This window comes from Massilia polaris, from assembly GCF_012927275.1.
Taxonomy (GTDB): domain Bacteria; phylum Pseudomonadota; class Gammaproteobacteria; order Burkholderiales; family Burkholderiaceae_D; genus Telluria_A; species Telluria_A polaris.
In genome coordinates, this window is record NZ_JABBGG010000003.1 from 346,030 (window position 1) to 387,396 (window position 41,367).

The 41,367-nt window shown below is 59.0% G+C and carries 39 protein-coding genes, 1 tRNA gene and 4 pseudogenes (1 of these 44 only partly in view); 30 read left to right on the forward strand and 14 right to left on the reverse strand.

All coding sequences use genetic code 11. The features are described 5' to 3' along the window. Positions 1-146, forward strand: the final stretch of a protein-coding gene (locus HHL21_RS07790; protein ID WP_169464686.1) for a hypothetical protein. 1,078 nt of this gene lie to the left of the window's left edge; 146 of the gene's 1,224 nt are visible here — the last part of the coding sequence; its start codon lies beyond the left edge, outside the window; its stop codon occupies positions 144-146. A gap of 103 nt (positions 147-249) precedes the next feature. Here HHL21_RS07790 and HHL21_RS07795 read toward each other — a convergent pair whose 3' ends face one another. The 3 genes and pseudogenes from HHL21_RS07795 to HHL21_RS22115 all read right to left on the reverse strand — a co-directional run bounded on the left by HHL21_RS07795 (position 250) and on the right by HHL21_RS22115 (position 1,436). Beyond that, on the reverse strand, positions 250-570 hold the full coding sequence (locus HHL21_RS07795) for a hypothetical protein (RefSeq protein WP_169464687.1): 321 nt from the start codon (positions 568-570) through the stop codon (positions 250-252). 125 nt (positions 571-695) lie between these two features. Beyond that, a pseudogene (locus HHL21_RS07800) lies at positions 696-947 on the reverse strand (transposase); the annotation flags it as partial. A gap of 66 nt (positions 948-1,013) precedes the next feature. Beyond that, entirely contained in the window at positions 1,014-1,436 is a 423-nt protein-coding gene (locus tag HHL21_RS22115; protein WP_169464734.1) for a hypothetical protein, read from the reverse strand. A 295-nt stretch (positions 1,437-1,731) separates the two neighbouring features. Between HHL21_RS22115 and HHL21_RS22025 the strand changes: the two genes are divergently transcribed. The 14 genes and pseudogenes from HHL21_RS22025 to HHL21_RS07875 all read left to right on the forward strand — a co-directional run bounded on the left by HHL21_RS22025 (position 1,732) and on the right by HHL21_RS07875 (position 17,145). Beyond that, the gene (locus HHL21_RS22025; RefSeq protein WP_308640223.1) at positions 1,732-2,073 is read left to right on the forward strand and encodes an OsmC family protein; all 342 of its coding nucleotides are present in this window, start codon (positions 1,732-1,734) and stop codon (positions 2,071-2,073) included. Positions 2,074-2,185: 112 nt separating this feature from the next. Continuing rightward, positions 2,186-2,794 carry a response regulator transcription factor gene (locus tag HHL21_RS07815; protein ID WP_370659682.1) on the forward strand — a complete coding sequence of 203 codons (609 nt, stop codon included), beginning with the start codon at positions 2,186-2,188 and terminating at the stop codon, positions 2,792-2,794. Between the two features lie 163 nt (positions 2,795-2,957). Further along, entirely contained in the window at positions 2,958-3,353 is a 396-nt protein-coding gene (locus HHL21_RS07820) for a response regulator transcription factor (protein WP_206085657.1), read from the forward strand. Continuing rightward, positions 3,350-8,857 (forward strand): trifunctional serine/threonine-protein kinase/ATP-binding protein/sensor histidine kinase, encoded by a 5,508-nt coding sequence (locus tag HHL21_RS07825; RefSeq protein WP_169464689.1) that lies wholly within the window; start codon positions 3,350-3,352, stop codon positions 8,855-8,857. Before HHL21_RS07820 ends, HHL21_RS07825 begins: the two co-directional genes overlap by 4 nt. A 221-nt stretch (positions 8,858-9,078) precedes the next feature. Continuing rightward, the gene (locus HHL21_RS07830; protein ID WP_169464690.1) at positions 9,079-10,398 is read left to right on the forward strand and encodes an epoxide hydrolase family protein; all 1,320 of its coding nucleotides are present in this window, start codon (positions 9,079-9,081) and stop codon (positions 10,396-10,398) included. 153 nt (positions 10,399-10,551) lie between these two features. Then, positions 10,552-11,703, forward strand: a complete 1,152-nt coding sequence (locus tag HHL21_RS07835) for an epoxide hydrolase family protein (protein ID WP_169464691.1) — start codon at positions 10,552-10,554, stop codon at positions 11,701-11,703. Positions 11,704-11,709: 6 nt separating this feature from the next. Further along, positions 11,710-11,955: pseudogene (locus tag HHL21_RS07840) on the forward strand (4-hydroxy-2-oxovalerate aldolase family protein); the annotation flags it as partial. Positions 11,956-12,394: 439 nt separating this feature from the next. Next, positions 12,395-12,571: pseudogene (locus tag HHL21_RS07845) on the forward strand (thioredoxin); the annotation flags it as partial. A gap of 186 nt (positions 12,572-12,757) precedes the next feature. Then, a complete protein-coding gene (locus tag HHL21_RS07850) occupies positions 12,758-13,033 on the forward strand; it encodes a BufA1 family periplasmic bufferin-type metallophore (protein WP_169464692.1) in 276 nt (91 codons plus the stop codon). Positions 13,034-13,085: 52 nt separating this feature from the next. Further along, complete coding sequence (locus HHL21_RS07855; RefSeq protein ID WP_169464693.1) at positions 13,086-13,850, forward strand: alpha/beta fold hydrolase; 765 nt, start codon at positions 13,086-13,088, stop codon at positions 13,848-13,850. 242 nt (positions 13,851-14,092) lie between these two features. Next, positions 14,093-14,368 (forward strand): BufA2 family periplasmic bufferin-type metallophore, encoded by a 276-nt coding sequence (gene bufA2 / locus HHL21_RS07860; protein ID WP_169464694.1) that lies wholly within the window; start codon positions 14,093-14,095, stop codon positions 14,366-14,368. A gap of 62 nt (positions 14,369-14,430) precedes the next feature. Further along, entirely contained in the window at positions 14,431-15,288 is an 858-nt protein-coding gene (bufB, locus tag HHL21_RS07865) for an MNIO family bufferin maturase (RefSeq protein ID WP_169464695.1), read from the forward strand. Further along, a complete protein-coding gene (locus HHL21_RS07870; RefSeq protein ID WP_169464696.1) occupies positions 15,285-16,037 on the forward strand; it encodes an HvfC/BufC N-terminal domain-containing protein in 753 nt (250 codons plus the stop codon). The genes bufB and HHL21_RS07870 overlap by 4 nt, the downstream gene beginning before the upstream one ends. A 40-nt stretch (positions 16,038-16,077) precedes the next feature. After that, the gene (locus tag HHL21_RS07875) at positions 16,078-17,145 is read left to right on the forward strand and encodes an alpha/beta fold hydrolase (RefSeq protein ID WP_169464697.1); all 1,068 of its coding nucleotides are present in this window, start codon (positions 16,078-16,080) and stop codon (positions 17,143-17,145) included. Between the two features lie 26 nt (positions 17,146-17,171). On the opposite strand, the gene HHL21_RS07880 is transcribed toward HHL21_RS07875, so the two are convergent. Next, positions 17,172-17,630, reverse strand: coding sequence for a MarR family winged helix-turn-helix transcriptional regulator (locus HHL21_RS07880; RefSeq protein ID WP_169464736.1), 459 nt, complete (start codon positions 17,628-17,630; stop codon positions 17,172-17,174). A gap of 122 nt (positions 17,631-17,752) precedes the next feature. On the opposite strand from HHL21_RS07880, the gene HHL21_RS07885 reads away from it, so the two are divergent. From HHL21_RS07885 to HHL21_RS21630, 5 genes are read left to right on the forward strand one after another with little or no spacing between them, the layout of a single operon-like run. After that, on the forward strand, positions 17,753-18,238 hold the full coding sequence (locus HHL21_RS07885; RefSeq protein ID WP_169464698.1) for a DoxX family protein: 486 nt from the start codon (positions 17,753-17,755) through the stop codon (positions 18,236-18,238). Next, the gene (locus HHL21_RS21615; RefSeq protein ID WP_229496182.1) at positions 18,235-18,390 is read left to right on the forward strand and encodes a hypothetical protein; all 156 of its coding nucleotides are present in this window, start codon (positions 18,235-18,237) and stop codon (positions 18,388-18,390) included. The genes HHL21_RS07885 and HHL21_RS21615 overlap by 4 nt, the downstream gene beginning before the upstream one ends. After that, positions 18,387-18,743: a hypothetical protein gene (locus HHL21_RS21620; protein WP_229496184.1), complete on the forward strand. Its 357-nt coding sequence runs from the start codon at positions 18,387-18,389 to the stop codon at positions 18,741-18,743. The genes HHL21_RS21615 and HHL21_RS21620 overlap by 4 nt, the downstream gene beginning before the upstream one ends. Continuing rightward, positions 18,740-19,018, forward strand: a complete 279-nt coding sequence (locus HHL21_RS21625) for an acetamidase/formamidase family protein (RefSeq protein ID WP_229496186.1) — start codon at positions 18,740-18,742, stop codon at positions 19,016-19,018. Before HHL21_RS21620 ends, HHL21_RS21625 begins: the two co-directional genes overlap by 4 nt. After that, complete coding sequence (locus HHL21_RS21630) at positions 19,015-19,323, forward strand: hypothetical protein (protein ID WP_229496189.1); 309 nt, start codon at positions 19,015-19,017, stop codon at positions 19,321-19,323. Before HHL21_RS21625 ends, HHL21_RS21630 begins: the two co-directional genes overlap by 4 nt. 69 nt (positions 19,324-19,392) lie before the next feature. On the opposite strand, the gene HHL21_RS07895 is transcribed toward HHL21_RS21630, so the two are convergent. Beyond that, complete coding sequence (locus HHL21_RS07895) at positions 19,393-19,860, reverse strand: hypothetical protein (RefSeq protein WP_169464699.1); 468 nt, start codon at positions 19,858-19,860, stop codon at positions 19,393-19,395. 601 nt (positions 19,861-20,461) lie between these two features. Between HHL21_RS07895 and HHL21_RS07900 the strand changes: the two genes are divergently transcribed. Next, complete coding sequence (locus HHL21_RS07900; protein WP_169464700.1) at positions 20,462-23,839, forward strand: EAL domain-containing protein; 3,378 nt, start codon at positions 20,462-20,464, stop codon at positions 23,837-23,839. A 420-nt stretch (positions 23,840-24,259) separates the two neighbouring features. On the opposite strand, the gene HHL21_RS07905 is transcribed toward HHL21_RS07900, so the two are convergent. Next, complete coding sequence (locus HHL21_RS07905) at positions 24,260-24,718, reverse strand: MarR family winged helix-turn-helix transcriptional regulator (protein ID WP_169464701.1); 459 nt, start codon at positions 24,716-24,718, stop codon at positions 24,260-24,262. Between the two features lie 660 nt (positions 24,719-25,378). Here HHL21_RS07905 and HHL21_RS22120 point away from each other — a divergent pair. The 3 genes and pseudogenes from HHL21_RS22120 to HHL21_RS07920 form a co-directional block, all read left to right on the forward strand. Then, on the forward strand, positions 25,379-25,657 hold the full coding sequence (locus tag HHL21_RS22120) for an OsmC family protein (protein ID WP_370659683.1): 279 nt from the start codon (positions 25,379-25,381) through the stop codon (positions 25,655-25,657). A gap of 383 nt (positions 25,658-26,040) precedes the next feature. Further along, positions 26,041-28,005: a putative bifunctional diguanylate cyclase/phosphodiesterase gene (locus HHL21_RS07915; RefSeq protein WP_169464702.1), complete on the forward strand. Its 1,965-nt coding sequence runs from the start codon at positions 26,041-26,043 to the stop codon at positions 28,003-28,005. Positions 28,006-28,126: 121 nt separating this feature from the next. Beyond that, positions 28,127-28,712, forward strand: a pseudogene (locus HHL21_RS07920) (DODA-type extradiol aromatic ring-opening family dioxygenase); the annotation flags it as partial. On the opposite strand, the gene HHL21_RS07925 reads toward HHL21_RS07920, so the two are convergent. The 7 genes from HHL21_RS07925 to cysS form a co-directional block, all read right to left on the reverse strand. Then, the gene (locus HHL21_RS07925; RefSeq protein WP_169464703.1) at positions 28,667-29,680 is read right to left on the reverse strand and encodes a tyrosine-type recombinase/integrase; all 1,014 of its coding nucleotides are present in this window, start codon (positions 29,678-29,680) and stop codon (positions 28,667-28,669) included. The pseudogene HHL21_RS07920 and the gene HHL21_RS07925 sit on opposite strands and share 46 nt — an antisense overlap. 168 nt (positions 29,681-29,848) lie before the next feature. Beyond that, positions 29,849-29,941 (reverse strand) — tRNA-Ser (locus HHL21_RS07930). Positions 29,942-30,036: 95 nt separating this feature from the next. Continuing rightward, on the reverse strand, positions 30,037-31,284 hold the full coding sequence (locus tag HHL21_RS07935) for an aspartate kinase (RefSeq protein WP_169464704.1): 1,248 nt from the start codon (positions 31,282-31,284) through the stop codon (positions 30,037-30,039). A gap of 130 nt (positions 31,285-31,414) precedes the next feature. Continuing rightward, positions 31,415-32,833: a tRNA lysidine(34) synthetase TilS gene (gene tilS, locus HHL21_RS07940; RefSeq protein WP_370659684.1), complete on the reverse strand. Its 1,419-nt coding sequence runs from the start codon at positions 32,831-32,833 to the stop codon at positions 31,415-31,417. Further along, positions 32,830-33,807 (reverse strand): acetyl-CoA carboxylase carboxyltransferase subunit alpha, encoded by a 978-nt coding sequence (locus HHL21_RS07945; RefSeq protein ID WP_169464705.1) that lies wholly within the window; start codon positions 33,805-33,807, stop codon positions 32,830-32,832. The genes tilS and HHL21_RS07945 overlap by 4 nt, the downstream gene beginning before the upstream one ends. A gap of 58 nt (positions 33,808-33,865) precedes the next feature. Further along, on the reverse strand, positions 33,866-34,525 hold the full coding sequence (locus tag HHL21_RS07950) for a DNA-3-methyladenine glycosylase family protein (RefSeq protein ID WP_169464738.1): 660 nt from the start codon (positions 34,523-34,525) through the stop codon (positions 33,866-33,868). Further along, positions 34,525-35,922: a cysteine--tRNA ligase gene (gene cysS / locus HHL21_RS07955; RefSeq protein ID WP_169464706.1), complete on the reverse strand. Its 1,398-nt coding sequence runs from the start codon at positions 35,920-35,922 to the stop codon at positions 34,525-34,527. Before cysS ends, HHL21_RS07950 begins: the two co-directional genes overlap by 1 nt. Positions 35,923-36,206: 284 nt before the next feature. Between cysS and HHL21_RS07960 the strand changes: the two genes are divergently transcribed. The 6 genes from HHL21_RS07960 to HHL21_RS07985 all read left to right on the forward strand — a co-directional run bounded on the left by HHL21_RS07960 (position 36,207) and on the right by HHL21_RS07985 (position 40,512). Beyond that, positions 36,207-36,800, forward strand: coding sequence for a peptidylprolyl isomerase (locus HHL21_RS07960; protein WP_169464707.1), 594 nt, complete (start codon positions 36,207-36,209; stop codon positions 36,798-36,800). Between the two features lie 54 nt (positions 36,801-36,854). Continuing rightward, a complete protein-coding gene (locus HHL21_RS07965) occupies positions 36,855-37,343 on the forward strand; it encodes a peptidylprolyl isomerase (RefSeq protein ID WP_169464708.1) in 489 nt (162 codons plus the stop codon). Positions 37,344-37,378: 35 nt separating this feature from the next. After that, positions 37,379-38,137 carry a UDP-2,3-diacylglucosamine diphosphatase gene (locus HHL21_RS07970; protein WP_169464709.1) on the forward strand — a complete coding sequence of 253 codons (759 nt, stop codon included), beginning with the start codon at positions 37,379-37,381 and terminating at the stop codon, positions 38,135-38,137. A gap of 181 nt (positions 38,138-38,318) precedes the next feature. Then, positions 38,319-38,687, forward strand: a complete 369-nt coding sequence (locus tag HHL21_RS07975; protein ID WP_169464710.1) for a GntR family transcriptional regulator — start codon at positions 38,319-38,321, stop codon at positions 38,685-38,687. After that, positions 38,684-39,541: an ABC transporter ATP-binding protein gene (locus HHL21_RS07980; protein ID WP_169464711.1), complete on the forward strand. Its 858-nt coding sequence runs from the start codon at positions 38,684-38,686 to the stop codon at positions 39,539-39,541. The genes HHL21_RS07975 and HHL21_RS07980 overlap by 4 nt, the downstream gene beginning before the upstream one ends. Beyond that, on the forward strand, positions 39,538-40,512 hold the full coding sequence (locus tag HHL21_RS07985) for a hypothetical protein (protein ID WP_169464712.1): 975 nt from the start codon (positions 39,538-39,540) through the stop codon (positions 40,510-40,512). Before HHL21_RS07980 ends, HHL21_RS07985 begins: the two co-directional genes overlap by 4 nt. 64 nt (positions 40,513-40,576) lie before the next feature. Here the strand turns inward: HHL21_RS07985 and HHL21_RS07990 are convergent. Then, positions 40,577-41,367 (reverse strand): IS3 family transposase (locus HHL21_RS07990; RefSeq protein WP_169464713.1); only part of this gene is annotated, 791 nt, incomplete at its 5' end.

The following is a 41,367-nucleotide window of genomic DNA, read 5'->3' on the forward strand; positions in this document are numbered from 1 at the left end:
TGGATGCGTACGCGGCCGTGATAGCGGCGGCCGGCGCCGCGGGCGTGGATGTGGCGGTCGTTAAAGCGGATGTGCAGGCGCTGATTGCGGCCAGCCGCGGTGGTGAGTTTATTGGGCGAGTGTTGGGGCGGCAGTTGGAATACTGAAAAGGCGGACCTTCATAGTTGTAAAATTTCGGTCGTCGAACCTCTACAAACGGGAAGTCTATGTTTGGGTGGCGTTGCAACCGCCCAACCCGCCGGAAACAAATTAGGCAATTCGGGCATACGACTTCAGCCATCCCAGTCCCTCTTCGATCTTTAAGTAGAGGCTTGCGTACCCTTTGCGCAGCAAACTGTCCGGCAGCGCCCAGTCCCATTTTTCGCGCTGTAGGTTCTTTGCGTCTTCCAGCAAGACGTCAAGTTCCGGCAGTTCATCCAAAGCCGCATCGAGAATTGCTTCGGCAATCTCGTCAGTGGTCGCTCCCATCTTGATGACTTCGATGCCTGGACCGGCCGCATAGGCGGTAAACCCTCTATGGCGGAGGATGCAGGCAATGGCGTCGTTGGCGGCATCGCCCAGCCACGTCATCAAGAGAACTTCGTATCCATGGTCGACTACGAAATCCTGAGCGAGGCCGCGGCAGCATAGTAAGAACGCGCTTCAGCCAAAAAGCGATTTGCCGTCGCATCCAAGAATGCTGGCTCTTGGTCAGACTCAAGCAGCTGGAATTCCATCTGCGCGTCGCTCAGGTTGAACAACTGCTGAATCAGCAGCACGCGCACCATTAACTCGGTGGGAAACGGCGGGCGGCCGCCGCGTTCGCGGCCGGGTCGCGGTGCGGCGCGGTCGACTTCTGCCGCCAAGGCAGCAAAATCGACGTGCTCCGCCATTACCCGCAGCGCGTCGCCAAGCTTGTTCAGCTTCGCTTCACGTTCCTGGTCGGCAAACAGACTGGTCTTGATCATGAAAAATCTACGTCAGATTCGAGGCAGCGATATCATGCCAGATTGGCGAGGGTTTTTCGAGGTACCCTACGATAACACGTCAGCTTCTATCGGCGGGACCAGCGTCGCCAGCTCATCCTTGTAAGCTAGGATTGGGTTGTAGAGTTTATGAAATGCGCGACCAATAGCACCGTAGAAAAGCAACAATTTAGGAGGATTTTCGCCTCCCATCAATACGTGCCGAACGGCGATACCCGGATACGGGTCTACGTAGTAAATTCTTGAGATGCCAAGTTGATACGCCTTTTTCGAACAAAGTTCGCATGGACGGGCGGTCGTGAACAGCACACCCCCGAAAATTCCATGGCTTCCATATTTGGATAGCTGAAGAAAAGCATTCTCTTCCGCATGCAACGATCTCGTATGTACTTGATTCTTTTCCTCGGTAAGCGCGTTGTACTCGGATTTGAAGCAGTACGACAGATTCCTTCCCGTCTTCTTGATCGGGATATTAAAGGCGAAGCAAGCCTATCCTTTTGTCACCTGCACCAAGAGTGAACCATGAAAAAGATCGACAAGGTTCTGTTGACCGGCAAGACCCGCACGTCCTCGCCAGACGGCCGAGTCATCGCCGGCAATCACGAGGGCAATGTCGAGATCAATCTCTCCGCGCCAGCCAATGGAACTGGCGGAGGCTATGCGTTTGAAGCCGTTGCACCGCACGCGGTGGCCGAGCAGCTGTTCGCCGGCGCGTGGTCGGCCTGCTATATGGCCGCAGTGTCGGCGTCGTGGCGCAGGAAAAGGTATGACTTCCAGGCAATACGGCGCTGGAGATCGAGGTGGATCCTGGACTTGGCGGGGGGATTACCACCTCCAGAGCCGCATCAACCTGATCGTCCCGGGACTGGACAAAGCGTTGGCGCTGGAGATCGCCCATGCGGCAGACGCGATCTGCCCCTATTCCAAGGCAACACGCGGCAACATCGACGTGGACCCGAGCGTCACCACCTATCAGCGCGTCAAGTTGACGCCTGTAGCACGGCGGCTGGCGACGCGTGGGCCGAGTCATCGGACGCGTCCAGTTGCAAAGAAAGCGGAAGCCGCCAGGACACATCACCCCGGCTGGTTACCGGAAATGATTAGTTGACCGTCCACGTCCAAGGAAATACTATGTTATAACCCTCAACGTCATGGACCTAGTTCCAATGGAACCTCGATCGCAAACGAAATTGGATGCCATGTCCGATACTTGCGTTGTCGTGATCGACGATGACATGGCGTTTCGCGATTCGCTCGAAAGGCTCTTGCGCTCAGCCGGTCTGTATTCGCTCTCATTTGCTTCAGTCGCTGAATTTACCGAATCCGAATTGCCTGATGTTCCTACCTGTCTCATCCTGGATGTCAGGATGCCCGGGCGAAGCGGTCTGGAGTTTCAGCGCGATCTTGCTGCTGCCGGCACATCGCCCCCGATCGTGTTTATCACCGGATACGGTGATATCCCAATGACGGTGCAGGCAATGAAGGCTGGCGCCATTGAATTTCTCACCAAGCCGTTTCGGGATCAAGATCTCCTGGACGCGGTCAACGTGGGGATTGATCGCGACCGCGAGCGCAGGGTGCAGGGACATTGCCTCACTGCGCTTAGTGCACGATTCGTTGAATTGACTCCTCGAGAACGCGCGATCCTCATACAAGTCGTACAGGGCCGCCTGAACAAGCAGATAGCAGGAGCCCTTGGCATTACCGAAACCACTGTCAAAGTGCATCGAAGTAACATGATGCACAAGATCGGGGCACAATCGCTCCCAGAACTGTGCCAATTCGCGGACCAGCTCAAGCTCTTACAGAAAAAGCCCGAGCGCGCGTAGTTGCAGCAGCAGGCGTATTTCCTTCAACGCGTCGCCAGGCGGGCTGAACCTAAACCAAGGTTTAGGGGTCGCTTTTGGCGAGGGTAGTATCATTCACGATGCGGTAGTGCTCACCAATGCTACCGGGTGGACTGTAAAGGCCGCAAGTGACGTACCGGAGGATATGTTGCCTGAGCAATTCCATATCTATGTCGTCGATGACGACCCTTCCTTTGGCGACTCCATGCGACGGTTGCTGAAGTCGCACGGCTACTCGGTGTCGCTGTTCCGGTCCGCGGCCGAATTTCTTGGTGCGTCGCAATTGTCCGATAATGCCTGCCTGATTGCCGATATTCACATGCCGGGCATGACCGGTGTGGAGCTGTATGTAGCCGTGCGTAAGACGGGGCGTACCATACCGACGATTCTGATCACGGCGTATCCCGAAGAGACGGTCCGGCAACGCATGCTCGACCTAGGTGTCATTTCCTATCTAAACAAGCCGCTCAACGAAGCGGTCTTGATCGACTGCCTCCGCCACGCGCTTGCTTGCAACCTGGCGAAACGAGCCCCCCGATGAACGCGCCGGGATTTCGATTCGATGACGCTTGCCTCGAGGTATTGTGGGAAGGCGCCGACCGAAGATTTTGCAAACTGCGCCATGACGACGCCAAGGGCGATCAATACGCCTATATAGCCGGAAGCGCCGGCTCCGGCCATGAATCGCGGGCAGCCATCACCCGCCTGGCACACGAATACGAGCTCAAGAGCTCGCTCGATGAGGCGTGGGCGCTGCAACCGCTGGAGCTGTTGCATGAAGGCGGACGCACTATTCTGCTTGTTCAGTACAGCACTGGTGCGCCACTCGACCAATTCATGGATCATCGCATGGCGACCGGCCCGTTTCTGCGTCTTGCCATTGAGTTGGCAGGCGCTTTGGGCCTGCTTCACGGCAAGGGACTCATTCACAAGGACCTCAAGCCGGCCAACATCGTCGTCGACCCCGTTGCGGCGAAAATATGGCTGACGGGGTTCGGCATCGCCGCACATGTTCCGAACAGGCGTGCGCTAAAAGTGACTCCCGAGACGATCACCGGCACGCTGGCGTATATGGCGCCCGAGCAGACCGGACGGATGGATTGCGCTATCGATGCGCGCAGCGATCTATATGCACTGGGCGTGACTTTGTACCAAATGATCACGGGCGTACTGCCATTTGCCGCGGAAGATCCCATGGAACTGGTGCACAGCCATATCGCGCGACAGGCAGTGCCCCCCGCCGAACGGACTGAAGGCGTGCCCGCTGCGGTGTCAGCAATCATCATGAAATTACTCTCCAAGACGCCGGAGGATCGATATCAAACCGCTGCGGGCCTGCACGCGGACCTGCGGCACTGCCTAGCCCTGTACCAGCTGACGGCTGACTTTGGTCCATTTGTGTTGTCCTCGCACGACATCCCCGATCTCTTGCGGATTCCCGATACCTTGTACGGGCGCGAGGACAGTGTCCTGGCGCTGTTTGCTGCATTCGAACGCGTGGCCAGTGGAGGCAGCTCTGAACTGATGCTCGTCTCCGGATATTCAGGCATAGGCAAATCGTCTGTCGTCAACAAGCTGCAAAAGACGCTGCACACGTCGCAGGGAATTTTTGCTGCAGGAAAATGCGATCCATTCAAGCAAGATATCCCATATGCCGCACTGGCCCAGGCCTTGGGGGACCTGGTACACATGATCCTGCGCGCCAGTGAACCGGAATTGGCTCACTGGCGCGATGCCATTCAGGGCGCCCTGAATCCGAACGGACAGCTCATCACCAGTCTCATTCCCGAACTTGAACTCGTCATCGGCAAACAGTGTCCTGTTCCCGACTTGCCGCCGCAGGACTCTGGCAACCGTTTTCAAATGGTGTTCCGAAACTTCCTCCAGGTTTTCGCGCGGCCGGAACACCCGCTGATCCTTTTTCTCGATGACCTGCAAAGCATTGACGAAGCGACCCTTGCACTGGTCGAAGAGCTGATCGGTCAGCGTGAGATAGGCCACCTGTTGCTGATCGGTGCCTACCGTGACAACGAGGTCGGGTCTTCTCACCCATTGGTAGCGGCGTTCGACGCGATGCGCCGAACCGGCACACCGGTAAGGGAAATAAAGCTTGCAACGCTTGCTCCCGGCGATCTGGGTCGGCTGATCGCAGGCGCCCTGCATTGCGACGAGCAAAGCGCGTATCCGCTCATGTGCCTAATAAACGAAAAGACGGGCGGAAACCCGTATTTCACGATCGAATTCTTGTCCGAGCTGACGATCGAGTCGCTGCTGCACTTTGATGCTGGAACTGCGGCGTGGACGTGGGACGCCCCGCGCATCGCCGCCAAGGGATACGCCGATAACATCGTGCACTTGATGGTGGGAAAAGTTAAACGTTTGCCCGTGGCCGCACAGCAGAGTTTGAAACAGCTCGCCTGCCTCGGCAACATCGCACAGTTTGCGACGCTCGCCATTGTGCGCAAGTGCCCCGAGGAACAGATTCACACAGCCTTTGAGGACGCGGCAAAGGCCGGCCTTATCGTCCGGCTTGGTGCTGCCTACCAATTTTCGCATGACCGTGTACAGGAGGCCGCGTATGCGCTAATTCCGCCAGCGCTGCGCGCCGATGCCCACCTGCGAATCGGCCGCCATCTGCTTGCAGCGGGCGTAGCGGAGCCCACGGCCGAGTGGATCTTCGCCGTGGTGAACCAACTTAACTACGCCGTTGACCTGATCTCGGATGTGAACGAGAAAAACACACTGCGTGAACTGAATATATCCGCCGGGCTGCGGGCGAAGGCAGGGATCGCCTATGGCGCTGCGCGGGATTACCTCGCACAAGCTGCAGCGCTCACTGCCACAGACAGCTGGGCGCAGGCCAACGCAGCAACGCTCGAGCTTCACCTTCTCCTGGCCGAGAGTGAATATCTGGTCGGAAATTTTGCGGCGGCAGACCAGTTATTTAAGCTGATGCTCGATAATGCCTGCTCCGATCTCGACCGCGCCCGCATCTACAGCCTGCGGATGAAGGTGTACCAGGTTGGCAACAGCTACAACCAAAGCTTCGAGTTCGCGCTTGAGGCGTTACGGCTTTTCGGGGTCGGCTTCCCGGAGTCGGACGAGGCGATCCAGACAGCGGCGGACGCAGAATTTCGTGCCGTACGCGAGAACCTGCGTGGACGCCAGATTGGCGAACTGCTCGACGCCCCGACTGCCGATTCCCCGGAGGTACGGGCCATCATCGACCTGCTCGTCGATGCCGTTCCCAGTGCCTACAACGGCAGGCCGAAGCTGTTTCCGCTGGTGGTCATGCGGGCCGTGAACTATTCCTTGCAGTTCGGGCACACCGACCAGTCGAGCTACGCCTACGCAGTGCATGCCCTGATGCTGGTTGGAGTCTACGGTGAAATGGCGCAAGCATTCGAATTTTCCGAAATGGCACTGCGTCTTAACGAAAAGTTCAAAAATGTGCGCCTGCGCGGAACCCTGCTGCATTTGCATGGCGATCATGTCAATTTCTGGCGCCGTCCGTTTGCAACTGGCATTCCGATCCTGGAACAGGGATTTCGCGCCTGTCTCGAAGTCGGTGACCTGGTCTACGCAGGCCATCTTGCGTTTCTGTCCGTCTGGCAAGCGATTGAACGGGGCGATGAAATCGGCGCGGTCAGCATGCTTGCTGCCGACAATTCCAAGTTTGCCCGTCAAAGCCACAACGACGCAGTGCGGGAAACCATCGAACTCGAGCTGCAATTTTTAGCATGCCTGCAGGGACGAACCAGCGCTCCGCTCATGTTCGACGCTGCCGGCTTTGACGAGTGCTGCTCGCTTGCCATACTTGAGAGAGCTGCGTTTGGCTGCGGGCTGGCGTTCCATCCGATCATGAAACAAATGCTGGCCGTCGTGTTTGGCAGGCACAGCGAAGCGTTGATTTTCGCACGCCAAGCCGAGCCAATGCTCGCAGCAGCGATGGCGACCCCGATTGAGGCTTCCCACCATTTCTACTATGCCTTGACCGTCACGGCGCTTTATCCGGAGGCGCCGCTGCAAGAGCGGCAGCAGTTCACCAGTATCGTTAAAGACAAGCTCAAGAGGTTGAAACACTGGGCCGAGAACTGCCCCGAAAATTTTCAGGACCGGTACGCGCTGGTCCGGGCCGAAGTGGCCCGGATTGAAAACAGGCCGGACGAGGCCACTGAATGGTACGAGAAGGCGATCCGCTCCGCCCGCGACAATGGCTTCGTTCACATCGAAGCATTGGCGTCGGAACTGGCGGCCCAGTTCTACGCCGCACGTGGTTTCGAGACCATCGCACACGCCTACCTGCGGGAGGCGAGGTATTGCTATCATCGTTGGGGCGCCCAGGGCAAGGTCGAGCAACTCGATCAATATTATCCGCACATCCGGTCAGACCATCGCCGAGCGGAACCGGCTACGACGGTGCAGGTGCAGATCGAGCACCTCGATCTGGCAACCGTGATCAAAGTTTCCGAAGCTGTGTCGGGTGAGATTGTCCTGGAGAAGCTGATCGATACCTTGATGCGCATCGCCATCGAGCACGCCGGCGCGCAGCGCGGCCTGCTGATCGTACCGCGAGGCGATGAGTACCGGATCGAAGCGGAGGTCACGATCCGCGCCGACGCGGTGGACGTGGATCTGCGGCAAACGAGCGTGACTGCCGCCGATCTTCCCGAGTCGGTTTTCCACTATGTTGTACGCACCAGGGAAAATCTGGTGCTGGGAGATGCATCGGGTCTAAGCCCGTACGCGGCTGACGACTACATTTTCGCTCGTCGTTCGCGCTCGGTGCTCTGTATGCCTATACTCAAGCAGGGCACCATGCTGGGCCTGCTGTACCTTGAAAACAGCCTGATGCCTCACGCCTTCACGCCGGCGCGCATGGCGGTCCTCAAGCTGCTCGCATCCGCGGCGGCAAGCTCGATGGAAAACGCGCGGCTGTACCGCGACCTCGCCGTGCGCGAAGCAAGAATAAGGCGGCTGGTCGATGCCAACATCATCGGGATCGTGATAAGCGACACCGCAGGACGGATTCTCGAGGCGAACGATGCATTTTTGCGTATCGTCGGCTACGACCGTGAGGATTTGGTCTCGCAACGCGTCCGCTGGACCGATATGACGCCGCCGGAGTGGCGCGAACGCGACAAACAGTACCTGGTGCCGCAGCTGAAAATGGCCGGCAGCCTGCAGCCGTTCGAGAAGGAATTCTTCAGGAAGGACGGCAGCCGCGTGCCTGTTCTGATTGGCGTGGCAAGCTTCGAAACCGGCGGCGACCAAGGCGTCGCTTTCGTGCTCGATCTTACCGAGCGTAAGCAGGCCGTGGAGGCGCTGCGCGCTTTGCAGATGGACCTGGCTCACGCAAACCGCCTGGCAACGATGGGGCAGCTTGCCGCCTCGATCGCCCATGAAGTCAATCAGGCAATTGGTGCGTCGCGCAACAACTCGCACGCTGCACTGCGATTCCTGTCCTCCGATCCACCGGATATCGGCGACGCCATCGAAGCGCTCGAGTGCGTGGTAGGCGATACCTACAGGGCTGGCGAAATTATCGGACGGATCCGCGACCAGGTCCGAAAAGTGCCGGCCCATATGGAGCAGGTCGCCCTCAATGACGCCATCAAGGAAGTGATCTCCCTTGTCAGGGGCGAGATGTCGAAACATCAGGTGACGGTGCGAATGCAGCTCGCCGAGGCAGTGCAGTCGGTTCGAGGCGATCGCGTTCAGCTTCAACAGGTCATGCTCAATCTCATCGTCAATGCGATCGAGGCAATGGCCAGTGCCAATGCCGCATTGCGCACCTTGACGATCGTCACTGAGGCGGTGTCATCGCACGACTTGCTCGTGACCGTCAGCGACACCGGGCCCGGCATTGCAACGGAGAACCGCGAGCGCGCTTTTGAATCGCTCTACACCACCAAGGCGGGCGGACTGGGCATTGGTCTATCTATCTGCCGGTCCATTATCGATGCCCACGGCGGCAAATTATGGATGGATCCTGCACTGCCACATGGCGCCGCCTTCAGGTTCACCCTCCCTCCCCTCCAATGAACCAAGGTTTAGTCCGATGCGCCGACCGTATAGGCGCACTGTCTGCTGATTGACGACGGCATGCGCCGCCCGCACTTTGCCTGGGCGTGTCAATACCACAGGGCCGAACCGTTCGACCAAGGCGCAATACAAGACAACCGTAACGTCCGGCATCCTTGTCCTGGGTTGTGAACGTTTGCAGTCACACCCTAACGCAACCAGTCGTTGCCAAGGAGTTTGCCATGCAAGAGACGCCAGATGTCCTGCGCCGTCGCTTCTGCAGCGCTGCAGCGGTGACCGCTGCCAGTGCCGCAGGTCTTCTTAACCTGCCCGAAACAGCATACGCCATGAGTCAACCCCGCGAGCGGGCGGGAACCGATGGCGTCTTAATTCGTCCATTCCACGTCAAATTCCCGGAATCGGACCTGGCCGATATGCGCCGTCGCATCAAAGCGACCCGGTGGCCGGAAAAGGAAACGGTGTCGGACGCTTCGCAAGGGGTTCAGCTCGCGACCACGCAGGCGCTTGCGAAATATTGGGCCAATGAATACGACTGGCGTAAAGTCGAGGCGCGCCTGAACGCCCTACCCAATTTCATCACCAATATCGATGGGCTCGACATCCACTTCGTTCACGTGCGTTCGAAACACGCAAACGCGTTGCCTCTCATCGTCACCCACGGATGGCCCGGTTCAATCATTGAACAGATGAAAATTATCGGTCCGTTGACCAATCCCACTGCGCACGGGGCAAGCGCATCGGACGCATTCGATCTGATCATCCCTTCGATGCCGGGCTACGGGTTTTCTGGCAAGCCGAAAACGACGGGATGGGAACCCACCCGCATGGCGCGCGCGTGGGCCGTGCTGATGACACGCCTTGGCTACAAGAAATACGTGGCCCAGGGCGGCGATTGGGGTGCGCTCGTCACCGAGATGATGGGCGCGCAGGCGCCTCCAGGTCTGCTGGGAATTCACACCAATTTCCCTGGCGCCGTTCCCGCTGATATCGACATTGCTGCCGCGTCGGGCGCGCCGGCGCCGGCCGGCCTGGCAGGCGACGAACTGGCGGCATACGAACGGATCAAGGTGGTATATGCCAAGGGTATCGGCTATGCCTATCAGCTCGGTTTGCGCCCGCAAACGATGTACGGGCTTTCCGACTCCCCCGTCGGCCTCGCCGGATATCTGCTCGACCATGATGCGCTCAGCTACGGCCACATCGCAGAGCTGTTCGCCGGAAAATCTTACGGCGACCTGACCCGGGACGATATTCTGGACAATATTACGCTTACATGGTTGACCAACACCGGGATTTCTTCAGGGCGCCTGTACTGGGAGAACAAACTGACCTTTTGGAGGCCGAAGAATGTCGTCGTCCCGGTCGCCGTCAGCGCGTTTCCTGAAGAACTATTCCAATGCCCCCGCAGCTGGGCGGTGAAGGCGTATCCCAAACTGATTCATTTCAACAAAATGGACCGGGGCGGCCACTTTGCCGCCTGGGAACAACCGACCCTTTTCTCGGCCGAGCTGCGTGCCGGGTTCAAGTCGCTGCGCGGCTGACGGGTTGCTTGAGGCTGCGCGGACCGACTGTCGTTCGCGCAGATTACGGCCTTGTTTGGCAGATATGCACTGCCTTTACACGGTCCAAATCAAGTCGGATCGCTTGCTCGGACCCGGTGTACAGTTTCCCAGCGATCCCGGGAGAAATGCAATATGGAACCTTTCCACCTCCACGTTTCAAATGAAGTACTCAACGACCTGCAGACGCGGCTCAAGCTCACGCGCTGGGTCGACGACTTCGCCAACGAAAGCTGGCAGTACGGCACCAACACGGCCTACCTGCGGGAACTGGTTGCGTATTGGACCGACGGCTACGACTGGCGCAAACATGAGCGTGCGATCAATACGTATCCACAGTTCCGCACTGAAATCGACGACATCCCAATCCACTTCATACATGTGCGCGGCAAGGGGCCCAATCCTAAACCGCTGATTCTGACGCACGGCTGGCCCTGGACGTTCTGGGAGTACCGTAAGGTCATCGCGCCCCTGAGCGATCCCGGCGCGTACGGCGGCGATGCTGCCGATGCATTCGACGTGGTGGTGCCATCCCTGCCTGGTTACGGATTTTCGACGCCGCTGCACAAATCAGGGATCAATTTCTGGCGTACCTCAGAGCTGTGGGTCAAGCTGATGGAGCGGCTGGGTTACCCGCGCTTTGCGGCGCACGGCGCCGACTGGGGCGCACTGATCGCAGCTGATCTGGGACACCGCTTTCCCGAGCGTATGATCGGTGTGCACTTCCCGATGACGCTGCCGCTGGACCTGTTCAGCGGAGGCCTGCCCGCGCCCGAGGACTACGATCCGGACGAAGCGGCGATGGCCGCACGCCTGCAGGCCTTCTTCAATGGTGAAGCGGCCTATTCCTCCCTTCAAAGCACCAAACCACAGACGATTGCCGTAGGGCTCAACGATTCGCCGGCAGGGTTAGCATCGTGGATCATCGAAAAACAGCGCAGCTGGAGCGACTGCGGCGGCAACGTCGAGACCCGTTTCTCCAAGGACGATCTGTTGACCACAATCATGATCTACTGGGTCACCCAGAGCTACGGAACATCGGCGCGGTACTATTACGAGGCCGCGCACCATCCTTGGACGCCAGTGCACAACCGCTCGCCCGTCGTCGAGGCGCCGGTCGGGGTTTCAGTCTTGCCAGAGGAGGTTTGCAGCGCGCCGCGACGCTGGGCCCAGCGCTACTACAACCTCCAGCAGTTGCGGCACCATCCTAGCGGCGGACACTTCGGGGCCTGGGAAGAACCGCAGGCGATGATCACCGATATCCGGGATTTTTTCCGATTGCGCTAAGTCGGCACGTCGCTGGATGCCGCGGATGACATTGTCCGTCCGCTGCAGGACCGGCTGGTGCGGGTTGACATCGAAACATTGGCACTCGGCTATGCCGGCGTCTATTCCGGTTTCTTGCGCCGTGCGGAAGCTGCCTCTTCGAAATACGGCATCAAGACCGTGGACATCCTGGTGGAACTCGGCCGCCGCCGCTTGGTGGGCGGAAAGGAAGACCTGATCGTCGACGTGGCGCTGGATTTGGGCCGCCAGTAAGCCGGCCCTGAACGACGGGCAGCACCACCACCAGGTCGGTCTCGCCGACCTGGATGTCCTGCTGGGCAAGCAATGTGGTCGCCTGACCTCGTTGCAGGGGCTGGTCGTTAAAGAAGTGCAAAGCCAGGCCGCCTGAATGCCAGCTGCCCGGCCAACCGAAGTCAGGATTCGCGATTGCATTTGCATAGCTTGACAAACTGTATTTCACTGCGTATTCTACATCACATCCGATTCAATCGTGTTCGAGGCAATCTGATTAACTCGCCAAGAAAACGAACATGAACTCCAAATACGCCGCAGTAGCGGCAACCCTCGCCCTGTCCCTGTCCGCCCTCGTGACCGGCGCCCAGGCAGCTATCGGCCGCCATACCATAACCTGCAGTACCTGTTTGAAGAATTACCTATGAACCTCATCTCAACAACCCGCGATGGCCTGGCTGGGATTAATTACCCAGTTGCGCAGGACAACCGCTACGACACCTGGGGCGCCTTCCACAATATGTACTGGCCTGCTGTGTACCTGATCGACAAGAAGGGCCGCATCGTCTACACCCACTTCGGCGAAGGCAAATATGCCGAGACCAAAGCGCAGATCCAGCGCCTGCTGGCCCAATAAACGGCACCGGATTGTATGCGCATGTATCTGTCGCCGGTGCCGATACACAGCGCTACAAAACGGGCGCAAAAATCGCATGCGATTGCATCGGAACAGCTTGACAAACCGTATTTCACTGCGTATTATTAATCATATCCGATTCAATCGGATCCGACATAATCTGCATTACTCTTCAAGGAAACGAACATGAGCTCCAAATACGCCGCAGTAGCCGCAACCCTCGCCCTGTCCCTGTCCGTCCTCGTGACCGGCGCCCAGGCAGCCGACGCCCCGAAGCAGACCGAAAAATGCTACGGCGTGTCGAAGGCTGGCGCCAACGACTGCGCCGCCGGCGCGGGCACCTCGTGCGCCGGCAGCGCGACGGTCGACTACCAAGGCAACGCCTGGACCCTGGTCGACAAGGGCACCTGCGAAAAAATCAAGACGCCTAAGGGCTTCGGTTCGCTGAAAGAAAAAGCGTAATCGCTGCGCATCCGCTCCTTTCCGTCCAGCCCATTACTCAAGCGAATACAACATGAAAATGATCAAAATTGCAGCCCTCGCCGCCGCCATCGCCGCCCCGGCCATCGCGTCGGCGATTCCCTACGCTGTTACCGTCGGCGCCAAGAACGTGCTGCTGGTTGGCGGCTCCTATGTCGACGCCTCGTCGACCTGGCGCAATGTGCATGACCGCCTGTGGATCGACGGCTACAAAGTCACCATCGTCCAGCAGTCGCATGACTCGCTCGACGAGAACGTGGCGGCCACCCGCGCCGCCATCGAAGCGCAAGACGGTCCCGTGGTCCTGGTTGGCCACGACATCGGCGGCGCCGTGATCTCGATCGCCGGCACCAGCGACAAAGTGAAGGCGCTGGTGTACGTGGCGGCCATCCAGCCAGCCGTTGGCGAAAGCGTGGCGCAGCTGATGGCCTCCAAGCCAGCACTGCACAATGAACTGGAAATCGGCCGCGATGGCCGCCAGTCGATCAAGCCGCTCAAGTTCCAGGAAGTGTACGCCGCCGACATTCCGCCGAACCGCACCAACTTCCTGTCGGTGTCGCAGCCGCGCGTGTCGCCAGCGTCGCTGGCCACGCCAAGCTGGGAAGCCGCATGGCGCACCAAGCCGACCTACGCGATCGTCGCCACCGAAGACCGCATCATCAACCCCGAACTGCAGCGCTGGATGTACAAGCGCGCCGGTTCCAAGGTGACCGAGATCAAGGCCAGCCATGCACTGAACCTGGCCAAGCCGGAAGAAGTGGAAGACGTCATCAAGAAGGCCGCGCAAGCAGTCAAGTAAGCACCGCGCAAGCGTCGCGGCCCGGCAAACCGGCTTGTTTGTATCCGAGTTTGTCTGTCCCGGCAGTACATGTGGCGATACAAAACCCGCCCATGGCAGATATAAGCAAGACACAGTGCGCTCGTAAGCTGTAACACATGCGGCCGGTTCGCATCCGCCGCAGGCAGGGAGCGTTATTTTTTCGGCATGGGGCCGCTATCGGCCGCCATGCCATAACCCGCAGTACCTTTTTGGAGTAACCTATGAACCTCATCTCGAAAACCCGCGTTGGCCTGGCTGGCGCAGCGGCACTGATCGCCCTGGCATCCATGGGCGCATCGACCACGGCCTTCGCCGCCGACGCGCCTGAAAAGCCAACCCGCTGCTACGGCGCCAACAGCTGCAAAGGAAAAGGCCTCTGCGCTACCGCGAAGCACGACTGCAAGGGCCTGAACGAATGCAAGGGCCAGGGCGTCCTCGCCAAGACCCCGACCGAATGCAAGGCAATGGGCGGCTCGCTCACCGAGCTGGCTTCCTAGTCCTCTGGCCCCCCGTGCAAGCGGGGGGCTACGCCCGCGCATTTTTCCTAAAAAGGTGCATCATGTCTGCGAAGTCACTACCACCCTCTTTCCACGGCTATGGCCTCGGCCTGCGCCGCGAGCATTACGCCAATTTCCTCGAGACCAACGTGCCGGTCGATTTTGTCGAGGTCATTTCCGAAAATTTCATGGTCGCCGGCGGCCAGCCGCGGCATATTCTGCGCCAGGTGCGCGAACGCCATCCGGTGGCCCTGCACGGGGTGTCGATGTCGATCGGCTCGGCCGACGGCCTCAATCCCGATTACCTGAAACGCCTGAAGGCGCTGGTCGACGAGATCGACCCGCTGTTTGTCTCCGACCACCTGAGCTGGTCGCGCATCGACAACTTTAATTCGCACGACCTGCTGCCAGTCCCCTATACCATCGAAGCGCTCGATATCGTGTGCGCCCATATTTCGATGGCCCAGGACACGCTGGGCCGCGCCATGCTGTTCGAGAACCCGTCCAGTTATCTCGCCTTTGACGGCGCCGTGATGACCGAATGGGAGTTTTTGGCCGAGATGTCGCGCCGCACCGGCTGCGGCCTGCTGCTGGACGTGAACAACGTCTTCGTCAGCGCAACCAACCATGGCTTCGACCCCTACGCCTTCCTGGCCGGGATTCCGGCTTCAAAAGTACGCCAGATCCACCTGGCCGGCCATACCAGGGGCGCCGAGCTGTTGATCGACACCCACGACAGCCCCGTCTGCGCGGACGTCTGGTCGCTGTACGCGCACGCCGTTTCCCTGCTGGGCCCGGTCGCAACGATGATCGAGCGCGACGCCGACATTCCGCCGCTCGAAGACCTGATGGCCGAACTGGACACCGCGCGCGCCATCGGCGCCGCCGGCCTGGCCGCACGCAGCAAGGAGGCGGCATGAGGCTCGCCGACATGCAGCGCGATTTCCGCGCCTTCCTGAGCACCGCCTCGGTCGATGCGGCCAGCCGCCTGGCTGTCGACGGCGCCCCCGGCCTGGCAGTCTACCAGAACAATTACCGCGCCCAGCTGGTCGGCGTGCTGGAAGAAGCCTATCCGCACCTGCGCCGCTGGATCGGCGGCGACGCCTTCCACAACCTGGCCATCACCCATATCGACAGCTATCCGCCGCAGGCGTGGACGCTGGACCTCTACCCCGGGCAGTTCGAGCGCACGCTGGTCGCGCAATATCCGAAGAACCCGGACCTGCACGAACTGGCCTGGATCGAATACACGCTGTCGGACGTCTTTGTCGCGCAGGACGCCGCGCCGCTGGCGCCGGCCAAGCTGGCCGACATCGACTGGGAAAGCGCGCGCCTGCTCGTGGCCCCGTCGCTGCGCACGCGCGCCGCCACCACCAACGCCGAACAGATCTGGTCGGCGCTGTGGAACGACAGCGTCTCTCCCGAAGGCGAGATGCTGGCGCAGCCGGGCGGGTACATCATATGGAGACGGGGCTTTACCTCCTCGCTCAACCAGGTCGATGCGCTGGAACTCGAAGCGCTGCTGCACCTGCGGCACAACGGCAGCTTTGCCACGCTGTGCGACCTGCTGGTCGAGCGCCTCGGCGACGAGGCGGGCGTAGCCCGGGCCGGCGAGCTGCTCGCCAACTGGCTTAGTAACGAAATGATCACCGGGGTCGACGCAGCCTGACCGCCGCGTCACCCCTACTTAACCCGAGGAGAAGAACACCATGAACGAAACCCTGCCCACCCGCCGCCGCTTCCTGTTTTCCGCCGCCGGCGTTGCCGGCCTGGCGCTGGGCGCCGCGCCGCTCGCCGGCGCCGCGCCAGCCAAGAGCGGCAAGTACCTGAAGCCGCCGGTGCGCGTGCTGAGCAACCCGCAGCCGCTGGGCCCGATCAAGCAGGTGGAAACCGACCTGCTCGACATCGGCTACTACGAAGCCGGCCGCCCCGAGGAAGGCCGTCCGGTCATCCTGCTGCACGGCTTCCCTTACGATATCCACAGCTTCGCCGATGTGGCGCCCATTCTGGCGGCTCAGGGCTACTGGGTGATCATTCCGCACCTGCGCGGCCACGGCAGCACCCGCTTCCTGGACGCCGCCACCCCGCGCTCGGGCCAGCAGGCCGCCATTGGTCAGGACGTGATCGACCTGATGGATGCGCTGCACATTCCCGAAGCGGTGCTGGGTGGCTACGACTGGGGCGGACGCGCCGCCTGCGTGGCGGCCTTGATCAAGCCCTCGCGCGTGGTCGGCCTGGTGTCGGTCAACAGCTACCTGGTGCAGGACATCGCCAAGGCCGCCTTGCCGCTGGCGCCGCCGGTCGAACGGGGCTTCTGGTACCAGTTTTACTTCACGACCGAGCGCGGCCGCGCCGGCCTGACCAAGAACCGCGACGATATCGCGCGCCTGATGTGGGAAGGCAACTCGCCATCATGGCGTTTCGACGGCCCGATGTTCGCCCGCTCGGCCAAGTCGTTTGACAATCCGGATTACGTGGAAGTGGTGATCCACTCCTATCGCCACCGCCTGGGCCTGGCGCCCGGCTACCCGGCCTATGAAGCGCTCGAAAAGAAGCTGGCCGCGGTACCGCCGATCAGCGTGCCGACCATTACCCTCGATGGCGAGGAGGACGGCGTGGTGGCCGCCACCGACGGCACGGCCTCGGCCGCCAAGTTCAGCGGCAAGCGCATCCACCGCAAGGTGGCCGGCGCTGGCCACAACTTGCCGCAGGAAGCGCCTAAAGCCTTTGCCGACGCGATCATCGAGCTGGTGCGCGCCGGGGCATGGCGCACCTGATGATGGCCCCGCTCGGCCAGCAGCGGCTACTTGTCCTGCGTGTGCCGGACGAGGCTGTCGCGCAGGGTGACGACGGCTGTCTGAATTTTGGGGATGTCCTCGGCAGTGAGTCCGGAAGCCTTGATGAGGTTCACATCGAGCCCCTTCTCGCGCAGCGCCCGGCCGGCGTCCGTCAGGCTGACCAGCACCTGGCGCTCGTCCGTGGTACTGCGCTTCCGGTTCAGGTAGCCGAGCGACTCCAGTTTCTTGAGGATCGGCGTCAGGGTGTTGGACTCGAGGAACAGTTTCTCGCCCAGGCTGCTGACCGTCTGCATGTCTTCCTCCCACAAAGCGATGATCGCGATGTACTGGGTGTAGGTCAGGCCCAATTCCTCAAGGATGGGACGGTAGGCCCGGCCGAAGGCCAGGTTGGCGGAATAGATCGCAAAGCACAGGAAATCGGCGAGCTTCGGGCTCTTTGGATCTACGGGGTCGGTCGGGTTCATCATCGTCCAGTTGATCAGAGGGCAATGCCTCACATACTCAAATTATATATCGAATGCGATGTAATCGGTTCGCATTGACGCCCCACATTTAACACTCTTTCTACTTTGATTGGCACATTTTTATGAAAACCACTAATTCGCCTTTGGCCTCTCTTGCTTTTCCGCCTAATAGCAAGGCGATTCCGACCGCGACGTTTTCACGTGTTTTGCCCGATGCGCTGCTGCTGCTGGTGGCCCGTTTTGGCATTGCCACCATTTTCTGGATGGCCGGCCGCACCAAGGTGCAGGGCTTCACCATACGGCCGCTAACGTATGAACTGTTCCGCTCCGAATACGCGCTGCCAGTGATTTCGCCCGAGCTGGCGGCCCAGCTGGCCACCGGCGCCGAGCACCTGCTGCCGCTGCTGCTGGTGCTCGGCCTGTTCACCCGCCCTGCCGCCCTGGCGCTGCTGGGCATGACGGCCGTGATCCAGCTGCTGGTGTACCCGTCGGCATGGCCGGCGCACCTGTCCTGGGCCGGCCTGCTGCTGCCGCTGATCGCCAAGGGCGGCGGCGCCTGGTCGCTCGACAGCCTGATCGCCCGCCTGCGTTCGGGAGCATCCAAATGAGCAAGGCCGTCGCAGCGCGCGCCAGCGTGGGCCTGCTGCGGGTCGACAGCTACACCAACGGCCTGATCGGCCCCAGCCAGCCGATGCTCGGACCGCTGGCCGACGGCGCCAGGCTCATTACCGGCACGCCCTGGGCTGCTGGGGACCGATGATCACGTCCGCCTTCCAGGCTGCGATCCGCTGCAACAACTGCGGAGCCGAAGTGAGCGCCTTCCGCTTCGCCCACGGCTACGTGATCGTGCTCGATGCGGAGAACCAGGTCAGCCTGACCGTCAACCAGCAAGTGGCCGACCGGCTGGCGGGCAAGGCCTCGGCCATGTCGGCGCTGCCCGAATTCGCGGCCCAGCACTGGATCCTGTCGCTGGCGCGCGCCGACATGCCGGGCGTGGCCGCGCACATGCGTCCCTTCCTCGGCAACATCCCCCCTCGCGCGACCTGCCCGATTCGCACAACTGCGCCGATTTCGGCCAGTACCCGGTCGGCGCGTCGCACCGCTACGGCATGACGCACGACGAACTGCACGCCGCCAAGACCGACGGCCACATGGACACCTACTCGGTGCGTGACGGCTGCATCCTGATCTGCCCGGTCAAAGTGCCGGGCGCCGGCGTCTACATGGGCGACATGCACGCGCAGCAGGGCAATGGCGAGATCGCCGGGCACGCCACCGACGTCTCAGGCGAGACCGAGCTGACAGTGGAAGTCATCAAGTGGCTCACTCAGGACGGCCCGGTGCTGCTGCAGAACTGGACGACCTGCCGCCAATGGCGCGACCGATGAATGCCGGACAGCGGCGCCGCATGGAAGAACTGGGCGCGTGCTGGGGCCAGAAGGAAATCGAGGCGAGTGGACCGCTGACCTTCATTGGCAGCGGCGCCAAACTGAACGCGGCCACCGAGAATGGCTTGCAGCGCGCAGCCAAGGCCACCGGCCTGGCGTATGACGAGGTGCTGAACCGGGCTACGATCACCGGCTCGATCGAGATCAGCAGGCTGCCGGGGACGGTCAGGGTCACGCTCCTGTGCCCGTTCACGCTGGACCGGATGGGGATCGGGCACTTGGTGCGGGCGAAGTACGAGCTGTAACAACCGAGCATGGCGGAAAAACGTGCGGCGAGCGTTTCCGCCATGCGGCCCGGGGTAGGCGATGCGTGATCAGGGCGCCGATCCGAACTCCACGGCCAGTTGCCTCATCTGCGTGCGGACGCTCACCAGCTCCTCGAGCATGCTGTCGAGCTCGGCATTTGATGCGCCCTGGAGGTCCCGGCTCGCGCGTTCGAGCTTTTGCATCCCTGCGAGCAGGCCCTTGAAGCGCGCATCCTGTCCAGCGGACACCCTCTTTTCGGCAATAAATTGCTCGGTCATGCTTGCGGCCCACGCAACTTCCTCATCGCGCTTGGCGCCTTTCGGTGCGTCCACGCCAGTCAGCCCGCTCACCAGCAGGGTCAGGTCGGTACCCAGCCGGCCGTAACCGTAAATGACTTTCCCCAACCTTTCGTCATCCACATCGACCTCGAGCGGGCCCGCCACGATGGATCCTGGGACGCCGGTGGCAGGCACTGTTGCCGTTTGCGCAAAGCAATAGCTTGAGAGCGACAGCAAACCGAGTAGTAGCACTTTCATCTTAGCCGGGTCCATCCATCTGGATTAATCAGCCATTATCCGTGACGGTGCAACGTTGGATCGCTTACGCCATGGCGCTTACAAACTTGTGCTCGATGGGGATAGCTATCGTGCCCTGTCACCTGCGTCAGAAGCGTCCAAACCGCCAACCGAAAAGGGGCGCAAGGCGGCGCCGCTATGATTGTTGACTAACGATATAAATCGTTTATATCGTTAATAAATATGAGGGGAGAGATTCGTTCCGGACCAAGCCGGCGTGAGTTACCCCTCTTTACCTTAGTCGGCTTCCGGGTTGGCTCCCAAAGCCCGACTTCAGACAATCTGGGGCGCTTCCGACAACTCTTGGAACGACCGCTGTCCCCTTACCTGCCTCCCATCACTTTAAAATTGGCTGGCCGCTTCTTTTTACACTGCAGACGTTGCTTTTTATGCCATTTTTAATCAAAACCCTTACTCAGGCAAGATTATCTGCTAGTCTCATTGCTGCGAGCACTTCGAAAAAATATCGTCTCGATTGGCTATTTCATTGCCTTGCGATCTGACGATTGATAGTCCAATTGCCAGTTAGGTGACATCTCACTGACTATGTAACTGGTGAAAAATGAACTCAGCTCCATTCCCGCATAACGAGAAAGAACGTCTTGCAGCACTGCAAGCGCTCGACATTCTTGACACGTCCCCCGAAGCCGAATTTGATGTATTGGTACGCATCGCATCGATGACCTGCGGAGTTCCAATCTCATTGATCAGTTTGGTCGATACCGAACGACAATGGTTTAAAGCCAACATAGGTTTACCCGGCGTGTCCGAAACACCACGCGATGTCGCATTCTGCGCGCACGCCATTCTGGGCAATGACCTGTTTGAAGTACCAGACGCGACGCAAGATAGTCGTTTCGCCGACAATCCCCTCGTCGCCGGCAACCCAGATATTCGTTTTTATGCCGGCGCACCGATTGTCTTGAGCGATGGCAATCGTGTCGGCACGCTATGCGTCATTGACCGGCAACCCCGGCAACTGGATGACAAGCAACGCGAGATTTTGCGCTGCTTGGCGCTTGCTGCAGCCGCATCGCTGGAAGGTCGACGTGCTGTGCGTCTGCTTCAACAAGCCACGCAAAATTTACAAGTCAGCGAAGATCACTTGCGCCAATTGTATGAAGCCACACCTGCCATGTTGCACTCGATCGATGCGCAAGGGAGAATGAAGGCTGTCAGCAATACATGGCTGTCTAGACTCGGGTATACCCGCGACGAAGTTCTGGGCCATTTTTCTTCAGAATACTTGACAAAAGAATCGCGTGAGTATGCGAAAAATGTGGTGTTACCCACATTTTTCAAAACAGGCCGCTGCGAAAAAATTGAGTATCAAATGGTCGCCAAAGATGGCGCAATAGTTGACGTGCTTTTGTCCGGCATTCTCGAATACGATGCAGAAGGTAAGCCCTATCATAGCCTCGCGATCATTGAAGATGTCACGCAACGCCGTATCATCGAGCGAAAGTTGGAACAGAAGCATCAACGCTTGGCGCAAATTGTTGACAGCACCAACTCGGGTACGTGGGAATGGAATGTCCAGACAGGGCAAGTTGTTTTCAACGAGCGCTGGGCTGAGATCATTGGGGAATCCTTAGCCAATCTTGCTCCTTTATCGATTCAAACATGGATTGATAACACGCACCCTGAAGACTTGAAGCGTTCTGGCGCGTTGCTTGATTTACATTTTGCAGATCAAAACGTGCGTTATGAATGCCAAGTGCGCATGCGTCACCGTGATGGGCATTGGGTCTGGGTACGTAGTCGCGGTCGCGTCATGTCCTGGGATGCCGACGGCAAACCGGAATGGATGTTTGGTACCCATGAAGATATAACGGAACGTATTACTGAGCAGCAGGCATTGCAAAAAGCAAGGGAGCGCGTGTCTCTGGCGACAGACTCTGGACATATCGGTATTTGGGATTGGGATATCGCCGCCAACACTTTAGTTTGGGATCCATGGATGTATCACTTGTACGGTGTTACTCCACGCGACGAGGTCGCGCCGTACGACCTATGGTCGCAACACGTTCATCCAGAAGACCTCAAACAGGCTGAACAGGCATTGCAGGATGGTATATCCGGCGTGAAGCCGTTCGACACAGAATTTCGTATCGTTTTGGACGACGGCAGCATTCACCACCTACACGGCACAGGACGCGTCACCCGAGATGATGCAGGACGCCCTCTGCGCATGGTTGGTGCCAATTGGGATGTCACCGAGGCGCGACGCTTGACTTCAGAATTGGCTGAGCAACACGAGCTGCTTCAAGTCACCTTGCGCTCCATTGGGGATGCCGTCATCACTACCGATGCCGAAGGTAATGTAACCTGGCTCAACCCAGTGGCAGAACGCATGACGGGATGGCTTGCCTTGGAAGGACTGGGTAGGCCGTTAAGCCAAGTTTTTCGTATCGTCAATGAAGAAACACGCAAACCGACCGAGAACCCGGTTTTAGCCTGCCTGGAGCAGGACAAGATTGTTGGTTTGGCCAACCACACCATACTGATTTCACGCAATGGTGATGAATTCGGCATCGAATATTCCGCCGCACCAATTCGCAATGCAAAAGGCGTGTTACTAGGTGAAGTGCTGGTGTTCCATGATGTCACCGAACAGCGTCGCCTTTCAAATGAAATGAGTTATCGTGCTACCCATGATGCACTCACGGGACTGACCAATCGTGCAGAGTTTGAAACGCGGCTAAGCAGAACTTTACAAAAAGCGCATGAAGACCGCAGCGAACATTTTTTGCTCTACATCGATCTCGACCAGTTCAAACTGGTGAATGATTCTTGCGGGCATGTGATCGGGGATCAGCTTTTGCAACAAGTGTCCAAGTTGCTGTCATATTCTGTGCGTGATCGCGATACCTTGGCGCGGTTAGGCGGCGATGAGTTCGCCATCATTCTGGAACATTGCACTGCCGCACCAGCACAACGGGTGGCGCAACAGATTTGCGAACGGATGTTTGATTTCCGCTTCATGCATGATGGCAAGCGGTTCCGGATCGGTACGAGTATTGGTTTGGTGCCAGTAGACAGCCGGTGGGCAACGACGGAATCCATCATGCAAGCTGCCGATACATCCTGTTATGCGGCAAAAGAAGCGGGACGTAATCGCGTGCATGCATGGTTTGACTCAGATTTGGCGATGCGGACACGGCACGGTGAAATGCAATGGACTAACCGTATCGGCAAAGCATTGGATGAAGACTTGTTCGTGCTGTTTGCCCAACGGATTACACCACTAAACGATGCACCACAAGGCGTGCATGCCGAAGTGCTGCTGCGTATGATTGATAGTGACGGCACTCTGATTCCTCCTGGTGCATTCTTGCCTGCTGCGGAACGATTTCATCTGGCGTCACGCATTGACCGGTGGGTATTCAAACGTGCCGTCGATTGGATGAAAGCGCTGCCATCTTTGGATGCGATTGAAAACATCAGCATCAATTTGTCCGGTCAATCCGTTGGTGACCGCGCATTTCATCGATGGGCAATTGAACTATTGAATGAGGCTGGTTCCAAGCTTTGTCAGAAGCTGTGCATCGAAATAACAGAAACGGCAGCCGTGACTAACCTTGCTGATGCAGCATTGTTTATCGAACAGGTACATGCAGTAGGTATCAAAGTAGCGCTTGATGACTTTGGCGCGGGCGCATCTTCTTTCGGATACTTGAAATCCTTGCCAGTCGATTTCTTGAAAATAGACGGGCAATTCATCCGCGATTTGGTAAGCGATCCGCTGGACGAGGCGTCCGTTCGTTGCTTCACGGACGTCGCCAAGGTTGTAGGCGTTAAGACTGTTGCTGAATTTGTCGAAAATCAGGAAGTCCTTGAGCGATTACGCGTGATTGGCGTTGATTATGCACAAGGATTTTTATTGCATCGACCTGCGCCGATTGACGAAATTTTGACAGCAACAATAGAGGTTAGTTAATCGTTGTTGCAAACTTCATTGGCTAAGGAATAATCTTGCAATTTCAATTGCAGACTTAATGTTACTATATCGCGATTTGTCCGCTATGGTTTGATAGCCGGACATATTAAGCGTTATATTTTTATTGTTTTTATGACTGCGAATGGGCCGACTGTTGTCGATTGTACTCGACTGCGGGCCATCCACTAAAAGTGGCTTCCTTGCCGTTCGCAGCATCCCGGCGCCGCTTCGGCTCGAGACCAAACGTCGGTCCCCCTGGGTAGCAATTTCACCGAAAAACGGCATTCGTGTCGAAAACGAAGTTGCAAAAACCGTCGAAATCGATCATTCTTGCAACCCAAGTTTGAGCTCCTGAAATCATTGGCCAACGTGGCGCCATTACGCCGAAAATGAGTGGAGCCTTAATGCCGGAAATTGACACTAGCCCTGCTGGGTCGACCTGACCAGGCTGTCACGCAGCGCCACCACCGATTGCTGCAGCTTCGGAATCTCATCCGCCGCCAGGCCGCAGACAGCGAACAGGTTCACGCCCAGCCCCTTTTCGCGCAGCAGCCGCCCGGCGTCGGTCAGGCTGACCAGCACTTGGCGCTCGTCGGCTTCCGCGCGGCGCCGCTCCAGGTAGCCCATCCCTTCCAGCTTTTTCAGGATCGGCGTCAGCGTGTTTGACTCGAGAAACAGTTTTTCGCCCAGGCTGCCGACGGTCTGGCTGTCATCTTCCCACAAAGCAATAAGCGCGATGTATTGGGTATAGGTCAGGCCCAGCGATTCGAGGATCGGGCGGTAGGCCTTGCCGAAGGCCAGGTTGGCCGAATAGACGGCGAAGCACAGGAAATTCGACAGTTTCGGCGTGTCGGGGTCGTGCGGGTCGGGACGTTTCATGGTGAGGCCTCTTTATGACAAGACTGGCTTGCAAGGCCTCCATTATACATCGAACGCGATTTAATCGCGACTGCTTTACATTGACGCATATCTCAATAGGTCCACTGCGGGGCGCGTAGACTGCGCTTGACAGCGGATAAGACCGGCACTGGAGTGCCGATAACAGGAGGTGTTGGATGCGAAAGATGGTCATCATGGCGCCGGCTGGATTTGTGTAGCGTAAGATCCAGTCCCGTATGGCGCGGCGCGCCACGACCAGCAAGAAAATGCGCGGTTTCTAGGCCGCAACAAAGCTCCCACAGGGTATCCGGTGGGAGCTTTTTTCATGTCCGTTGGCCTCTCCCACCCACGCACTCCCCCGCCGCAGTTTTCCGAAAATCCCGAAAAAAAGCGCTTGACACCACCTCTCGGATGCCTCAAGACTAAATCAGTCGCACACGATCAAATCGCAAGCTAAATAAAAACCCACCCATTTTTATAGGAATACATCATGAGCAAAATCGACAAAGTCCTGGTCACCGGCAAAACCCACAGCACTGCGAACGACGCAGGCGGCCTTTCCCGCAGCCCGGAAGGCAAGCTGAACATCAACCTGAGCGGCACCGGAGGCGCACGCGAGCACGTGTTTGCCGACATCCCCCCCACCCGACCGCCGAACAATTGTTCGCCGGCGCCTGGTCCGCCTGCTACAGCGCCGCAGTCGGCCTGGTGGCAAAGGAAAAGAATGTGGTTCTGCCTGCGAATACGGCTATCGATATCGAAGTCGACCTGGGCGTGACGGGTAATGCCTACTTCCTGCAAGCGCGAATCAATCTCGTGGCACCCGGGCTTGACCAGGAAGTGGCTTACGCAATCGCGCACGAAGCTGACCAGATTTGCCCGTACTCGAAAGCAGTTCGCGGCAACATTGGCGTGGTGCTGAAGGCAATCACCGCCTAGCTCCTAGCGTTAAGAACGGCATGGCAAGCGGCTTCGAAACCTGCTTGCCATCTTCGTACGACTGGCCATCATTGAAGCATTTCTGTAACCGATAGATCAGAGATCCGGTCCAAGCCCTTGACCTGCTTTACGATCGTGGGCATTACCTCATCATTGTGTCCGATAAGACGTGCCCGCCCTCTTCAAAGCCGATGCCCCTGACTCCTGCAATTCCCTCCTCAGTGCGCGCGAGCGTAAGTACCGTACCGATCGTCATGGCCACTGAGCAGGCCCGTGCAGCGCACGTCAGCCGACGGAATACTGCGGTCTGGACGTCGGCCACCCGAACCTGTGCGTTCGTCCCGCATTTGCTATACTCAAATGACGGTTTCAGGAGCGCGCCGATGTTTAACCATGCAATAGGAAATGGAAATGCTGCTCCGACTGTAGCAAACGGTTCGATATCGAATGCACTGGAGCGGAGCACTCGCGCTTTCAGAACGTTGAGCGCCGGCACCCGCACCTTGCTACGGGCGACCAATGAAGCGCAACTGTTGCAGGATATGTGCACTGTGATTGTCGAAACCGGCGGGTACCGGCGTGCCGGCGTGGCGTACGCCAGTGAGGACGAACAAAAATCCATGCGCTGGGTAGTCCAGGTCGGGATGAACAACGGCAAGGCGCAGCCGGTCGACGTGTCCTGGCTTAACGCCTTCGGTTTCACCTACGCCGATATTCCTGCCGGCAGGACGGCGGTGGGGACGGCCATCCGGACGCGTGCGCCCTGTGTCGGCCGCGACATCCTGAACAGCCCGCTGTATGCCGAGCCGCAGCTTGCCATCTTCCGCCAGCAGGCCCTCGACGAAGGATATGCTTCGGTTACCGCCTTTCCACTGGTCGCCGATGGCCACGTGCTTGGGGCACTGTTCATGGCGGCCGCCGAGCCGGACGCTTTCCATGAGGAAGAGGTGCGCCTGCTCGCCGACATGGCCGACGATCTAGCCTTCGGCATTACTAGCCTGCGGATCCGGGAGCTGCATCGTGCGGCGCAGGCAACGATCGAGAAGCTCGCGTTCTTCGATACAGAATCCGGACTGCCGAATCGGACCCTACAGCTGCAGGCCATAACGGCTTTCCTCAAACAAGCGCGCGCCGAAAACGTCCCGTTGTCCTTGGTTCACCTGAAAATCAGCCGGTTCGAGGAAATCAGCCATGTGCTCGGCTACCAGGCAGCAGATCAATTGATGAAGGAGATTGCTCGCCGGCTGAGCGGCTGGGCCAGCCCCGAGCGTCCGCTAGCCCGCATCGGTGAAGCGTGCTTTAGCATGATCCTGCATGGCGCCAGCATGGAAGATGCCACGGCCTTCGCGCATACGGTATTGCAGGCGCTGGATGACCCGATCGAAGTGTGCGGTGTGGCCCTCGATGCGCCGGTACATGCCAGCGTCGCCTGCGACGTGGCCGCCGCGATGGCGCCGGAAACCTTGTTCCGGCATGCCAATGCCGCCCTCTACCACGGGACACCAGTGACCGACCGTGTCAAAGTCTTTGCCAACGCGCGCGCTGCCGACTATGCCGGACGCCTCTCGCTGCTAGGTGACTTGCGGCGGGCCGTTGAGCGCAACGAGTTGCGACTGTATTGCCAGCCGAAGGTCGACATGCGTTCCGGTAAAGTTACTGGCGCGGAAGCGCTCGTACGCTGGGCACATCCCAGGCTTGGCATGGTTCTCCCCTCGCACTTCATCCAACTTGCAGAGCAAAGCGGCATGATCACGCACGTCACCAACTGGGTGCTGAACGCAGCCTTCAGTCAGCTGCGTGCCTGGCCGGTGGACGACACGCCCCAGACCTTGGCCATTAACATTTCCGCCTACGATTTCCGCAATCCAACGATCGTGCGGCAGATCGACAACCTGCTGTCCGCATGGCGCATCGATCCGGCACGGGTCCAGTTCGAACTGACGGAAAGTGCCCTGATCGACGATCCGGGAGCGACCTTGGTGGCTCTTTCGGGCCTGAAGGCACTCGGCGTCGAGTTGCTCATCGACGACTTTGGCACCGGCTATTCCAGTTTGAGCTACCTGCAGAAGTTCCCAGTCGATGGCATCAAGATCGACCAGTCCTTCGTCATGCCCATGCTTGACAGTCCGGACTCCGCAGCTATCGTGCGCTCCACCATCGAACTAGGCCATACCCTCAGCCGGCATATTGTTGCGGAAGGGGTGGAGAGCGAGGCGCTATGGGAGCGGCTTGCTGACGAAGGCTGCGATGTGGCGCAGGGGTATTTCATCGGCGAACCAATGCCTATCGAGGACTTTCCGCAGTGGCGTGCCGGCTGGGAGGCGCGGCATGTCCCGAAGATACACTGAGGCAGCCTTGCCCGGCACATCCCTGGGACCGCAATCCAGTCACGCGCCGTGGGCAAAATTATGCTAGCCAACAAGGCATTGATCGGTCGACCGCCTTCATGGATATACAACAGGAGGTGCCATGAAAACAGGAAAGATACTGGCTGGGTATCTCGCCCCGCACCCGCCCCATTTGGTTTATGCAGAGAATCCCCCGCAGAACAAGCCGCGGTCGCAGGGCGGCTGGGAGCCGCTACGGCGGGCATACGAGCGTGCCCGGGCGACCCTCGACGCGCTGAAGCCGGACGTCCTGTTAGTGCATTCGCCGCACTGGGTGACCCAGGTTGGACATCACTTTTTAGGCATCCCGACTCTTTCCGGGAAGTCGGTGGACCCCATCTTTCCCAATATTTTTCGCTATGACTATAAGTTCGATGTTGATGTAGAGCTCGCGCAAGCGTGTTGTGCCGAAGCGCGTGCGGCAGGCTTGGTCTCGAAGATGATGACCAACCCGGAGTTTCGGGTTGATTACGGCACGATTACGACGCTTCATATGATGCGACCACAATGGGACATCCCGGTTGTAGGTATTTCCGCCAATAATTCGCCCTACTACCTGGATAACGAGCAAGATCTGGACGAAATACGCAGACATTCTGGGCAAGGCCACATTACGTGCCATTCAAAAAACAGGGCGTAGGGCAGTTCTGCTTGCCTCGAATTCGCTTTGCCAAGACGTAATGGACATATCCGACAACATCTTGCCCTGCCGGCCGGGAAAGACAAACTCCGCATTGGCATCCAATGACCGGAGTAATGTGATGCAAGCAGGCGCAAGCGGCACACGATGCTCCCGCCGGCTTTTCATGCGCTCGGCTGGCACCGTCCATATGGCCGCGTCCCAGTCGATCTCAGCCCACCGGGCGCCGCGCACCTCACCCGATCGCGCCGCGGTGTAGATGGCAAATTCCAGAGCACGCGCAGCGAAGCCGTCACGTTCCCGTAATTCCTTTATGAAGATTGGTGCTTCCGCCCATGCAAGGGCGGGATGATTCACCACCGGAGCGACCTTCGAGGGATTCGCCAGAAGGTAGTCAAGGTGACCGCGCCAGCGCGCCGGATTTTCGCCACTTCGAAATTTGCTGACAGTGGCCCAGTCCATGATCGATTCGATCCGCCCGCGCAGGCGCACCGCGGTCTCGGTCTTGTCTGCCCAGATTGGCTCAAGTACTTTGACCACCATCGCTGTATCCACATCGGCCACGGACAAGGAACCGAACACTGGCGAAGCATAGGTCTCCAGTGTGGACTCCCATTGCTTGGCATGTTTGGGATTGCGCCAGGATGCGCGGTGCGCCTTGATGAAGGCCTTTGCACAGTCATCGAACGTCATCTGCCGCGCCTTGTCGGCACGGCGCACCGCGTCCAGGTGGCGTCGATCGGCGAGGGGATTATGGCCGTCCCGCAGCCTGCGGCCGAGATCCTGTGCAAGAACACGCGCCTGCGCCAGCGGCAGGTCGCGAAGTGCGCCGAGGCCCATGTGATGCCGGGTGCCGGCAAAATTAAAGCGGAGGACCCAACTTTTAGAGCCTGAAGCACTCACCTGCAGCCACAAGCCGTTGCCGTCACTGTACCAACCGCGTTTGTTGACGTTCGTTACCTTCAGTGCCGACAATTTGTTGGCGAGCCTGACCATGCGTTGCCTTGCGGCCTCGCTATCTACCTTTTGACCTATCTACCTTCCTATCTACCTTTTAACCGTGGATAGTACTGGAAGTCACAGGACGCGCTCGGACAAAAATCAAGCGAGCTGTCTATGGAGAGCAAAAAAAAAGCTCCCGTGAGGGAGCTTTTTTAACAATACTGGCGGAGACGGTGAGATTCGAACTCACGATACAGGTATAAGCCGTATGCATCCTTAGCAGGGATGTGCCTTCGGCCACTCGGCCACGTCTCCTTTCCTAATCCAGTATGCCAGATCAGGAGACCGGAATGTTACAGTTCACCAGCCGGTTTGGTCAAGTGAACCAGCAAAGTTTTTTTAAAAAAAACTTATTCGTTTTCCAATTCGAAGGCCTTGTGCAGCGCGCGCACGGCCAATTCCATGTATTTCTCGTCGATCAGCACCGAAATCTTGATTTCAGACGTAGAAATCATCAGGATGTTGATGCCCTCTTCCGACAGCGTGCGGAACATCTGCGAGGCCACGCCAACATGGCTGCGCATGCCCACGCCGACTACCGATACCTTCGACACCTTGGCGTCGCCGGCAACGCTGGCCGCACCGATTTCGGTCTTCACGCCTTCCAGCACGCCCATCGCCTTCTGGTACTCGCCGCGCGAGACGGTGAAGGTGAAGTCGGTCTTTCCTTCCACCGACTGGTTCTGGATGATCATGTCGACTTCGATGTTCGCATCAGCCACCGGTCCGAGGATGTGATACGCCACCCCTGGCTTGTCCGGCACGCCGAGGATGGTGATCTTGGCTTCGTCGCGGTTGAATGCGATGCCCGAAATGACTGCTTGTTCCATTTTTGTATCTTCCTCAAACGAGATCAGGGTGCCCGAGCGGGCTTCTTCTTCAAGCGGCATCAGGGGATCGGTCAGCGACGACAGCACGCGCGTCGGTACGCGGTAGTTGCCTGCGAATTCGACGGAGCGGCTTTGCAGGACCTTCGAGCCCAGCGACGCCAGTTCCAGCATTTCTTCGAACGTGATCGTCTTCAGGCGGCGCGCTTCTTCCACGACGCGCGGATCGGTCGTGTACACGCCGTCAACGTCGGTGTAAATCAGGCATTCGTCGGCCTTCATTGCAGCGGCGATCGCCACAGCCGAGGTGTCCGAGCCGCCGCGGCCGAGGGTCGCGATGTTGTCTTCGTCATCCACGCCCTGGAACCCGGTGATGATGACGATCTTGCCTGCATCAAGGTCGGCGCGCACTTTGGCGTCGTCGATCGACTGGATGCGCGCCTTGGTGAACGATGAATCGGTTTTGATGGCAACCTGCCAGCCAGCATAGGAAACAGCCTGTTTGCCGATGGCCAGCAGCGCCATCGCCAGCAGGCCGACGGAGACCTGCTCACCAGTCGAGGCAATCATGTCCAGTTCGCGCGGATCGGGCTGGTCCATGATCTGCTTGGCGAGGCCGATCAGGCGGTTGGTTTCGCCTGACATTGCTGATGGTACAACGACGATTTGGTAGCCAGCGTCATGCCATTTGGCGACGCGGGCTGCAACGTTCTTGATGCGATCCGTCGAGCCCATCGACGTACCGCCGTATTTGTGGACGATTAATGCCATAAGTGTGAAGAAATCCGCGCAAAAAGTGTAGAAATGAAGTTCTTTACTCTACATGTTGCGCTGCAAAATCTCAAGCCATAAGGCGCATATTCCTATAACAAACTGGAATATACATATTTCAAAACCGCACTTATTCGAACGACTGCCAGCGCAGTTTGATCCGGCCCGGACCTTGCTGGAGGTGATGGCAATCCATGCCGATGCCTGCTGCGAACAGCAGTTCGCGGCCAACCGAGACGATCGGCAGGCGTCCGCGCTCCCACGCAGGCACGTTGCATGCCTGGTAGTGGTACTTGAGTCCGCGCGTTGGCCGGTTGTGGGCTGGCTTGAGGCGTTCGCCACCCTTACGGAAATCGATCATCAATTGCTGCTCGCGTAGCCATGCCGGGTCAATGCCGTCCTCCGCCTCGTCGAAATGCAGCGATCCGCCGTAGTCGGGGAACTCAATGTGCGCTTCGCCGCTCCAACGGAACAGCTGCCCATCCTTGTAGAAGATGCCCTCGTCGTCAGGGTCGCGCATGCCTGCCAGGTCCGGCAGTTTCGGCGTTATATGCAGGCGGTCGCGGTGGCGGCGGACATGGCAGTCGGGGTGCGTTACCAGCAGTTGCGCGTCGTGGCGGGCCTCGACCAGTTGCGTGACCATTTCGGACAGCCATGCCGTCGAAGGCATGCGGAGCGCGCGCGTGTGGAACCAGTGGCGCAGCATGTTGTACGCGCGGTCCTGGCTCATCGTGCGCAGCTTTGCCACGTCGACCGAGTCGCCGTCGAGGCACTGCGCCAGGTCTTGCACGGCCAGTTCGTTCAGCAGGCGCTGGGCGGACTGCGCGTGGGCGGCGCTGCGCGCAAAGCGTTCCTGGAAGCCCGGGAAGGCCTGCGCAAGCGCCGGCATGACCTGGTGCCGCAAGGCGTTACGTGCGTAGCGTGGATGGGTGTTTGATTCGTCTTCGACGTAGCCGATGGCGTGCCCGGCGACATAGGCTTCGAGCTCGGTGCGCGAGACAGGCAGCAAGGGTCGCGCCATCACCAGGTCGGGGTTGCCGAGCAGTTCGGGCGCTGCATTGGCCGTGTCCATGCCTGACAGCCCTGCGGTCCCGGAGCCGCGCAGCAGTTGCAACAGCACGGTCTCGGCCTGGTCGTCGAGGTGGTGGGCGGTCAGCATCAGGCGTACGCCGTGTTCGCGCGCCATTTCGCCAAGTGCGGCATAGCGCAGCTTGCGCGCCGCAGCCTCAACGCCGGATTTGGTCTTTGCGAGCATGACACGGCGGGCGGTGAACTTTACGCCCAGCGTTGCGCAGGTCTGTTGGCAATGCGCCAGCCACGCATCGGCGTTCTCGCTGATGCCGTGGTGGACGTGGAATGCATGCAGGGCGATGCCGTGGTCGCGCGCGTACGCATGCGCCAGATGCAGCAGCGCCGACGAATCGAGGCCGCCGCTGTAGGCGATTGCGATGGAGGCGGGCACCACATCCGCGCGCAGCGCATCGAGCGCCCGCGCGAACGTTGCCGGGAGAGCCCGGGTCGCGATCGATCCGGTTTGTTGCCGGCTCACTCTTCTGCCGGCGTCGTTTCTTTGAATTTGCCGTAGCTCATCAGCTTCTGATGGCGGGCTTCGATCAGGTCCTTGGTTTTCATGCCATGGAACTGGCGCAGCGAATCGGCCAGCGCGCGCTTGAGCAGCACGCCCATCTGTTTCGGATCGCGGTGCGCGCCACCCAGCGGCTCGCTGACGATCTTGTCGATCAGGCCCATGGCCTTCAGGCGATGGGCGGTCAGGCCCAGCGCGTCGGCTGCGTCGGATGCGCGTTCCGAAGTTTTCCATAGGATCGAAGCGCAGCCTTCCGGCGAGATCACCGAGTAGGTCGCGTATTGCAGCATCAGTACCTGATCGCCAACGGCAATCGCCAGCGCGCCGCCGGAGCCGCCTTCGCCGATGATGGTCGCGATCAGCGGCACTTTCAGCTCAGCCATGACGTACAGGTTGTGGCCGATCGCTTCCGACTGCCCGCGCTCTTCCGCGTCGATGCCTGGGAACGCGCCCGGAGTGTCGACGAAGGTGAAGATCGGCAAGCCGAACTTCTCGGCGACCTTCATCAGGCGCATCGCCTTGCGGTAGCCTTCAGGCTTCGGCATGCCGAAGTTGCGCAGCGCGCGTTCTTTGGTGTCGCGGCCCTTCTGGTGGCCGATGACCATGCAGGCCTGGCCGTTGAAGCGCGCCAGGCCGCCGACGATCGACAGGTCGTCCGCATAGGAGCGGTCGCCGTGCAGTTCGTGGAAGTCGGTGAAGATCTCGTTCACATAGTCCATCGTGTACGGACGTTGCGGGTGACGGGCGATCTGCGAGACTTGCCACGGCGTGAGCTTGGCGTAGATGTCTTTGGTCAGTTGCTGGCTCTTCTTGGCGAGGCGGTCGATTTCTTCAGAGATGTCGACGGCCGAGTCGTCCTGGACGAAGCGCAGCTCTTCAATCTTGGAATCCAGCTCTGCGATTGGCTGTTCAAAATTGAGGAAAGTTGTTTTAGTCATTATTACTCCGAGTTATTTCAAGGCCGACGCCGTACAGCTCGGGCGGCCGATTATTTCGCTATTCTACCGGAACCGGGTCCAGACTACGCCATAAATACCACGTAGCAACTGTCCGCCATGGTTCCCAATTGGCCGAAACCTCACGCGCGTCGCTACGCGAAACCGGTTCACCCGAGAAATAGTTCTGGCTGATGCCCTGGATCAGGCCCGGGTCATCGAGCGGCATGACGTTCGGCCGCAGCAGATTAAATATCAGGAACATCTCCGCGGTCCAGCGCCCGATGCCGCGGATCTGGACCAGTTCGGCGATGACAGCCTCGTCTTCCATCTGGTCCCACTGGTTGGCATGGACGCGCTTGGCCTTGAAATGGTCGGCCAGGTCGAGGATGTATTCGGTCTTACGCTTGGACAAGCCACAGGCCGACAGCTGCTCGGCGCCGGCCTTGATGACTTGCGCGGGGGTAATCTTCGGGCAGACGATCATCAGCTTGTTCCATGCAGTATCGGCGGCACGGGCTGTCACCTGCTGGCCGACAACAGATCGGGCCAGCGTGGTGAACGGATCGCCATGGCCGACCAGGTGCAGGTCGCCGAACTGGGGAATCAGCTTCTTCATGATGCGGTCGCGCTTCATGAGTTCGGCTTTCGCTTCCTCCCAGTACGGCGGCACCTCGAGAATCAGCGAGGTCGAGCCCGCCGTGTCCTTGTATAGCGCCATCATGCGCGGCGCCAGTTGGTCGTACCGTCCGGTTTGTCTTCCAGGACGATGCCGGCCGCCAGCAGCTCAGTGCGGATCTTGTCGGATTCGGCGAAGTTGCGGGTTTTCTTGGCGGCGGCGCGCTGCTCGATCAATCCGGCAATCGCGGTTTCGCCCAGGCCATCCTCTTCCGCAACGCAAGCCTGCAGGAACTGCTGCGCGGTACGGCCAAGCAGGCCGATGACGCCGGCAAGCGCCTTGAACTGGCGTGCGTGCGCCAGCGATTTGGTCTTGTTAACTTCCGACGCCAGGTCGAACAACGCCGCCACCGCGAGCGGCGTATTGAAGTCATCGTCCATCGCTTCGCGGAAGCGGACGGCATGCGCCTCGTCCCAGTCGACGCTGCATTCGCCCGAACCGATATCGACATCGGACAGCGCGGTGTACAGGCGCGTCAGCGCCATGCGCGCGTCGTCCAGGTGGGCGTCGGAATAGTTAAGCGGGCTGCGGTAATGCGCGCGCAGGATAAAGAAACGCACCACTTCGGCATCGTACTTTTTCAGCACATCGCGGATCGTGAAGAAGTTACCAAGCGACTTGGACATCTTCTCGTTATCGACGCGGACAAAGCCGTTATGGATCCAGTAATTGGTCATCGGCTGGCCGAACGCGCCTTCCGACTGGGCGATCTCGTTTTCGTGGTGCGGGAATTGCAGGTCCGCGCCGCCGCCATGGATGTCGAAATGCTGGCCGAGCGTCGCGCACGACATCGCCGAGCATTCGATATGCCAGCCGGGACGGCCGCTCCCCCATTTGGATGGCCACTTGACTTCGTCCGGTTCGGATTCCTTCGACGACTTCCACAAGACGAAATCGAGCGGATCGCGCTTGCCGGTGTTGACGTCGACGCGTTCGCCGGCGCGCAGGTCGTCGAGCGATTTACCGGACAGCTTGCCGTAGCCAGGGAAATTACGGACGGCGTAATTCACGTCGCCGTCTTCGCCCTGGTAAGCCAGGCCTTTTTGTTCGAGCAGTTCGATAATGCCCAGCATCTGCGGGACATATTCGGTGGCGTGCGGGACCACGTCCGGCGGCAGGATGCCCAGCGCGGCCGTGTCTTCGTCCATGAATTTTTCAAAGCGCGAGGTCAGCTGCGAAATCGTTTCGCCGTTTTCCACCGCGCGCTTGATGATCTTGTCGTCGATGTCCGTGATGTTACGGACGTACTTGACCGCGTACCCGGACGCCTTGAGCCAGCGATAAATCACGTCGAACGCCATCATCATCCGCGCATGGCCGACGTGGCAGTAGTCATAGACCGTCATGCCGCATACGTACATGTTGGCCTTGCCGGCCTCGATCGGGATGAAAACCTGCTTGTCACGCGCCAGCGTGTTATAGATCTTTAATTGGCTCATCGGACTTTGCTTTTATCGTGCTGTTTGGCGAGAGTTTTCGACCTTCGGGCAATAACGAAACCGGGCGCAGACACCGCTTGGGCGTGCGCCGGTAAAAACGTGGCTTGCATCGAGATCGTCAGTACCCTCTGTATTGTTCTTCTTGATAGAATGGGACGTTCTGCGCAAAGTATAGCATTGATAAAATACCGACTGGCCGCAACCGGGGCAGGTTTATTTTCCGTGAAAGCCTTGACAGCCGACACCCGCCACTGCAACCACAACCTCCACTGAAGGAAAATATCATGAAAAAATATCAGGTGTCCCTCTCTGCAGTGCTTGCAAAATTCGTGACTTTTTTCGCCGGCATGGCCCTGAGCGGCGCAGTCCTGGCGAGCGCGGCGCCACAGGTCTCGCTGAAGACCAGCATGGGCGAAATCGTGCTTGAGCTGGATCAGGAAAAAGCGCCCAAGACAGTTGCCAATTTCCTCGGCTACGTCAAGAGCGGGTTTTACAATGGAACCGTGTTCCACCGGGTTATCGACGGATTCATGGTCCAGGGCGGCGGGTTCGACGCCAAGATGCAGCCCAAGCGCACCGGAAAGGCGATCACGAGCGAATCGAAAAACGGACTGAAGAACCTCCAATACTCGGTCGCGATGGCACGCTCGGAAAATCCGAATTCAGCGACCTCCCAGTTCTTCATTAATGTGATCGATAATCCGTCCCTGGACTACCCGGCCCAGGATGGGCACGGCTACACAGTGTTCGGCAAGGTGATAAAGGGCCAGGAAGTCGTCCAGAAGATGAAGGGCGTGCTGGTCGACCGCGCCATCGGATTCGACGACGTGCCGGTGACGCCGATCGTCGTCAAGTCGGCAAAGATCATCAAGCAGTAAAATAGCGCCTCAGCGCATCATCGAATAATAAATTCAACTCACAGGAAAAATATCATGGCCGTACTGATCAAGACCAACATGGGCAACATCACCGTCGAACTCGACGCGGAAAAAGCACCGAAATCGGTTGCCAACTTCCTCGACTACGCCAACAAGGGCCACTACAACAACACGATCTTCCACCGCGTGATCGGCAACTTCATGATCCAGGGCGGCGGTTTCGAGCCAGGCATGAAGCAGAAGCCGGCCGACCAGACCGTCGAGAACGAAGCCAAGAACGGCCTTAAAAACGAAAACTACACGCTGGCGATGGCACGCACCTCCGACCCGCACTCGGCATCGGCGCAGTTCTTCATCAACGTCACCAACAACAGCTTCCTCGACTATCCAGGCCAGGACGGCTGGGGTTACGCCGTGTTCGGCAAAGTCACCGAAGGGACCGACGTGGTTGACCAGATCAAGAAGGTCAAGACCAGCCGCAGCGGCATGTTCTCGGACGTGCCGGTCGAGCCAGTCATCATCGAAAGCGTCGAAGTCATCTAAATGACTTACGGGCATTTGAATCAGGTATCGTCGCGATGACATTGCCCCGCACGCTTGCGCTGCTCATCTCGGACCTGCACCTGCAGCCCTCGCACCCTCACAACGCCGAAGCGTTCCACCGCTTTTTGGCCGAGCGTGCGATGGGCTCGCAAGCCCTGTACCTGCTCGGCGACCTGTTCGAGTACTGGGCCGGCGACGACGACCTCGGCGCCCCCTTCCACCAATCGATCATCAAAGGCCTGCGCGCGGTCAGCGACGCTGGCGTAGCCGTGTATTGGATAGCGGGTAACCGCGACTTCCTGGTTGGCCAGGCGTTTGCCGAAGCCTCCGGGCTCACCCTGCTGCCCGAGCCGCACGTGACCGAGATCGGCGGCCAGCGCATCACGCTGGTGCACGGCGACGCGGAATGCACGGCCGACACCAGGTATATGGAATTCCGCGCCCAGGTACGGCACCCGGCCTGGCAGCAGCAGTTCCTTGCGATGCCGCTGGCGCAGCGCAAGGCCATCATCGCCGGCCTGCGCGAAGGCAGCCGCGAAGCGCAGGGCGCCAAGTCCTACGAGATCATGGATGTCACGCCCGCTGCGGTGAGCGAGCTGTTTGAACGCACCGGCAGCGACATCGTCATCCACGGCCACACCCACCGCCCCGCCCTGCACCAGCATGGCGACCGCCGCCGCTTCGTGCTTCCCGACTGGGAAGTCGACGCCGAACCACCGCGCGGCGGCTGGATCTCCATCGATAGTGAAGGCGCCATTACGCGCCATGGACTGGACGGCCGGCCGCTGGACTGACAAAGTCTGGTAGGTCGGATGCGCTTTGCTTATCCGACCTACATTTTTCTCGTCGCTGTTCAAAATTAAGTTGACAACGTTTTTTCTGGTGTTATAGTTCACTACAACACCACTTTAACACAACACCACAGCACTGGAGGAATCATGCCTCACCAAGCTGCAAACCCAAGGAGGGTCGACAATGACAATCGGCTGGAATGACAACACACCCATTTACCGCCAGCTCAAGGAGCGGGTCGTCAGCATGATGCTTGACGGCGTACTCAAGGCTGGCGACGCCCTGCCCTCGGTGCGGCAGATTGCCGCGGAATACCAGCTCAACCCAATCACCGTTTCAAAGGCATACCAGGAACTGGTGGACGATAACTTAGTAGAAAAAAGAAGGGGAATTGGCATGTATGTAACCGAAGGAGCAAGTGAAAAACTGCTGGCCAGCGAACGTGAACGCTTCCTGAGCGAAGAATGGCCAGCCATGGTCGAGCGCATCCGCCGCCTTGGCCTCAGCCTCGACCAGCTGCTCCGTCCCACAGCTCCCGGAGGTGCGGCATGAACGCCGTAATGTCCGCACGCGGCATGACCAAGCGTTACGGCAAGCGGGTGGCGGTTGACGACATCAGCTTCGACATCCCGGCCGGCCGCATCGTCGGCCTGATCGGCCCGAACGGCTCCGGCAAAACCACGACCTTGAAAGCGGCCCTCGGCCTGATTCCGTTCGAAGGCCAGCTGTCGGTACTCGGCCTCGACCCGCGCACCCAGCGCGATGAACTGATGCAGGATGTGTGCTTCATCGCCGACGTGGCGATCCTGCCGCGGTGGCTGCGTGTCCGTGAAGCGATCGACTTTGTCGAAGGCGTGCACCCGCGCTTCAACCGCGAGAAGGCCGAACGCTACATCGCCAGCACCAAGCTGACGCCCGACATGAAGGTCAAGTCGATGTCCAAGGGGATGATCGTCCAGCTGCACCTCGCGCTGGTGATGGCAATCGACGCCAAGCTGCTGGTGCTGGACGAGCCGACCCTTGGCCTCGACATCATGTACCGCAAGCAGTTCTACCAGAACCTGCTGGAGGATTACTTCGATGAGCACAAGACCATCGTCATCACGACGCACCAGGTCGAAGAAGTCGAACATATCCTGACAGACCTGATGTTCATCCGCGAAGGCAAGATCGTTCTTGCGGCGTCGATGGACGAAGTCGGCGAGCGCTATACCGAAGTGATGGTCCCGGGCGACAAGGTCAACGCAGCGAACGCGCTGCAGCCAATCGACCAGCGCACTGTGTTCGGCAAGTCGGTGATGCTGTTCGACGGCGTACCGCGTCACCAGCTCGCCGCCCTCGGTGAAACCCGTAACCCAAGCGTCGCCGACCTGTTCGTAGCGACCATGAAAGGAAGCTACGCATGAAAACGATGAAATGGCTGGTCCAGCGCGAGTTCTGGGAACATAAGGGCGCGATCTTCTGGGCGCCGATCGTGGTGGCCAGCGCGATCGTGGTGTTCATCGGGGGCGCCGTCATGTACGCCATCGGCTCGGGCAAGTTCGGCGGCGACTCGATAACGATCAATGGGCGTCACGCCGACATGACGATGGCCTTCCATACGCTGTCCGCGCAGGACCAGCAGATGTTCGTCAACGCGATGTCGAGCGGTTACATGGCGGCAGCGGGACCGTTGTACATCATGCTGAGCGTAATCGTCTTCTTCTACTGCCTGAGCGCGATGTTCGAAGAACGCCGCGACCGCAGCATCCTGTTCTGGAAATCGCTGCCAGTGTCGGACCAGCAGACCGTGCTGTCGAAAGTGGCGACCGCCCTGATCGTCGCGCCGCTGATCACGATTGGCGTGGCCAGCTTCGCATCGGTGCTGATCCTCCTGATTACCTGCGCCGCGCTGGGCTTCAACGGCGTCAACCTGTTCGGCGCGGTGCTGACGTCGCCGCAGGTCTACCTTGGGCCGCTGCAGATCGTCGGGATGCTGCCGGTGTATGCACTGTGGGCGCTGCCGACGGTCGGCTGGCTGCTGATGGTGTCGGCGTGGGCGAAATCGAAGGTTTTTCTGTGGGCGGTCGGCACCCCGGTCATCGCGATCATCATCGTCAAGTGGGCTGAGAAGCTGCTTGGTACGGGGATGAATGCGGACTGGTTCATCCAGAACGTCGTCGCCCGCGGCCTGCTTGGCCTGCTGCCTGGCGCATGGTTCGGTTTCGAACAGGTAAAACCTGAGCTGCTGACCGCTGGCCGCATGATGGACTTCGGTAACCTGTTCGCACAGTCGTGGATGACACTGGCCGGACCGAGCGTCTGGATCGGCGCGATTGCCGGCGGCCTGATGATCTTCGCAGCGATGCGCCTGCGCCGCTGGAAGGACGAAGGCTAAGCCTCGATTATGTAGAAACGCCCCGCGCATTACTGAACTGACCCCGTAAAGTTGGACGGTTAGTTTAATGAGCGGCCAAGGGCTGGGTTCTGTATTGCACAGGACTCAGCCCTTTTAGTTTCATCTTGATGCGGTCGTAATTGTAATAGCGAATGTACTTCTTGATGCCGGCTTGTAGCTCGTCCACGCTGCTGAATTTGTTTAGATGGAAGAACTCCGATTTGAGCACGGCGAAGAAGCTTTCCATGGCGGCGTTGTCGAGACAGTTTCCTTTGCGCGACATGCTCTGCACGACGCTCTTTTCGCGCAACGCGCGCTGGTAGGCTGGCATTCGGTAATGCCACCCTTGATCCGAATGCAGAATGGGCGTCTCCCCGGGTTTAAGCTTCTTTAACGCCTTCTTCAACATGATGCCTACCAAAGCGAACTCCGGACGCTTTGCCATCTCGAACGCAATGATTTCCCCGTTGTACAAATCCATTACCGGAGACAGATAAAGCTTCGCGCCGGACACGTTGAACTCCGTCACGTCGGTCACCCATTTTTGATTGGCGCCGATGGCGTCGAACTTTCGCTTCAGAATGTGAGGAGCTGCATGGCCGACTTCCCCCTTGTACGAGCGATACTTCTTTGGCCGCACCAGCGACTTGAGGCCGAGCTTGCCCATCAGGCCTTGAACGGTCTTGTGGTTGATCTTTTTCCCCAATTGCCGAATCGCCGCAGTGATTCGACGATAGCCATACCGCCCCTTGTGGTGTGCGTAGATCTCGCCAATCTGCTTCTTCAAGCCTGCATGTTTGTCGCATGCCTGGGCGGCCTTCTGTTGATAGTAGAAGGTGCTGCGCGCGATGCCAG

Coding starts and splice junctions, on each gene's coding strand:
- HHL21_RS07795 (WP_169464687.1), bottom strand. CDS start 570: ATGACGTGGCTGGGCGATGCCGCCAACGACGCCATTGCCTGCATCCTC.
- HHL21_RS22025 (WP_308640223.1), top strand. CDS start 1,732: ATGACTTCCAGGCAATACGGCGCTGGAGATCGAGGTGGATCCTGGACT.
- HHL21_RS07820 (WP_206085657.1), top strand. CDS start 2,958: ATGTTGCCTGAGCAATTCCATATCTATGTCGTCGATGACGACCCTTCC.
- HHL21_RS07825 (WP_169464689.1), top strand. CDS start 3,350: ATGAACGCGCCGGGATTTCGATTCGATGACGCTTGCCTCGAGGTATTG.
- HHL21_RS07830 (WP_169464690.1), top strand. CDS start 9,079: ATGCAAGAGACGCCAGATGTCCTGCGCCGTCGCTTCTGCAGCGCTGCA.
- HHL21_RS07835 (WP_169464691.1), top strand. CDS start 10,552: ATGGAACCTTTCCACCTCCACGTTTCAAATGAAGTACTCAACGACCTG.
- HHL21_RS07850 (WP_169464692.1), top strand. CDS start 12,758: ATGAGCTCCAAATACGCCGCAGTAGCCGCAACCCTCGCCCTGTCCCTG.
- HHL21_RS07855 (WP_169464693.1), top strand. CDS start 13,086: ATGAAAATGATCAAAATTGCAGCCCTCGCCGCCGCCATCGCCGCCCCG.
- bufA2 (WP_169464694.1), top strand. CDS start 14,093: ATGAACCTCATCTCGAAAACCCGCGTTGGCCTGGCTGGCGCAGCGGCA.
- bufB (WP_169464695.1), top strand. CDS start 14,431: ATGTCTGCGAAGTCACTACCACCCTCTTTCCACGGCTATGGCCTCGGC.
- HHL21_RS07870 (WP_169464696.1), top strand. CDS start 15,285: ATGAGGCTCGCCGACATGCAGCGCGATTTCCGCGCCTTCCTGAGCACC.
- HHL21_RS07875 (WP_169464697.1), top strand. CDS start 16,078: ATGAACGAAACCCTGCCCACCCGCCGCCGCTTCCTGTTTTCCGCCGCC.
- HHL21_RS07880 (WP_169464736.1), bottom strand. CDS start 17,630: ATGAACCCGACCGACCCCGTAGATCCAAAGAGCCCGAAGCTCGCCGAT.
- HHL21_RS07885 (WP_169464698.1), top strand. CDS start 17,753: ATGAAAACCACTAATTCGCCTTTGGCCTCTCTTGCTTTTCCGCCTAAT.
- HHL21_RS21615 (WP_229496182.1), top strand. CDS start 18,235: ATGAGCAAGGCCGTCGCAGCGCGCGCCAGCGTGGGCCTGCTGCGGGTC.
- HHL21_RS21620 (WP_229496184.1), top strand. CDS start 18,387: ATGATCACGTCCGCCTTCCAGGCTGCGATCCGCTGCAACAACTGCGGA.
- HHL21_RS21625 (WP_229496186.1), top strand. CDS start 18,740: ATGACGCACGACGAACTGCACGCCGCCAAGACCGACGGCCACATGGAC.
- HHL21_RS21630 (WP_229496189.1), top strand. CDS start 19,015: ATGAATGCCGGACAGCGGCGCCGCATGGAAGAACTGGGCGCGTGCTGG.
- HHL21_RS07895 (WP_169464699.1), bottom strand. CDS start 19,860: ATGAAAGTGCTACTACTCGGTTTGCTGTCGCTCTCAAGCTATTGCTTT.
- HHL21_RS07900 (WP_169464700.1), top strand. CDS start 20,462: ATGAACTCAGCTCCATTCCCGCATAACGAGAAAGAACGTCTTGCAGCA.
- HHL21_RS07905 (WP_169464701.1), bottom strand. CDS start 24,718: ATGAAACGTCCCGACCCGCACGACCCCGACACGCCGAAACTGTCGAAT.
- HHL21_RS07915 (WP_169464702.1), top strand. CDS start 26,041: ATGTTTAACCATGCAATAGGAAATGGAAATGCTGCTCCGACTGTAGCA.
- HHL21_RS07925 (WP_169464703.1), bottom strand. CDS start 29,680: ATGGTCAGGCTCGCCAACAAATTGTCGGCACTGAAGGTAACGAACGTC.
- HHL21_RS07935 (WP_169464704.1), bottom strand. CDS start 31,284: ATGGCATTAATCGTCCACAAATACGGCGGTACGTCGATGGGCTCGACG.
- HHL21_RS07945 (WP_169464705.1), bottom strand. CDS start 33,807: ATGACTAAAACAACTTTCCTCAATTTTGAACAGCCAATCGCAGAGCTG.
- HHL21_RS07950 (WP_169464738.1), bottom strand. CDS start 34,525: ATGGCGCTATACAAGGACACGGCGGGCTCGACCTCGCTGATTCTCGAG.
- cysS (WP_169464706.1), bottom strand. CDS start 35,922: ATGAGCCAATTAAAGATCTATAACACGCTGGCGCGTGACAAGCAGGTT.
- HHL21_RS07960 (WP_169464707.1), top strand. CDS start 36,207: ATGAAAAAATATCAGGTGTCCCTCTCTGCAGTGCTTGCAAAATTCGTG.
- HHL21_RS07965 (WP_169464708.1), top strand. CDS start 36,855: ATGGCCGTACTGATCAAGACCAACATGGGCAACATCACCGTCGAACTC.
- HHL21_RS07970 (WP_169464709.1), top strand. CDS start 37,379: ATGACATTGCCCCGCACGCTTGCGCTGCTCATCTCGGACCTGCACCTG.
- HHL21_RS07975 (WP_169464710.1), top strand. CDS start 38,319: ATGACAATCGGCTGGAATGACAACACACCCATTTACCGCCAGCTCAAG.
- HHL21_RS07980 (WP_169464711.1), top strand. CDS start 38,684: ATGAACGCCGTAATGTCCGCACGCGGCATGACCAAGCGTTACGGCAAG.
- HHL21_RS07985 (WP_169464712.1), top strand. CDS start 39,538: ATGAAAACGATGAAATGGCTGGTCCAGCGCGAGTTCTGGGAACATAAG.